Origin of the sequence: Pseudomonas putida (assembly GCF_028682635.1) — a bacterium.
In the GTDB taxonomy this organism is placed as follows: domain Bacteria; phylum Pseudomonadota; class Gammaproteobacteria; order Pseudomonadales; family Pseudomonadaceae; genus Aquipseudomonas; species Aquipseudomonas putida_AE.
The window spans coordinates 1-56,848 of record NZ_JANHLK010000001.1 but is presented as its reverse complement, the minus strand read 5'-3'; the positions used below and the strand labels follow the sequence as shown (position 1 = coordinate 56,848).

Genomic DNA, 56,848 nt, shown 5'->3' with positions numbered 1-56,848 from the left:
GGGTTGCTACCGCCCGCAATCGGTCGAAGACCCTGTTGGCGTCCTGCAGCACACCTGCAATCTGTTGGACGCTGCGCAACCCTTGCGCAAGAAACTGCACGTGGCGCTCAAGAGCGGTCAGGTCAAACCGGTCGCCGGGGAAAATGTCATCGAGGCCGCACTGGAAGCCGGCGTGTTGCAACCGGTGGAAGCCCAGACACTGCGTGAGGCCGAAGCATCGCGACGCAAAGTGATCGATGTCGATGCTTTCGATAAAGAGGAAATAGCCCTGACCGAGGGTAGCGTGCGCTGATCCATCCAGCTCTCGATCATGGGAAAATGCGCGCGGGAGCTTTATACTCCCGCGCCCGTTTTGCTCTTGAGGACTTATCTCGTGTCCAACATCGTTGCCGATCATCTCGTTTTGCTCGACCACTTGCGCAGCATCCTGGTCGCCGTAGGTGAGGCCGAACAGGTTCCCGAAGAAAGCCATGCCTTGTTCCTGGAGCGCTTCGACGAACTGCTGGCGTCACTGCCGATCGATCCGATCGAAAGCCAATACCTGGGCCAGGACATCCTGACTCAAGTCATTTCCCGTTATCCGCAAATCGCCCACCTGATCCCACGGGATCTGCTGTGGTATTTCGCCGGTGACTGCCTGCACTACTTGTCCGATGAAGAAATCGACCTGTACCAGGCACTGGAAGAGCGTCGTTTCGAAGCCGAACAGAATGACGAACCTTTCGACTGGAACCAGGAGAAACAGCTGCTGGCGTTGTCGAATCAGGACAGCAAGCACTGATACAAAAGATCGCAGCCTGCGGCAGCTCCTACAGGGGAATTGCGCACCACCTGTAGGAGCTGCCGCAGGCTGCGATCTTTGCTTTTGCCTCAGAACAACCCTTCACTCTCGGGCAACTCATACTCCGAAACCGGCGTACTCAGCGTGCTCGACTTGCCTGGCTTGCCCAACGTCGGCTCCTTCTCCAGACACTCCACCAGGTAATCAATCAATACCCGTAGCTTGGGCGGCAGGTATCGGGTTGGCGAATACAGCAACCAGGCGCCTCCGTGGTAGGACGCCAGGAACGTCCAGTCCGGCAGCACCTGCACCATCAACCCCTTCTCCAAGGCACGACGTGCGGTGAAATACGGCAGGCTGCCAATGCCGATGTGCTGCAACACCGCGCCAAAACGTACACCGGTGTGATTGGCGGCATACCGTCCGCGCACTCCGACGGTTACGGTTTTGCTGCCTTTCTTGAACTTCCACCGCGCATCGCTCGGGGTTTCGCCCAGGTAAAGGCAACTGTGGTTGAGCAGGTCATGGGGGTGAGTCGGCGTCCCGTGCTCGGCCAGATACTCGGGTGTGGCGCAGAGCAGATGGTCGATGCTCAGCAGCTGTCGCCCCACCAATCCCGCTGGTGGCCGGTCGGTGATGCGAATCGCCAGGTCGACGTGATCGTCGATCAGATCCACCTGACGATCCTCAAGCAACAACTCCACATCCACCTTGGGATAACGGCGCAAAAACTCCGGCATATGCGGGTGAATCACGATTCGGCCTACCGCTTTAGGGACGCTGATGCGCACCACTCCCTCGGGCTCATCAGTGAACTGACCACTGATTTCCATCACGGACCGGGCCGCGTTGACCATCTCCTGGCACCGCTTGAAGACCTCCTCGCCACCATCGCTCAATCGCAGCTTTCGTGTAGTCCGTTGCAGCAAACGGGTGGCCAGGGCCTTCTCCAGTCGCGAGATGCTGCGACTCACCGCCGAGGGCGAAGAGCCCAATTGCCGAGCGGCTTCGGAGAAGCTGCCGGTTTCGACGACCTTGACGAAAATCGCCATTTCACCCAGCAATGGCAGTGGAAGATTTATGCTCACAACGCAACAGTCCTTTGATGTTTGAACGGATTATCACGCTAATCCACGCTTCATATAATAAAAAATAGAAATTTGATTACGAGCTTGGAATATGACGCTTCGCCTCTTTTTCCACAGTGATGACCTCAAGGCCAATGTGGAAGTCCTGGACTGCGCACCTCACGAGAACGAATTCGCCGTGGTGCTGCGCGCAACCTTGTTTCACCCTCAGGGCGGCGGACAACCTTGCGATACGGGGTGGATCGGCGACAGCCGGGTACTGCGCGTAGTCCAGGATCCTGACCGGATCGTCCATTTCGTCGATCAGCCGGTCAACCCCGGCATGACCCAGATCCGCATCGACGAGCAACGTCGCCAGTTCAATACCCGCATGCATTCGGCCGGCCACCTGATTGGCCACTTCGTCCAGGCCATGGGCTGGATGCCGATCAAGGCGCATCACTGGCCCGGCGAAGGACGTGTGCAATTCAAACCGGCAGACTCGGCCCATGACGTTGACCCGCAGACCGTTCAGGACGGCCTCGAACAGTGGATCGCCCATGATCTGCCGCGCCTGACATCGCTGCGCGAAGGCGCCCGGGAAATCAGTTTCGGTGAACTGCCGGCCTATGGCTGTGGCGGCACCCATGTACGTAGCCTGAAAGACCTGGGCACGGTCACGATCTCGTCCCTTTCGCAAAAGAAAGGCACGTTGTCCGTCCACTACCACGTGGACTGAACCTGCGACGCGCCTATAAAGGCCCGCTCAGTCTGACTGGCGGGCCTTTTTTCTACGATGGACATAAATCGCGCACAAACAAAAACGCCGCTCAATGAGCGGCGTTTTTGTTAAATATGGAGCGGGAAACGAGACTCGAACTCGCGACCCCGACCTTGGCAAGGTCGTGCTCTACCAACTGAGCTATTCCCGCAAAAAGCATCCCCTGGGGGACTCTAACATCTGTTACAAACAAAAACGCCACTCGGTGAGCGGCGTTTTCGTCAAATATGGAGCGGGAAACGAGACTCGAACTCGCGACCCCGACCTTGGCAAGGTCGTGCTCTACCAACTGAGCTATTCCCGCAAATGGCGTCCCCTAGGGGACTCGAACCCCTGTTACCGCCGTGAAAGGGCGGTGTCCTAGGCCACTAGACGAAGGGGACACGCTGCCCGGAACACATGGTGTGTGTTTCGGTGCCCAGATCCGCATCCGAAGACTTGGTTCTGGTTTCACTCAGCCCTGCCCGAAAGCAAGACCGTTTAAAAATGGAGCGGGAAACGAGACTCGAACTCGCGACCCCGACCTTGGCAAGGTCGTGCTCTACCAACTGAGCTATTCCCGCAATGGCGTCCCCTAGGGGACTCGAACCCCTGTTACCGCCGTGAAAGGGCGGTGTCCTAGGCCACTAGACGAAGGGGACACACTACAACATTCACTGCCTGCTTCGTTTCGCTGTGTGCTTTACGCTGCAAGTGGCGCGCATTCTATGGATGGATTGAGAGGTCGTCAACCCCCTGTTATAAATTTATTTAAATCAATGACTTCGGACTGCTTTTAAGGCCCCTTGCGGTTTTCCGTCGCCCGGGGTCTGGCGCCTATATTCTGACACTCGCCAAGACGTTATAGTCGACGCCATGAGTGATGGCAATATGCTCCTGAGGTGCCAGCATTTATATAAGCGGGCTGCGGCCGATAAAACCTTGGCCACGCCGAGTCAAGCAGTCGAGCGGCTCCAGGCAGCTGGAGACCAAGCCACTACACTCGCATGCAAACCCTATAGAAGAGGTCTTACCGGTGACACCACTCATGATCACCCTGCTCGTCGTAGCCGGGATTGCACTCTTGATCGCCATTGGCTACATCAACCATGTGGTGGAAAACAATAAGCTGGAAAGGGCCCGTACCAAGGTGGAACTCAATGACCGTTTGCGTCGCTGTGGTGAGATCACCGAGACGTTTCCCGGCCAGTTGATGACGCCAGCGCTCAAGCTGCTGCTGACCCGCCTGGAGCTGAATGTTTGCCAACGCCTGTTGAACCTGGAAAAGACCAGCGCCAACCTCAAGGCACGGATAACCGAATTGGAGGCCCTGGTTGCCCAGGGCCAATCGATTCCGGTCAACAACCCGCCGGCACCGATCCAGACTGAAGCCAAGGCCAAGGACGTGCGTTTCCTGCTTGAAGCCCTGCATGGCCAGATCACCCGCGCGGCACAGGATGGTTTCCTTCCCCCCAACGAAGCCAAGGGCTGGATCCGTGAAGTGCGCCATATCCTTGTGCTGCTGCACATCGAGTTTTTCAACAACCTCGGCCAGCACTCCCTGCAGCAGAACCAGCCCGGCCAGGCGCGGTTGGCGTTCGAGCGTGGCGTGCAGTACCTGCGCAAGCAGCAGGACCCCCAGGTCTACGCCGAACAATTGCAATACCTGGAAAAACTCCTGGCCCGCGCCAACGACCAGGTCATGGACCGCATCGCTCCGGTGGAGGGCGATGTCAACCAATTGACCGAAGGCCTCAAGGACGTCGAGGCGGATGCGGACTGGAAGAAGAAAGTGATCTACGACTGATCACCGAGCGAACGTAGAAACAAGATCAAAAGATCGCAGCCTGCGGCAGCTCCAACAGTGGAATGCGATCCCTGTAGGAGCTGCCGCAGGCTGCGATCTTTTAGTGGCAGTCAGGCCTGCATCAGAGCCTGAAATGCCCCACCATCCCCTTCAACTCAACCCCCAACTGCGCCAGCTCGATACTCGACGCCGCATTGCCCTGCATCGCCAGCGAAGACTGGTCCGCACTCGCACGAATACTCGTGACGCTGCGATTGATCTCCTCGGCCACCGAGCTCTGCTCTTCGGCAGCCGCCGCGATCTGCTGGTTCATCTGCTGAATCAAGGACACGGCCGCCGCAATGCTCCCCAGCGCACTCTCGGTCTGCAGTGCATCGCTGACGGCCAGTTTCACCAACTCGCCGCTGCTCTGTATCTGCTGCACCGACGCCTGCGCCGCCGAGCGCAAGGCGCTGACCAGTCGCTCGATCTCCTCGGTCGATTGCTGGGTCCGCTTGGCCAGGGCCCGCACTTCATCGGCCACCACCGCAAACCCCCTGCCCTGTTCGCCGGCCCGGGCGGCTTCGATGGCCGCGTTGAGGGCCAACAAATTGGTCTGCTCCGCCACGCTCTTGATCACGCCGAGCACCGTGCCGATGTTCTGGATTTCCGCGCTCAGGCTTTCGATACTTGAACTGGCCGAAGTGGCGGATTCCGCCAGCTGTTCGATCCGCACCATGCTCTGACGCACCACCCGTTGCCCACTTTCAACCTTGCCGTCCGCCGTTTGCGCCGCCTGGGCGGCCTCCTCCGCATTACGCGCGACGTCATGCACGGTGGCGGTCATCTGGTTCATGGCCGTCGCCACCTGCTCGGTTTCTTCCTTCTGGCTGCTGACTTCGAGGTTGGTCTGTTCGGTCACGGCGGACAAGGATTGCGCTGACGTGGCCAACTGCTCGATGCCCGCCTGCAAACCGCTGACGATCTGGCTCAGCCCTTCGCCCATCTGCTGCATGGCTTGCATCAACTGGCCAATCTCGTCTCGGCGGGTCACTTCAACCTTGGCACTCAGGTCCCCGGCAGCGATCTGCTGCGCCACACCAATCACGGTGCGCAGCGGCGCGACGATCAAGCGGGTGATCACCCACGCCGCAATCAGGCCGACCAGCAAGGCCAGCACGGAAGAACCGAGGATCAGCAGAGAGTTGTTCTTCAGCTGCGTCTGCATCGACTGGTCTTCGGCGACATAGGCCTGATCCACCCGCTCCACCACTTGGGCAGCGCGTTGATGCAATTGCTGGTAGACGGTTTTTTCCTGTTCCAGCAGGCCGGTGTACTCGGCGAGCTTGTCGCTGAAACTGGCGATATGGCCGGTCACTTCATTGAGGACGGTCTGGTAGCCCTCATCCTTTACCGTGTTCTTGAGTTGTTCGGCCTGGGTCAGCGCCTGGCTGGCCTGCTCGATCTTGCCCTGTGCGGTGCTGTCGTCGCCCTTGCGGCTCTGGTCCAGGCGCACGCGCGCTTCGTTCATGGCTTGCAGCATCAACCGCGAAACCTGGCTGACCTGGCTGGCTTGCTCGATGAATTGCGCGCCGTCCTTGCCTTCGGATTCCTTCAGCGTATAAGCGCCGTCGTCGGCGAGCCCGGCTTGCAGGACGTCGAGGTTGTTGGCCACGCTGGACACCGACCAACTGGCCATTTCCAGCGCCAGGTCCTTGGCCTGGCTGAGCGAGACAAATTCGTCAAACGCCTTGCGGTAGGCCCCCAGGGACTGCTCGACGTCATTCATCACCGGTACGTTGGCCGCCGACGCCGCCTTGAGCTGCTTTGCCAGGTCGATCAGGCCGTCAACGCCTGCGTGCAGGGCGTCGACGGTTTTCGGGCTGCCGAGCAAGGCATATTCCTGCTCCAGCAGCCGCACCTTGAGCAAGCCGCTGTTGAGCGAAGACATCTGCTTGAGCCCGTCGAAGCGTTGGCTGATGGTGTGCAGCGACCAGACACCGATGGCCGCCACCAGGGCCGTCAGCAACAGCACCAGCACAAACCCGACACCCAGTTTTTTTGCCATACCGAGGTTGGCAAAACGTCCTTGCACGGCCGAAATCATTGCACTCAGTCCCCCGCCATTATCAATAGCGGCAGAGTCGCAACGGGCCTTTGGCAACACAAGTCTCTGGCGTCGCAATAATGGCAAAAAGCTACGCCCCCGTCGTTTTCAGAACGCTGGAGGTCGATCCGCAATCAAAACGCCGTAACCCCGCCATCCACGGCCAATGAGTGCCCCGTGGTGAACGCCGCGCCATCGCTGCACAGGTACAGCACCGCGCTGGCGATTTCCTCGACCTTGCCGATGCGACCCACCGGGTGCATGGCATTGGCGAACTCGCCTTTCTTCGGGTCTGCTTCGTAGGCGCGGCGGAACATGTCGGTGTCGATCACCGCCGGGCACACGGCATTGACGCGGATTTTTTTCTTGGCGTATTCAATCGCGGCCGATTTGGTCAGGCCGATGACCGCGTGCTTGGACGCCGCGTAGATGCTCATCTTCGGTGCAGCCCCGAGACCGGCCACAGAAGCCGTGTTGACGATTGCACCGCCGCCCTGGGCCAGCAACAAAGGCAGTTGATACTTCATGCACAACCACACGCCTTTGACGTTGACGCCCATGATCGCGTCGAACTCGTCGACCGTACCCTCGGCCAGTTTGCCCTTCTCGATCTCGATGCCGGCGTTGTTGAAGGCATAGTCGAGACGGCCGTAGGTATTAACCACTTCATCCATCAGATTTTTTACATCGCTTTCCAGCGTCACGTTGCAACGCACGAACGTCGCTTCGCCGCCTGCCGTGCGGATCAGCGCTACCGTGCCCTCACCGCCCGCGGTGTCCATGTCGGCCACCACCACCTTCAGGCCTTCGGCGGCAAACGCCTGGGCCGTGGCCCGGCCGATGCCGGCTGCCGCGCCTGTCACTACGGCCACCTGGCCGGAAAACGTCATGCTCATTGTTCTGTCCTCGAAGAGAAGTTTGCGGGGGGTCGCGTTTTTCCAGCATAGCCACAGCCCTCGCCGCCAGGCAGCACTATCAAAAGGCCGGTTGAGTCCCCATGCATCGCAGTGATGGAACTACCGTACCAACTATCACCGCACTGGATCAGACCTTATTCGCCGCATCAGCCGAACTTGCGACATCGACCCTGAGGGTCTATCAACAAGGTTTCATTCATCCTGAGTGCCTGCCATGACGTCCCAGACCAATCGCCAATTTCTCCTTGCCAAACGCCCGGTGGGGGCCGCGACCCGGGAAACCTTCACCTATCAGGAAGTACCGGTCGGCGAACCGGCTGCAGGCCAGATCCTGGTCAAGAACGAATACCTGTCCCTGGACCCGGCCATGCGCGGCTGGATGAACGAAGGCAAGTCCTACATCCCGCCGGTCGGTCTTGGCGAAGTGATGCGCGCGTTGGGAGTGGGCAGGGTCGTGGCCTCGAACAACCCCGGGTTCGCAGTCGGTGACTACGTCAACGGCGCCCTCGGCGTGCAGGATTATTTCCTCGGCGAGCCGCGCGGGTTCTACAAGGTTGATCCGCAACTGGCGCCGCTGCCGCGCTACCTGTCCGCGCTGGGCATGACCGGCATGACCGCGTATTTCGCGTTGCTCGACGTGGGTGCGCCCAAGGCCGGCGATACGGTCGTACTGTCGGGCGCTGCGGGAGCGGTGGGCAGCATTGCCGGGCAGATTGCCAAAATCAAGGGCTGTCGGGTCGTCGGCATCGCCGGCGGCGCGGACAAGTGCCGGTTCCTCATCGACGAACTGGGGTTTGACGGCGTCATCGACTACAAGAATGAGGATGTCGTTGCCGGACTCAAGCGCGAATGCCCGAAAGGCGTCGATGTGTATTTCGATAACGTGGGCGGCGATATCCTCGACGCGGTGTTGAGCCGCCTGAACATGAAAGCCCGGGTGGTGATCTGTGGCGCCATCAGCCAGTACAACAACAAGGAAGCGGTCAAGGGCCCGGCCAACTACCTGTCGTTGCTGGTCAACCGTGCGCGCATGGAAGGTTTTGTGGTGATGGACTACGCCGCGCAGTTCGCCGCCGCCGGACAGGAAATGGCCGGCTGGATGGCCAAGGGGCAGCTCAAGAGCAAGGAAGATATTGTGGAGGGACTGGAGACGTTCCCGGAGACGCTGATGAAATTGTTCAGCGGGGAGAATTTTGGGAAGTTGGTCCTGAAAATCTGAAGCTGTTCTGTAGGAGCCGGCTTGCTGGCGATGCGGGCGCCGCGGTCATTCAGATAAACCGCGGCGCCTGCATCGCCAGCAAGCCGGCTCCTACAGGTTTGGCATTTAGGCGAGTTCGGCCACTACCGAAGCCAACGCCTTGGCCGGATCCGCCGCCTGGCTGATCGGACGGCCGATCACCAGGTAATCGGAACCGGCATCCAGCGCCTGGCGTGGGGTCAGGATACGGCGTTGATCGTCCTGGGCGCTGCCCGCCGGACGAATCCCCGGGGTCACCAGTTGCAGCGACGGGTGCGCCGCTTTCAGCGCCTGGGCTTCCAGGGCCGAGCACACCAGCCCATCCATCCCGGCTTTTTCCGCCAGTGCGGCCAGGCGCAACACCTGCTCTTGCGGCTCGATGTCCAGACCGATCCCTGCCAGGTCCTCACGCTCCATGCTGGTCAGCACGGTCACGCCAATCAGCAATGGCTGCGGGCCGCTGCGCTTGTCCAGCACTTCACGGCAAGCCGCCATCATGCGCAGGCCACCGGAGCAATGCACGTTGACCATCCACACGCCCATCTCCGCCGCCGCTTTCACGGCCATCGCGGTGGTGTTGGGGATGTCATGGAACTTGAGGTCGAGGAACACTTCGAAACCCTTGTCACGCAGGGTGCCGACGATTTCCGAAGCACAGCTGGTAAACAGTTCCTTACCGACTTTGACCCGGCACAGTTTCGGGTCCAACTGATCGGCCAGCTTCAGTGCGGCGTCACGGGTAGGGAAATCCAGGGCGACGATGATGGGAGTCTGGCAGGCGGACATGAGTGGGCTCTCAGGCAAGTCGAAATCGGCGCGCATTGTAGCGGAAGCAACGGCCCTGCGGGACCCGATGATCGGTAAATCGTCGAGAACGCTCAGGCAAGACTAGTCTCTGCGGCAATTGTGTCGAGTTCGATACAGTCCACTGCTCAGCGACGGTCATCGACCCGCGCCTGGCTCTTGCTCCAGTCGGTCAACAGGCTATAAGCCACGGCCAGCAAGGTCGGGCCGATAAACAGGCCAATGAAGCCGAACGCGATCAAGCCGCCAAACACCCCAAGCAACACGATCACCAGCGGTAGATTCCCGCCCCGGCTGATCAGGTAAGGCTTGAGCACGTTGTCCACGCCACTGATGATGAACATGCCCCAGATGCCGAGGAACACCGCCATTCCGTAGTCGCCCTTCCAAACCAGCCAGGCAGTGGCCGGAATCCATACCAGCGGCGGCCCCATGGGAATCAGGCTGAGCATGAAGGTCACGATACCGAGCACCAACGCCCCGGGAACGCCGGCAATCAGGAAGCCGATCAGCGCCAGCACGGCCTGGGCCGCGGCGGTGCCGATCACACCGTTCACCACCCGTTGCACCGTGCCCGCCACCAGCTCGATGTAATACCCGGCACGGTGGCCGATCAGGCGCTCCAGCAAACCATGGACAAAGGCCGCCAACCGCGGGCCGTCGCGGTAGAAAAAGAACACGAAGACAATGCTCAGGGTCAGTTCGAGAATGCCGCTGCCAATCTGCGCGCTACGCGCCAGCAACCAGTTGCCGACCTGCCCCAGATAAGGCTTGAGCGACACCATCATCGCCGCGCCCTGCTGATCGATGCTGTTCCAGATCACCACCAGCCGCTCGCCCACCAGGGGAATGCTGCCCAGCCAGGTCGGCGCTTCAGGCAGGCCGTCGACCTGCACATCCTTGATGAACGCCGTGGCGTCGCGCACATGGTCCGCCAGGTTGAACCCGAGCCACACCAGGGGTGCCGCCACCAGCACCATCCAGCCCACGGTCAGCAAGGCTGCCGCCAGGGATTCGCGGCCATTGAGCCAGCGGGTCAGCAGGCGCATCAGTGGCCAACTGGCAAAGGCCAGTACTGCGCCCCAGAACAGGGCCGACCAGAACGGCGCCATCACCCAGAAGCTCGCGCCAAACAGCACCAGGAGCAGGATCTGCACCAACAGCCGATCGTTATTGATCATCACAGTCTCGAAAAAATCATGTCAGCAAAAAGAGTAGGCGAACACGCCCCGCGTGTTCGCCGTATAACGCCTAGCGCAGCAGTTTGATATGCAGGCCGGAACCGTCGACAGCACCGGTTTCCATCCGTGCCGCACGTACGCCCTGCTCGATCAGCGACTGACGCCAGGCTTCGGCATTGGGGCCGGAGACACTGACCCGCAAGGTGGTGTCCAGGTTCAGTCCCCGGGAGATCAAACGCAGCCAGGTGTCATCGGGTGTTTCAGTGAGCTTGGGGAAGTCGAGTTCGCCGGTGCTCTTGAGCTCGCGCAGCAAGGTCGCGGAGGTCGGCAGCAAATCCCCCAGCGGGGCGACGGCGTCGAATTGTTCGACGTGCAGATAGGCTTTGCGATTACCCCGGGTGATGCTGTAAAGCGCCACCAGCGTGTTTTCCCGAGGAGCGGCCAGGCGTAACAGCAGGTACGCCTGCTCATTATCGGCGCCATAGAGCTTGGCGTTGCTGAACACTTCGTTGGCCCACAGGCTGCTTTCGCCGCAATCGCGAGCCTGGCACCAGAACAGCAACTGCGCGTCCTGCTGCTGCAGCGCTTCGCGCGCTGCGGTGAAGGCCTCGGTGGACGAATGCTCCGCCGGCAACTCGTAGGTCACCGACGTGACATTCCCACGGGCACTGACCTGGCCGTCAAAGCGCAACTGGCCGCTGATCTTGCGAATCGAGCCGAGGGGGTAGATCCGCTCCAGCTCTGCCGCAGGGCGATAGTCGACGATCTGCGCATCGGTCATGCGCGGCACGATCGGCAGGTCCTGACTGCCGGGCAGATCGGCGGCTAACGATAGAGGACTGAAACAACAGAGCATCAGCAAACTGAATGAGCGCATGGATAGACTCATCGGATCAGCACGACCTTGTGGCCAATCGGGGGCGCAGCGGTGTAGAGGTCTATCATGGTTGTCTCCCTTTTCAACCCGCCCAGCCTCGACAGTTGCCCGGCGCAAGTCAAGGAATGACGAAGAACCGATTGAAACAGTCTGCGACAAGATCCGCGCCGGCTTCATCATTCAGGTGCAAATGATGGCCGCCTGGCAGCTGTTCACGGCTAAAGGGTAGACGCTCCAGCAACTCGTGGTGCTTGGCGAGCATGCCGTCCGCGGCGACCACCAGTTTCGCCGGGCAGGCGATCCGCTGGACGAAGGCCATGGCCTGCTCGGTGGTCAGGCGCAGTGGCGACGGCAGCGTGAGGCGATTGTCGGTGCGCCAGGTGTAGCCGCCCGGCACCGGCATCAGGCCACGCTGGGCCAGCAGCTCGGCGGCTTCGCGACTGACCGCCACCAGGCCTTTCATGCGTGCTTCGATGGCGCGGTCGAGGGTGCTGTAGACCGGCTTGCGCTTTTCCCGCAGGTCCAGCTGCGCCTGCAGGGCCATGCCCATGCGTTCGGCAGCGTTTTCGCCTTTGTCCGTGGGAGGAATGACGCCGTCAATCAACGCCAGGTGGGTGACACGCTCCGGAAACGAGCCGGCAATGATCAACGATGCGATGGCGCCCATCGAATGCCCAAGCAACGCAAACCGCTTCAGCCCAAGCTGTTCTGCCACTTGCAGCACATCGTGGGCATAGTCCCACATGGCGTAACCGGCGCCCGGCGGGCGGTGCCCCGAGTGCCCGTGACCGGCCATGTCCAGGGCGATGATGCGCAGGCCTTTGAGCTTCGGTGCCAGGCGGGCGAAGCTGTTGGCGTTGTCCAGCCAGCCATGCAGGGCAATCACCGGCAAACCGTCTTCGGGACCAAACAAGTGCGCCGCCAGCTCGATATGCGGCAGGCTCAGGCGGACTTCTTCGACGACATGGCTCATGCGCAATCCTGCTGTTGGCGACCGTCCCAGCGGCTGAACAGGTTTTTCAGCAGCGTGGCCGTGTCCTGCGGGCGTTCCAGGGGAAACATGTGACCGCCAGGCATGCACAGTGATTCGCCCTGGGGCATGCGCCCGACCGAACTGGCATGATGGCGCATCACCACACGACTGTTACGCCCGCGCACCACCGCCAGTGGCACTTTCAGCTGCCGGGTGCTGCCAGGACTGGTGTGCGGCACGCCACGGTAGATGCTGATTTCCGTGGCCGGGTCGAAACGCAGGCGCAGCTTGTCGCCAACCTTGTGCAAACCGTGTTGCAGATAAGCGTCGAAGCATTCCGGGTCGAAGCTGCGAAACAGGGTCTTGCCGGCGAAATAACGGCGGGCGCTGTCGAGGTCGGCGAACTCTTCACGACGTCCCAGGGTGCGACCGGCAGGGGTCAGGCGGTCGATGAAACCGAAACGCTTGGCCGCGCGGATGACCCATTGATCGGTGCGGGTCAGCACCGGCGAATCGAGCATCACCACACCGCGATACAACTCCGGGCAACGCAACGCCGCGTGCAGATGCAGTACGCCGCCGAAGGAATGACCGACGCCCCACACCGGCTCCGGCTGTTGCTGCAGGTGGTGGATCAGTTCATCCACCAGGTTGTACCAGTTGTCGTCCGCCGGGAAACGCGGGTCGTGGGCGTGCTGCTCCAGATGCGTCACCTGATATTCGGGCGCCAGCGCCGCGAACAATTTGCCATAGGTACCCGAAGGAAACCCGTTGGCGTGGGCGAAAAATATCTGTTGCGACATACGGGTCGATCCATCAACGAAAACAGAGGTCGATTGTCCGCAAGACCACGTCCCGCAGCAATGACCGTAACTGACAGGAATGATGACAGTCCGGTCAAAGCCATGGCTGGCGATCAACGCGCTGGCGGATTCTCGCCCAAAGGCACCACCGCCATGGTCAGCCGCGACACGCAACTGGCTTTGCCTTCATCACTGGTCAGACGGATATCCCAGACATGGGTCGTTCGCCCGATGTGAATCGCCTTGGCCACCGCCGTCACCCGCCCGCTGCGCAGACCGCGCAAATGGTTGGCGTTGATTTCCAGGCCCACACAATAGAATTTGCTGGTATCGATGCACAGGTAGCTGGCCATGGAACCGACGGATTCAGCCAGCACGACGGAAGCGCCGCCATGCAGCAAGCCATAAGGCTGGTGGGTGCGATGATCGACGACCATGCTCGCCGTCAGGGACTCTTCATCGAAGGCTTCGAAACGAATGTCCAGCACTTCGCCGATGGTGTTTTTCTGGATGGCATTCAACTGTTCGATGTTCGGAGCGGTACGCCACAGACTCATAGCAGATTTTCCTTGTTGATTTTGTTCGTGACTCAATCCTGCCACAGCACCGCTTCGCTGTGCTCGCTCCATTCTTCGAAGCGGGCGCCGTAAGCGGCTTCGATCACGTTGCGCTTGATCTTCAGGGTCGGCGTGAGAAAGCCGTTTTCCACCGCCCAGCTGTCCTTGACCACTACCAGTCGGCGCAAGCGTTCGTGCTTGTCGAGGGCGTTGTTGACCTCTTCCAGTAGTCTTTCCAGGCTTGAATGCAATCCGGCCCGCGCCTCCTGTTGCCCGACGGCCGAGAGCACGCACAGGCCCAGCGGCGCACTCAAGCCATCACCGACCACGCACACCTGCTCGATGCGCGAATGCACCGCCAGGCGGTTTTCGATGGGGGCCGGGGCCACGTACTTGCCTTTGCTGGTCTTGAAGATCTCCTTCAGGCGCCCGGTCAGGCGCAGGTTGCCTTCGGCGTCTTCCTCGCCCTTGTCGCCGGTGCGCAGGAAGCCGTCCTCGGTGAGGGTGTCGGCGGTTTTCTGCGGCTCCTTGAAATAGCCGAGCATGGTCGCACCGCTGCGCACCATGACCTCACCTGATTCGTCGATGCGCACCTCGACGCCCGGGCAAGCCTTGCCGATCCAGCCCGGTTTGTTCTGTCCCGGCAGGCAAATATGCGAGTAACCGCAGCTTTCCGTCATGCCGTAGACCTCCAGCACGTCCAGTCCGAGTTTGCGGTACCACAGCAGCAAGCTCAGCGGCACCGGGGCGGCACCGGACAGGGCTACGCGCAAGGCATCGAGCCCCAACCCGGCGAGGACTTTGTGCCCGACCCGCTTGCCGATAATCGGCAGGCCGAGCAGGAAGTCCAAGCGCTTTGCCGGAATCTTGCTGTACACGCCCATCTGGAATTTGGTCCAGATGCGCGGCACGCCAAACAGCGCCGTTGGCCGGGCACGCCGAAGATCAGTCAGGAAGGTATCGAGACTTTCGGCAAAAAAAACGCTTTGCCCCGTATAGATCGAAGCCAATTCAACGAACATCCGTTCGGCAACGTGGCACAACGGCAAATACGACAACAATCGATCCGACTCATTCAGGCCGAACAGTTGCGTGCCGCGCGTGGTGGCGAACCCCAGATTGCCGAAGCTGTGCATCACGCCCTTGGGCATGCCGGTGGTACCGGACGTGTAGATGATGGTCGCCAGTTGATCAGCGGCGGGCTTGGGATCGTCCTGGATCGGCGAGCTGCGTTGCAGGTCGGCCCAACTGAAATCGAAGGTGCCAGGCGGGTGCAGCGGCAGGCTGATGGTCGGCAGATCGGGATTGACGCCCCGCGACATGCCAGGCCAGTCGTCGAGCTTGCCGATGAAGGCCAGCGTCGCTTCAGAGTGTTCGAGCACCTGGGCCAACGATGCGGCGGTGAGGTTGGGGTACAACGGCACCGAAACATGCCCGGCCATCCAGATCGCCAGGTCGGCAATGATCCAGTGTGCGCAATTTTTTGAGATCAGGGCGATGTGACTGCCTTGGGGCAGTTCCCGCGACCGCAGCCAATGGGCCGCGCAACGAGCCTGGTGCCCGACGTCCTCCCAGGTCAGGGTCTCGACCTGCCCACCGCCCACTGGCTGGACAAGAAAGCGCTGGCGGGGATGACGGGCCTCGCGCTCGTAGAAGATGTCCAGGGGCAAACGAGAAGCAGCAGGCATGGGACTCGCTCCTTTATTTTGGTCTGGAGCAAGCGTAGTCAACCAAGCAAGTGCTTGGTTAACTTTTTTAGAGAATCAAGAGCAAAAGATCGCAGCCTGCGCCAGCTCCTGCAAAAGGCTGCGATCCATTGCTTTTACGGGTGCTTGATACCGTTGAGCTTCATGGAGCCGACCAACAGTTCATCGCCCTTGAGTTCCGCCAGACCGGCAGTGCCGACTCTCTCCGGCGGATGCCCGGCACCATGTTGCAGGTAACTCAGCAGATTCCCCACCAAGGGGTTGTGACTGACCAGCAGCACGTCGCTGACCGCGACCATCTGTTCGGCCACTTTGTCCGGTTCTGTGTCAGGTGTCAGCCATTCAACAGTGCGGATTTCCGGTTCGAAACCCAACGCGTCTCGCACCAGTTGCGCGGTTTGCTGCGCTCGCAGGTACGGACTGGCGTAGATGGCGGTCAGCGGCTGGCCGATCAAATTTGCAGCGGTGCGCAGCACTTCCTCACGTCCGTGCTCCGTCAATTCCCGCTCCGAATCGTGGGGCTTGGAACCGTGTGGCACGGCTTCCCCATGACGCAATACCCAGAGTTTCATAGTTTGGGTTCCTCATCCCGGGCCGGATGTGGCGCAGGCGCCACGGCGTGGGGCGCTTCACCTTCCGGCGTACGCGGCGTCGGCCAATCGGCGAACGGCCAGGGTTTCTGGTCGCTATGAAAACTGCCGAAACGACCGATCTGTGCCAGGAACTGGCTCAGACTGTCGCCGAAGTTCATCAGGCTGGCGCTCGGGGCGCCATAAATCAAACGATAGATCAACTGCACCAGCACCACAGCGCCAAGCATGAACTGCGCCACCTGCCACACCAGCAGGAACACCACCATCCACAGCACTCGAAGCAGAATGGACTCGTATCTGGCTTCTACTTTTTGATCACTCATGTCTCGCTCCGTTCCTGTGAAGTAGTTTTTCAGTTGAAGCCGCTGGTAGAGATAAAGTCGACATCGGTCTTTGGCTCGCCGCGCATCAGCAGCCCGATCACCTGCTCCAGCGTGCGCCCTTCGAACAGAATGGCGTGCAGCCCGGCGACCAACGGCATGTACACGCCAACCTCCTGGGACTTGGCCTTGAGCACCTTGAGCGTATTCACGCCTTCGGCGACTTCGCCCAGGCGATTGACCGCCTCGTCGAGGCTCAAGCCCTGGCCGAGGGCGAACCCGACCTGATAGTTGCGGCTTTTTGGCGACGAGCAGGTCACGATCAGGTCGCCCACGCCCGCGAGGCCAAGGAACGTCATCGGGTTGGCGCCCTGATTCACCGCGAAGCGCGTCATTTCCGCCAGCGCCCGGGTAATCAGCATGCTCTTGGTGTTTTCGCCCATGCCCATCGCCACCGCCATGCCGGCGATGATCGCGTAGACGTTTTTCAACGCCCCGCCCAGTTCCACGCCAAAACGGTCGGCGCTGGCATACACACGAAAGGTGCGGCCGTGCAACACCTCCTGGACCTCCTGGCAGAGCTCTTCGTCTTCACTGGCAACCACCGTGGCGGTCAACGCGTGCTCGGCGATTTCACGGGCCAGGTTCGGACCGGACAACACACCAATGCGTGCCAGTGGCGCGATTTCTTCGAGAATCTGGCTCATCAGCTTGAACGTGTGGGCTTCGATGCCCTTGGTCAGGCTCACCAGCATCTTGCCGCTCAAGCGATCGGCGTGCGGGGCCAGCACCGAGCGCAATGCGCTGGAAGGGAGTGCAACGAAACTCAGTTCGCAGGCCTCCAGGGTGGCCAGCAGATCGTTGACCGGTGTCACGCCGGGCAGAATCTTGATGCCTTTTAGGTAACGCGGGTTCTCGCGATTGACCCGGATGGCCTCGGCCTGTTCGGGGTCCCGCATCCATTGCAGGACTTGATGACCATTTTCTGCCAGCAGGTTAGCCACGGCGGTACCAAAACTTCCGCCTCCCAAGACCGCGATCGGGCGCTGTTCAGTCATATGCAATCCATTAATCCAATACCAGTGGCGATGCCGGCATTATACGGCGCGCCCCCGTGTCGACCAGTCCCTGCTTCAATTACCGACGTGCAGGGGAAGAAGTCCGGCAAAACCGAAGAAAATGCCTACATCGCGACTGGAAAACTCATCGGGCTCGGTTAACATGCGCGCCATCATTCGTTAACAAGAATGCGGCAATTATCAACAATAACTATAAAGAGCGTCGGATGATGTATTTCAGCGCAGAGCTGGCGTTTTAACATGCCCCATCGTCCGTCACGGAAGACGCCAACCCTTGGCCATCTGCTGTCCATGGTCTGCCTGATATTCGGTGGCTGGCTCAACAGCCTGTCCGCCCACGCCGCGGACATTCTCCTGATCGGTGTCGACGACAGCCCCGGCATGCACTCTTTTGCCCAGGCCCTAAGGCAATTGCGTCCGGCCGACAGCGTGCGCTTCCAGCCGCTGGCCAGCCTGCCGCCACCGGGCAAGCTGCCAGCGGACACCCGCTTGATCCTGCTCGACCTGCCCAGCCTCGACTGGCGCCTGCAGGACAGCCGAGGCCCGGCGACACTGGTGCTGTGCATCAGCCGCGTGCAGGCACGGCAACATCTGGGGCACGCCCTGCCCGCGCACCTCAGCCTGCTTTGGAGTGATCCGCCACTGGACCGGCAATTGCGCCTCACCCGCGTGCTGCTGCCCCAGGCCAAACGGATTGGCGTGCTGTACGACGGCCATAGCGAGTTCCTGTTGCGGGAACTGCGCCAGGCCGCCCATCCCCTCGGGCTTGAGGTAGTCACCGAACGCTGGGACAACACCGAGGACAGTCGTCCTTTGCAGGCGTTGCTGGACAACAGCGATGCATTACTGGGTCTGGACGACCCTGGCCTGTACAACTCGAAAACCGCGAAGAACCTGTTGCTCAGCAGCTATGCTCGACAACGGGCCTTGATCGGCCCGAATGCAGGGTTCGTCAAGGCCGGGAGCCTGGCCAGTACCTACAGCGATCATGGCGACTGGCTGGCGACTCTCGATGAACTGCTCGACCAGCCGCCCGCCACGTGGCCCCGTTCGCAGTATCCACAGCGCTTCAAAGTCGCGAGCAATGCGCAGGTGTCTCGTTCCCTGGATCTTGAACAGGTCAACGATGCGTCTGTCGCAATGCTGCTGGCAGAAGGAGAACGCCATCCATGACCTTCCGTCGCCGCTGGGACATCAGTACCCGCACCCAGATCATCAGCCTCGGCCCTGCCCTGCTGCTGACGTTGCTGTTGATCAGCTTCTTCACTTTCGTGCGGATCCAGGACCTGCGCCAGGAGCTCAACCATACCGGCCAGTTGATTGCCAACCAATTGGCACCGGCCACCGAATACGGGGTGATTTCGGGCAATAACGAGGTCCTCGAAAGCCTGCTCAAGGCCACACTGGCCACGCCCAACGTGCGGTTCCTGGAGGTGCAGGACAGCGCCAACCGGATTCTGGTGTACGTCGAACAACCCTCGGCAAGCTACCAGCAGCCGCATCAGGTCGAAGTGTTCCAGGCCCCCGTGCGGCTGCAACGGATCGCCCTGCACAATGATTTTTTCCAGGACCGCAAAGCGGCCCCAACGACTCCCGCCGAGGATTACCTGGGCCGGGTGATCGTCGGCCTGTCCAATGATGCATTCAGCCAGCGCCAGCAGGAGATCCTGCTCAAGGCTGGCATCCTGGCGCTGTTCGCCTTGCTGTTTACCTTCCTGGTCGCCCGACGCCTGGCCTCGAGCCTGTCGCAACCGCTGCGCGATATCGGCAATGCGGTCAAGGCGATCCAGGCCGGCGACTATAAAACGCCGCTGCCTATCGTCGACGACACTGAACTCGGCGCCCTGTCGCAACACATCAACAACCTTGCCAGGGGCCTTGAGCAAGCCAGTCACGAACAACATCAGGCCATGGCGCAGCTGATCCAGACCCGCGAGGAAGCGGAAAAAGCCAACAACGCCAAGTCGGACTTCCTCGCCATGATGAGCCACGAACTGCGCACGCCGATGAATGGTGTGCTGGGCATGCTGCAGTTGCTGGAAACCACCGAGATGACCGAAGAGCAGTTCGAATACGCCGCGCTGGCTTCGGAATCCACCGAGCACCTGCTTAAAGTCATCAATGACATCCTGGATTTTTCCCGTATCGAACGTTCGGAACTGGAACTGGAACATATTCCCTTCAACCTCGCGGACCTGATCGCCAGTTGCGCCCAGTCATTCCAGCACAGCGCCGTGCAACGCGGGCTCGACCTGCAGTTGCAGATTCCGGTGGACATGCGCGCGCTGCAGGTTCAGGGCGATCCGACGCGCATCCGGCAAATACTGGTCAATCTGGTCGGCAATGCACTGAAGTTTACCGAGCAAGGCCGGGTCTCCATCGAGCCGCAGTGGCAGTCCCTGGATCACGAACTGCTGTGGTTCACCTGCACGGTACGCGACAGCGGCATTGGCATTCCCCCCGAGAGCCTGGAATTGATGTTCGACGCGTTTCAGCAAGCCGACAGTTCCATTTCAAGACGCTACGGTGGCACTGGCCTTGGCCTGCCGATTGCGCGAACACTCGCCGAACGCATGGGCGGCACCTTGCGCGCCCAGAGCGAACAAGGCCGTGGTTCGATGTTCACCCTGGAAATTCCGCTGGCGTTGTCTCAACAGGCCTTGCCGGCGCGGGTACCGCGCGTATCGACCCACAAGGGCGACGGCGAAGGGCGCAATGTGCTGCTGGTCGAGGACAATCCGGTCAACCAGACGGTGATCGAAGCCATGTTGCGTAGCCTGGGCTTTACTGTCAGCGTCGCCGCCGATGGCGCACAGGCGGTGCGTAGTGCCGAGAGCCTGATTTTCGAAGCCATATTGATGGACTGCCGATTGCCGATCATCGACGGCTATGAGGCCACCCGCCAGATCCGTGAACTGCCCGGCTGCACCGACTTGCCGATCATTGCCCTGACCGCCAATGCCTTGCAGGGGGATCGCGAAGCCTGCTTGTCGGCAGGAATGAACGATTACCTGGCCAAGCCCTTCAAACGAACTGATCTTCAGCAAATTCTGCAGCGATGGGTGCAGTAGTACAGGCCTTTCGAGCATCTGCGACTGGCGTGAAAGGCGAAAGTGCGGCAGTCTTAGGCACCCGTACAAGTCCGAAATTGGGCTTGATTAAAAATTTCAGTGCACAAGTGTACATTCATGTCCTTGGTACTGTGACTTTCACTACAACGCAATAGTCTATGAGTAGGCTGCCGGTTCGAGGCATGAATGCTTCGATCGGCCGGGAAGATTTGCCCCACCTGCCGCATGGGACTATTGAGGAGCTCGCATGACCAAACAAAACGCCTTTACCCGGGAAGACCTGCTGCGCTGCAGTCGCGGTGAGCTGTTCGGCCCAGGTAACGCGCAACTGCCCGCCCCGAACATGCTGATGGTCGATCGCATCACCCTGATCAGCGAAGAAGGTGGCAAGTACGGCAAAGGTGAATTGGTCGCCGAGCTGGATATCACTCCGGACCTGTGGTTCTTCGCCTGCCACTTCGAAGGCGATCCGGTGATGCCGGGCTGCCTGGGCCTCGACGCCATGTGGCAACTGGTCGGCTTCTTCCTGGGCTGGCAAGGCCTGCCGGGCCGCGGTCGCGCCCTGGGATCGGGCGAAGTGAAATTCTTCGGCCAGGTCCTGCCGACCGCCAAGAAAGTCACCTATAACATTCATATCAAGCGTGTCCTCAAAGGCAAGCTGAACCTGGCCATCGCCGACGGTTCGGTGACTGTCGACGGTCGCGAAATCTATACCGCCGAAGGCCTCCGGGTCGGCGTGTTCACCTCCACTGACAACTTCTAAGGGTTATCCGCATGCGCCGCGTCGTTATCACTGGTCTGGGCATTGTTTCGTGCCTGGGCAATGACAAAGAGACCGTCTCCGCTAACCTGCGTGCAAGCCGCCCTGGCATCCGGTTCAACCCGGAATATGCCGAAATGGGTCTGCGTAGCCAGGTTTCCGGCTCCATTGACCTCAACCTTGAAGAACTGATCGATCGCAAGATCTATCGCTTCGTCGGCCACGCGGCAGCTTATGCCTACCTGGCCATGAAAGACGCCATCACCGACTCCGGCCTGACCGAAGAGCAGGTGTCCAACCCGCGTACCGGCCTGATCGCCGGTTCCGGTGGCGCATCGACCCTGAACCAGATGGAAGCGCTGGACATCCTGCGCGAGAAAGGCGTCAAGCGCGTCGGCCCATACCGCGTAACGCGGACCATGAGCAGCACCGTTTCCGCCTGCCTGGCCACGCCGTTCAAGATCAAGGGCCTGAACTACTCCATCGCGTCTGCCTGCGCCACCAGTGCTCACTGCATCGGTACCGCCATGGAACAGATCCAGATGGGCAAGCAGGACATCGTTTTCGCCGGCGGCGGTGAAGAAGAACACTGGAGCCAGTCGTTCCTGTTCGACGCCATGGGCGCCCTGTCCAGCAAGCGCAACGACACCCCGGAACAAGCCTCCCGCGCCTACGACGCCGACCGTGACGGTTTTGTCATCGCTGGCGGTGGCGGCATGGTCGTGGTTGAAGAGCTGGAACACGCCCTGGCCCGCGGCGCAAAAATCTACGCGGAAATCGTTGGCTACGGCGCGACCTCCGACGGCTACGACATGGTTGCCCCAAGCGGCGAAGGCGCGATCCGCTGCATGCAGCAGGCGCTGTCCACCGTCGACACCCCGATCGACTACCTGAACACCCACGGCACTTCGACTCCGGTCGGCGACGTCGCGGAAATGAAAGGTGTGCGTGAAGTGTTCGGCGACAAGGCTCCGGCCATCAGCTCCACCAAGAGCCTGTCGGGTCACTCCCTGGGCGCCGCCGGCGTTCACGAAGCGATCTACTGCATGCTGATGATGGAAGGCAACTTCATTGCCGGCTCCGCCAACATCGACGAGCTGGACCCTGAAGTGGCTGACCTGCCGGTGCTGACCAAGACCCGCGAAAACGCCACCATCAACACCGTGATGAGCAACAGCTTCGGTTTCGGCGGCACCAACGCCACGCTGGTACTGAAGCGCTGGGAAGGCAAGTAATTCCCCGCTGCTGAGCCGCACATGAAAACGCCCCGACTGGTTCGGGGCGTTTTTTTTGCCTTAGGTAAATGGAGCAACTCTGCGCTCCCACCGGGTCAGCGTTTTGCCCACAAGGCTTGGGCATGGAGATGAAGCTTTTGTCATGAAACTTAAGGCCCTGCGACTGAATGTCGCGGTTTCCGTGGGCTGCAGGACTGTTGCTGTTTTTGCAAGAAACCCTTTCCAAACTCAGTCGTTTACTTAGCAAGCTACCAAACTCTATCACAGAGTCCTGCACATGCCTTGCTGCAGATAACAGAGATTGGAGCTAGCAGATGACTGTAAAAGTAACTGAACGCGACGATTCACGTATGTCCCACGAAGGCGTAGCCGCCGGTGTGCGGATCTGGGATGTGTACCAACAAGACCTGCTGGTCGGGATGTTCCACTCCGAAACTGACGCCCACAGTTACAAGGCCGAACTGGAAACCCTGGAGCAGCAACGAGAACTACGCTCCGCCTGAGCAATTGTAGGAGCGAGCTTGCTCGCGATGGACTAAAGAGCGCCGCGTTTAGCCAGTAAACACGCGTTATCGTTAACGACCATCGCGAGCAAGCTCGCTCCTACATCGCTTACCACATCAGATCGTCAGGGATCTGATAGGCCGCGTACGGATCGTCCTCGGCGGCGACTTCTTCGGTCTGCACATTCAGCTGCACGATACGTTGCGGATCGCGCTCCTGGATCTTCAGGGCCGCTTCCCGGGGGATCACTTCATAACCGCCGGCGTGATGCACGATGGCCAGCGAACCGTTGCTCAGCTTGTTGCGCATCAGGCTGTTGACCGAGAGACGCTTGACCTTCTTGTCGTCGACGAAGTTGTAGTAGTCCTCGGTCGTCAGTTTCGGCAGGCGCGTGGCTTCGATCAATTGCTTGACCTGTGCTACGCGGGCTTTCGCCTCGGCCTTTTCCTGCTGCTGACGGTTGAGCTCCTGATCGCGCTTGACCTTCTCGGCCATCGCTTCCTGAGCCGCACGCTGCTGGGAGTCGTCCAGTTCGATCTGGCCTTTGTGGGCCAGGCGCTGCTGCTTCTGTTTGTCTTTGCTGACCTGCTTGGCCTGCTTCTGGTTGACCAGCCCTGCTTTGAGCAACTGGTCGCGAAGGGAAATGCTCATGGTGCTTATTACTCACTTAGGCAACTGCTCAACCGCAGCTGGGCACATTCTTTTCCTGGCGTTTGGCTTCACCCCACAGGGCGTCCAACTCTTCGAGGGTGCAATCTTCCATGGGACGGTGGGTGTCGCGCAATGCCTGTTCGATAAAACGGAAGCGTCGTTCGAACTTGCCATTGGCGCCACGCAGCGCGGTTTCCGGGTCGACCTTGAGATGCCTGGCCAGATTGACCACGGAAAACAGCAGGTCGCCAATCTCGTCGGCCACGGCCTCTGGATCGTTTTCCGACATGGCCTCGAGGACTTCATCGAGTTCTTCACGGACTTTATCAAGCACCGGCAATGCATCGGGCCAGTCGAAACCGACCTGCCCTGCTCGCTTCTGCAATTTTGCCGAGCGGGACAACGCCGGCAACGCTGCCGGGACATCATCGAGCAAGGACAGCTGTTGCGGTGCGCTGGAGCTCTCTGCGCGCTCCTCGGCCTTGATCTCTTCCCAGCGCTGCTTGACCTGTTCCTCACTCAGGCGCGGGACATCCATAGGCGCGTACAGATCACCCGTGGGGAATACGTGTGGGTGACGGCGAATCAACTTGCGCGTGATGCCATCGACCACGCCAGCGAACTCGAAGCGTCCTTCCTCCCGGGCCAGCTGGCTGTAATAAACCACCTGGAACAGCAGGTCGCCCAACTCACCCTGCAGGTGATCGAAGTCACCGCGCTCGATGGCGTCGGCGACTTCATAGGCTTCCTCGAGGGTGTGCGGGACGATGGTGGCGTAGGTTTGCCTGATGTCCCACGGGCAACCGTACTGCGGGTCACGCAGGCGGTTCATCAGGTGCAATAAATCTTCAAGGCTGTACATCAATCCCTCTCATGATAAAGCTCCCCTGTGGGAGCGGGCTTGCTCGCGAAGAGGCCGGCACATTCAAAATTGATGCGTATGGCAAATCGCTTTCGCGAGCAAGCCCGCTCCCACATTGGATTGGCGCTGATCTCAAGGGGTTCGGTTACGCCGGGTTTCGATGATGTTCGGCAGCTGGGAAATCCGCCCAAGCAACCGCCCAAGCGCGTCCAGCCCCGGAATCTCGATGGTCAGGGACATCAGCGCGGTGTTGTCCTCCTTGTTCGAGCGGGTATTGACCGCCAGCACGTTGATCCGCTCGTTGAGCAGCACCTGCGAGACGTCACGCAGCAATCCGGAACGGTCGTAGGCACGGATGACGATGTCCACCGGATAGGTGAGCACCGGCACCGGCCCCCAGCTCACCTGAATGATCCGCTCCGGCTCGCGCCCGCCTAACTGCAGCACCGAGGCACAATCCTGACGGTGGATGCTCACGCCGCGGCCCTGGGTGATGTAGCCGACGATTGCATCCCCCGGCAGCGGCTGGCAGCAACCGGCCATCTGGGTCATCAGGTTGCCCACGCCCTGGATCTGAATGTCGCCACGCTTGCCTGGCTTGTAGCCGGTAGCCTTGCGTGGAATCAGTTCCAGCTGTTCGTTGCCGCGTTCCGGCTCGACCAGTTGCTGCGCCAGGTTGACCAGTTGCGCCAGGCGCAAATCGCCGGCACCGAGGGCAGCGAACATGTCCTCGGCGGTCTTCATGTTGGCCTTGTCGGCCAGCTTGTCGAAGTCCACCTGCGGCAGGCCGAGGCGATTGAGTTCGCGCTCGAGCAGGGTTTTACCGGCGGCGACGTTCTGGTCGCGCGCCTGCAGCTTGAACCAGTGAACGATCTTCGCCCGCGCCCGCGAGGTGGTGATGTAACCCAGGTTCGGGTTCAGCCAGTCGCGGCTCGGCGTGCCGTGCTTGCTGGTGATGATCTCGACCTGTTCACCGGTTTGCAGGCTGTAGTTGAGCGGCACGATGCGCCCGTTGATCTTGGCGCCGCGGCAGTTGTGACCGATCTCGGTGTGGACGCGGTAGGCGAAGTCCAGTGGCGTCGCGCCCTTGGGCAAATCGATGGCGTGACCGTCCGGGGTAAAGATGTAGACCCGGTCGGGTTCGATATCGACCCGCAGCTGTTCGGCCAACCCGCCAATGTCGCCCAGCTCTTCGTGCCACTCGAGCACCTGACGCAGCCAGGAGATTTTCTCTTCGTAGTGATTGGAGCCGGACTTGACGTCGGTGCCCTTGTAGCGCCAGTGCGCGCAAACGCCAAGCTCGGCCTCTTCATGCATGGCGTGGGTGCGGATCTGCACCTCCAGCACCTTGCCCTCGGGCCCGATCACCGCGGTATGCAATGAGCGATAGCCGTTCTCTTTCGGGTTGGCGATGTAGTCGTCGAACTCTTTCGGGATGTGCCGCCACAGGGTGTGGACAATGCCGAGCGCGGTGTAGCAGTCGCGCATTTCCGGCACGAGTACCCGCACGGCGCGCACGTCGTAGATCTGGCTGAACTCCAGGCCCTTGCGCTGCATTTTGCGCCAGATCGAATAGATGTGCTTGGCCCGACCGCTGATGTCGGCATCGACGCCGGTGGCCTGCAATTCGTTCTTCAGCTGACTCATCACGTCGCTGATGAAGCGCTCGCGATCCAGACGCCGCTCGTGCAGCAACTTGGCGATCTGCTTGTATTGGTCAGGCTCGAGGTAACGGAAGGACAAGTCCTCCAGCTCCCACTTGATGTGGCCGATACCCAGGCGGTGGGCCAGTGGCGCGTAGATGTCGAACACCTCGCGAGCCACGCGGTTGCGCTTCTCGTCGTCGGCGGTCTTCACCGCACGGATCGCGCAGGTGCGCTCGGCCAGTTTGATCAGGGCCACGCGCACGTCGTCGACCATGGCCACGAGCATCTTGCGCAGGTTTTCCACCTGGCCCTGGGTGCCCATCACCATGGATTTGCGCGGGCTCAAGCTGTCACTGATCGCCGCCATGCGCTGCACGCCGTCGATCAGTTTGGCGACCACCGGGCCGAAGCGCTGGCTGACCGTGGGCAACGGGATCTGGCCTTCGCGTACGCCCCGGTACAAGACCGCGGCCACCAGCGAATCCTGATCGAGCTTGAGGTCGGCGAGGATCTCGGCGATCTCCAGGCCCGTGCGGAAACTCGAGTTGCCTTCGGTCCACAGATTCTTAGCCGCATTGGCTTGTTGTTCGGCCTCGCGAGCGAACTCGCAGGCTTCTTTCAAGGCTTCGCGATCCAGTGCCAGATCGACACTGACCGCGTGATCGAGCCAAGCCTCGAGATTGATACTGCCGTCGGTGTTGATCGGCTGGTGTGCTCTCACCTGTACCATCTTGCTTACCTTCCCTACGACGCAGATTCAATGCGTCAAATCGCTGACCTTCGTTGCCCATGAGCCCACATCGGGCTGGTACGCGGCTGCACGGGCGGGCCAGTCGGACCAGACGAGCGTCCTAGCTCGCTTCAAATAACGCCATGGCCTCGACATGTGCCGTCTGAGGAAACATATCGAGAATCCCGGCACGTTTTAACCGGTAGCCCTGCTTGATCAATTCGACCGTGTCGCGCGCCAGGGTCGCAGGGTTGCACGACACATACACCAACCGCTCGGCCCCCAGGGACTTGAGCTTGCGCACGACCTCGAAAGCGCCGTCACGCGGTGGGTCCAAGAGTACCGCACAAAAGCCTTCGCCGGCCCATTCGGCATCGGTCAAAGGCCGGGATAAATCGGCCTGAAAAAATTTCGCGTTATGCAGATTGTTGCTGATCGCATTCGCGGCGGCGCGATCGACCATCACCTGCACCCCCTCCACCGCCACGACTTCGCGAACGGCTTTGGCCAACGGCAAGGCAAAGTTACCCAACCCACAGAATAGATCGAGAACGCGTTCATCGGCTTGCGGTTTCAGCCATTCCAGCGCCTGGGCGACCATCGCTTCGTTGACCCCGGCATTGACCTGGATGAAATCCCCCGGTCGGTACGCCAGATTCAGATCCCACTGTTCAAGACGATAGCCCAGGGACTGATCGGCCTCGACCGGATGCGGCTCTCCGTCACCGTGCAACCACAGCTGGGCGTGATGGAACGCGCAGAAATCCTTGAGGATGGTCATGTCGCTTTCGGACAACGGCGCCATGTGGCGCAGCAATACCGCCAACGATGAACCGCTGAACAATTCCACGTGACCCAGTGCTTGAGGTTTACTCAAGCGCCGCAGCATTTCCGGCAAGCGGGCCATGATCGGTTGCAAGGGCTGTACCAGCACCGGGCAATCATCGATGCCGACAATGTCCTGGCTGCCAGCGGCACGGAAACCGACTTCGAGTTTTTTCGCCTTCATGTCCCAACGCACCGCCACCCGGGCGCGACGGCGGTAGGCGAATTCCGGACCGCTCAATGGCGCGGCCCACTCTTCGGGCTCGACGCCTGCGACCTTGGACAATTGCTCGGCGAGCATGCGCTGTTTCAGGGCGAGTTGTTCGTTATGGGGCAGATGCTGCACGCTGCAGCCGCCGCAACGGCCGGCATGGGCACAGGGTGCGGGGCGACGCAGTTCGCTGGCCTTGAACACCCGCTCGGTACGCGCTTCGACCACTTTGCCGTGGGCGCCGAGCACCCGCGCCTCGATCTCTTCACCGGCCAGTGCGCCGATGACGAACCAGGTACGCCCTTCGAAAAACGCGATACCACGACCGTCATTGGCCAGGCGCTCGATGCTCAGGCGCTGCTTTTTGCCGGTCGGGACTTGCGGGGCCTTGCTGCCGCCGGTGGGCTGGAAGCGCAGGCCTCTCTCGTGCTTGGCCATCAGTTGGGCGCGTCGAAAATGCCGGTCGACAGATAACGGTCGCCACGGTCGCAGATGATCGCGACGATCACCGCGTTTTCAACTTCTTTGGACAGGCGCAGCATCGCTGCCACCGCCCCGCCCGAGGACACGCCACAGAAGATGCCTTCTTCGCGGGCCAGGCGCCGGGTGACGTCTTCGGCTTCGCTTTGCGCCATGTCGACGATACGGTCGACGCGCTCGGCTTGATAAATTTTCGGCAGGTATTCCTGCGGCCAACGGCGGATGCCGGGAATGGCTGAGCCTTCCATCGGTTGCAGGCCGATGATCTGCACGCTGTCGCTCTGCTCTTTCAAGTAGCGCGAGACGCCCATGATCGTGCCGGTGGTGCCCATGGAGCTGACGAAATGGGTGATGGTGCCCTGGGTCTGGCGCCAGATTTCCGGACCGGTGGTGGTGTAGTGCGCCTCGGGGTTGTCACCGTTGGCGAACTGATCCAGCACCTTGCCACGGCCTTCGGCCTCCATGCGCTGGGCGAGGTCGCGGGCACCTTCCATGCCCTCCTCCTGGCTGACCAGGATAAGCTCGGCGCCATAGGCAGTCATCGCCGCCTTGCGTTCGGCGCTGGAGTTGTCCGGCATGATCAGGATCATCTTGTAACCCTTGATCGCGGCGGCCATGGCCAGCGCAATCCCGGTATTACCGGAAGTCGCTTCGATCAGCGTATCGCCGGCATGGATCTGCCCGCGCAACTCGGCGCGGGTGATCATCGACAGCGCCGGACGGTCCTTGACCGAACCCGCCGGGTTATTCCCTTCGAGCTTGAGCAAAAGGGTATTGCTGGTGGCGCCGGGCAGGCGCTGCAAACGGACCAGCGGAGTGTTGCCGACGCAATCGGCGATGGTTGGGTACTGCAAGGTCATGGCGTATTCGCAATCCAGACTGCGGGGGCGCCTATCATACCGGCAAACCATCCAAGGCCATATCACGCAAAGTGCGGTGCTTATGGCTTGTGGGAATAAGGGTGGCTTACAACGCAAAACTTGAAGCCGCTTCTCCGTCCTCTCCTTGCGGTGTATTCGGAGCCGACAAAGCAGAAATCGCGGCCAAGCTCACTCAAGAACTGCTTGAGGCGCCCCAGCAAGCCCCGATGCAGATCGGTTTCGGCGTGAGCGCCGGGCAAGTCGAGAAATTCGACCATGTAGGCGTCGCGGAATATCTCTAACGCGCAGGGGTGGGTTTGTTTCAGAACCGCGGAAACTTTGGCCGGCTGGGTCACGCTGCGTTCAAACAGCGCTGTCTTGAACTGACGCTCCAGCTCGCGCTTCGACCATTTCTCCTGGATCGCCATACGCAAGTAAAACTCCCGCTCTTCCGGGAGTTTGCTCTGGCTGAAGATGACCAGATTTTGGGTCCAGGGTAATTGTCTCACCAGTGGTGAGACTTTCTCGTCGGCCCGATAAGTCTCGTAGAACTGACGCATTCGAAACAGATTGGGACGGGTAAAACCACGCAAACCCGGCTGAGTCTGAGCCAGATGCACAGCCAGTTGACCGACCACGGAATCACCCCATTCGGCATTCTCCAGCTTGCGGCTGATATAGGCACCCACCTGCCAGTACAACTCGATCAGCTGGGTATTCACCGCCTGCATAGCCTGGCGCCTGGCACTTTGAATCAGCGCAAGCACTTCATTGAAACGATCGTCGGTTTTGCTTGCGGGAGCGAAGGGTACGGTCATGCCTGGATCCTTGTACACGAGTAAAAGCGTGAGCTTAAACCGCCAGGGATGCTTGAAATGACCGGTGATACCCTTTGGGAAATGTCGTACAGAAACTCGGGAACGCTCCCGCAAAATTAGAGCATTGTAGGAAGGGAGTCCCTGCTCGCGTAGGAGTCATCACTGACAGCTCCATCATCCGCCACCAAGAGCATGTTCAACCGCAAGCCGCTCCCGGTGTTCTGCGCCCAGAGCTTTCCGCCCTGACGCCGCACTGCATTCCGGGCAATACTCAAGCCCAGGCCAAATCCACCGTCCCCCGGCCGCGAGCCGTCGAGGCGGGTGAAGGGCAAGAAGATTCGCTCAAGATCGTTCTCCGCCACGCCGCCGCCCTGATCCTCCAGCCATAGGTGCCAGAAATCACCATCGCGTTGCCCGCCCAGATGGACAATGCCACCCTTGGGCGAATGTCGAATCGCATTACGCAGCATGTTCTCCAGGGCCTGGGCCAGGGTATTGAGGTGGCCGCGCACCCAGCAGGAGGCGTCCACCGAACATTGCAATTGCCCATCCGGCCAGCAACTTTCGTAGCAGGCGTTTTCCGTGAGCATTTCCCACAAGGCCTGGACCTGAATCGCTTCGTCGGGCAATCGCGTGCGTTCCGTGTCGAGCCAGGCCAATTGCAGCGTGTCTTCCACCAGCCGTTGCATGCCGTCGACCTCGCGGCCGATGCGCTCGCGCAACTGCTCCAGGCCCTGCTCGCTTTCACTGGCCACCCGCAGGCGGCTCAACGGCGTGCGCAATTCATGGGACAGGTCGCGTAATAGTTGTTGCTGCAGCGCCACGGTGCTTTGCAGACGTTCGGACATGTGATCGAACGCCCTGCCCAGTTCTCCCAGTTCGTCGGCGCGATTGGTGGTGCGGCGCGACAGTCGCACGTTGAGCTGATCGGCACGCCAGGCGTTGGCTTGTTCGCGCAGGTGATTGAGCGGCACCACCAGCAAGCGGTACAGGCCGACGCACAACAGCAAGGTGAACAACCCGGGAATCACGCCGTTGGTGATCACCCGCCAGAACACCCGATAGCGTCCCGGCACAAAGCGTTGGGGCAGTTCGATCACCAGGCTGCCGACGGAAGGATCGCCGGGAAACGGCACCCGCATCCACGGCCGGCCTTTCTTGTGGATAGGCCAATCCAGGCCGCGCAGAAACGTCAGGTGTTCAATTTCATCGTCCGTCAGCGCAAAGCTGCTCAAGGACTGCAGGTCACCGCCAATGACACCGACCCAACTCTTTTCCTGGCGATGCATGGTCTGCAGCCAGTCATCGACCCCCTCGGTCCGGCGCTGTTGCCACGCCTGTTCCGCCTCGGCGGCATAACGCGTCAAGGTGCCTCGGGCCTCGTCCGAGAGGAACTGGTTGCGCTGCTCCATGTAGCGGCCCCAGGACCAGCTCAACCAGATCATCAGCAGGCAGAACGCCACCAACAGGCAGGCCAGTTTCCAGAACAGCGAATGCCGGCCCGGCAAGTTACATTTCATCGCCGGCACTCAGGATGTAGCCCTTGCCCCAGACCGTGCGCACCTCGCGCTCGGTATAGCCGATGGCCTTGAGTTTGCGGCGAATCTGGCTGATGTGCATGTCCAGGCTGCGATCGTGGGCGGCATAACCTCGTTGCAGGACCTGCTGATAAAGGAAGGCCTTGCTCAACACTTCATCGACGCTGCGGCTCAGGGTTTCCAGCAGGCGATATTCACTGCGGGTCAGGCCGGCAGGCTGCTGCCGATAAAATACGTCGCAGCGCTCGTCGTCGAAACGCAGGCTGTCCACCTCGGCCACCAGCGCCATCGGCGTCGGCCGGCGATCGAGCGCTACCCGGCGCAGGATGGCTTCGATACGTACGCGCAACTCGGCCATGCTGAAGGGTTTGGGCAGGTAATCATCGGCCCCCAGTTGAAAGCCGCTGATGCGATCGGCCTCGGCGCCGAGTGCCGACATCAGCAACACCGGGGTGGAATGGCTGCGGCGCAGTTGCGTCAGCGCCGCCAGCCCGTCCAGCCCCGGCAACAGGATGTCCATCAACACCACATCGAAGGCTTGCTCGCGGGCCATGTCCAGGCCTTCCTGGCCATTCTGGCACCAGGTTACCTGAAAGCCGCTACGGCCCAGATGTTCATGGACATAGGCACCGAGTACGAGATCGTCTTCGATGGCGAGGATACGGGGATGGCCAGCGCTGATGGTCGTCATTATTATCTGCAAATAATTCTCAGTTGTTAATTATTCAAGATTGCCTCGCCCGGGGCAACCCGAGGGCTTGCGCAAGACGCAAAAGCCCACGAACAACCGACGAGTGACGACATCAATTACCGAGGATCGCCCGCGTGCAAATCGCTACACTGCGCAAGTGGCGCGTGCCGGACGCATGCGCTGCCCTATAAATAGCCGGTTGCAGGAGAGAGGCGTGCTGACGAAACTGGGAATCAAAGGCCGCGTGCTGTTGCTGACGCTGCTGCCGACCAGCCTGATGGCATTGGTCCTGGGCGGCTATTTCACCTGGATGCAGCAATCGGACCTGCAGACCCAACTCCTGCAGCGCGGCGAAATGATCGCCGAGCAACTGGCGCCGCTGGTGGCGCCCGCCATGGGCCACAACAACAACGAACTGCTGGAACGTATCGCCACCCAGTCCCTGGAACAGCCGGACGTGCGCGCCGTGACCTTCCTGGCCCCGGACCGCACGCCGCTGGCCCACGCCGGGCCGATCATGCTGACCCAGGCGCCCATGGGCGAAGGTTCGCAAATGCTGCGCCGCAGTGGCAGCGAAGCCACGCGTTACCTGCTGCCGGTGTTCGGCAAACACCGCAACCTGGCCGGCGACGTGATTCCCGATGAAGCCGACCGCCTGCTGGGCTGGGTCGAACTCGAGCTGTCCCACAATGGCATGCTGTTGCGTGGCTACCGCAGTCTGTTCGCCAGCCTGCTGATGATCGGCGCCGGCCTCGGGGGCGCGGCGCTACTGGCCTTGCGCATGGGCCGCACGATCAATCGGCCGCTGACCCAGATCAAACAGGCCGTGGCCCAACTCAAGGACGGTCACCTGGAAACCCGCCTGCCGCCCCTGGGCAGCCAGGAGCTGGATGAATTGGCCTCCGGCATCAATCGCATGGCCGGCACCCTGCAGAATGCCCAGGAAGAACTGCAACACAGCATCGACCAGGCCACCGAGGACGTGCGCCAGAACCTCGAGACCATCGAGATCCAGAACATCGAACTCGACCTGGCGCGCATGGAAGCCCTGGAGGCGAGCCGGATCAAGTCCGAGTTCCTGGCCAACATGAGCCATGAAATTCGCACGCCGCTCAACGGCATCCTTGGCTTCACCCACCTGTTGCAAAAAAGCGAGCTGACCCCGCGCCAGCTCGATTACCTGGGCACCATCGAAAAGTCTGCCGACAGCCTGCTGGGCATCATCAACGAGATCCTCGACTTTTCGAAGATCGAGGCCGGCAAGCTGGTGCTCGACCATATTCCGTTCAATCTGCGTGACCTGCTGCAGGACACATTGACCATTCTCGCCCCCGCAGCCCACGCTAAACAGCTGGAGCTGATCAGCCTGGTGTATCGCGACACGCCCCTGTCGCTGGTGGGCGATCCGTTGCGGCTCAAGCAGATCCTGACCAACCTGGTCAGCAACGCGATCAAGTTCACCCGCGAGGGCACCATCGTCGCCCGGGCCATGCTCGAGGAAGAACACGAAGACAGCGTGCAACTGCGCATCAGCATCCAGGACACCGGCATCGGCCTGTCGAGCCAGGATGTGCGCGCGTTGTTCCAGGCCTTCAGCCAGGCCGATAACTCGCTGTCGCGGCAACCCGGCGGCACCGGCCTGGGGCTGGTGATCTCCAAGCGCCTGATCGAACAAATGGGGGGCGAGATTGGTGTCGATAGCACCCCGGGCGAGGGATCGGAGTTCTGGATCAGCCTGAACCTGCCCAAGGCCCGCGACGATGCCGAAGACCTGCCGAGCGCGCCGCTGCTCGGTCGGCGGATTGCCGTGCTGGAAAACCATGAGCTGGCGCGCCAGGCGTTGCAGCATCAACTGGAAGACTGCGGCCTGGACGTCACCCCGTTCACTACCCTGGAGAGCCTGGCGAACGGCGTCACCGGCGCGCATCAGACCGATCAGGCGATCGAACTCGCGGTGCTCGGGATCACCAGCAACGACATGCCACCGGAACGCCTCAACCAGCACATCTGGGACCTCGAGCACCTGGGCTGCAAAGTGCTGGTGTTGTGTCCCACCACCGAACAGACGCTGTTCCACCTGTCGGTGCCGAACCCCCACAGCCAGCTCCAGGCCAAACCGGCTTGCACCCGCAAGCTGCGGCGTGCGCTGTCCGACCTGGTCAACCCGCGGCAGTTGCGCAGCGAAGCCAGCGAGCCGGTGTCCAGCCGCGCGCCGAAGGTGCTGTGCGTCGACGACAACCCGGCCAATCTGCTGCTGGTGCAAACCCTGCTCGAAGACATGGGCGCCAAGGTGCTCGCCGTGGAAAGTGGTTATGCGGCGATCAAGGCGGTGCAGAACGAGACGTTCGACCTGGTGCTGATGGACGTGCAAATGCCCGGCATGGATGGGCGCCAAAGTACCGAAGCGATCCGCCAATGGGAAAGCGAACGGCATTGCACGCCGCTGCCGATCGTGGCCCTCACCGCACATGCCATGGCCAACGAAAAACGCGCCTTGCTGCAAAGCGGCATGGACGATTACCTGACCAAGCCGATCAGCGAGCGGCAACTGGCGCAGGTGGTCCTCAAATGGAGCGGGCTGGCACTGCGCAACCACACACCGGACCGCGCAGGCGACAGCCACGGCAGCACCTACGAGTTGCAGGTGCTCGATCACGAAGAAGGGTTGCGCCTGGCTGCCGGCAAGGCCGATCTGGCCGCCGACATGCTGGCAATGCTGCTGGCGTCGCTGGAAGCCGACCGTGAAGCCATCCGCCAGGCCCAGCAAAGCAACGACCACAACACCCTGATCGAGCGGGTTCATCGCCTGCACGGCGCGACCCGTTATTGCGGCGTACCGCAACTGCGCGCCGCCTGCCAACGCAGTGAAACCCTGCTCAAGCAGAAAGACCCGAAGGCCTTTGGCGCACTTGAAGACCTCGACCGGGCGATCAATCGCCTGGCGGCCCAGGCGCGCATCAACGCCTGATGCACATTCCAGGAGGACCACATGCGCACGATACTTTTCAGCAGCCAGACCTACGACCGCGACAGCTTTCTCGCCGCCCACCTGCCGCCCGGTATCGAGCTGCACTTTCAGCCGGCACGCCTGAGCCTCGACACCGTGGCGCTGGCGGAGCATCACGAGGTGGTCTGCGCCTTCATCAATGATGACCTCGGCGCCCCGGTGCTCGAACGCCTGGCTGCAGGCGGTACTCGCCTGATCGCCCTGCGCTCGGCCGGCTACAACCATGTCGACCTCGCGGCGGCGAAGCGCCTGGGGCTGGCGATCGTGCGGGTCCCGGCCTATTCGCCCCACGCCGTGGCCGAGCATGCCGTCGCCCTGATCCTGGCACTCAACCGCCGCCTGCACCGCGCCTACAACCGCACCCGCGAAGGCGATTTCAGCCTGCACGGGCTGACGGGGTTCGACCTGGTGGGCAAGACCGTCGGCGTGGTCGGCACCGGGCAGATCGGCGCGACTTTCGCGAAAATCATGCACGGGTTCGGCTGCCAGTTGCTGGCCTACGACCCGTTCCCCAATCCCCAGGTCGAAGCCCTTGGCGCCCGCTACCTGGACTTGCCGCAGTTGCTGGCCGAGTCGCAGATCATCAGCCTGCACTGTCCGCTCAATGCCCAGAGCAAGCATTTGATCAACCGCCAGACCCTGGCGCACATGCAGCCAGGCGCCATGCTGATCAACACCGGCCGCGGCGGCCTGGTGGACACCCCGGCGCTGATCGATGCCTTGAAGAGCGGCCAACTGGGTTATTTGGGACTGGATGTGTATGAAGAAGAGGCCCAGTTGTTCTTCGAGGACCGTTCCGACCTGCCGTTGCAGGACGATGTACTGGCGCGGTTGCTGACCTTCCCCAACGTAATCGTCACGGCCCACCAGGCCTTCCTGACCCGCGAAGCCCTGGGCGCGATTGCCGCGACCACCCTGCAGAACATCGCGGCGTGGGCGTCCGGCGCGCCAGAGAATCAGGTCGAGGGTGATTGAACCTGATCGAAGGTCATATGCCCGCGCCATGCTGCGCTTATGCCCGTGCTAGCATATTGCGCATATTTGGAGGACCCATGGTCGAACACGATTTCCGCTACACCCTGATGAACCCGCAACACACCCTCACCGAATGCCGCGCCCTGGTGCCGGGGCGTTATCAGGTCACCGGCAACGGCGGCTCGATTCGTAATAATGACGTGCTGGTCGTGACCCTCAAGGGCGCCAAGGACTTGTCCATGCGCCTGACCGTCGAAACGGTTCGCCACCTCATCAACCCTCCTGGCCAATGGGTCGCGGTGGCCAGTGGCCCGGTGTTCGGCGAACTGGCGATCCATACCTGGCAGGTGAATTGCGACAGCTGCGCCAAAGAACTGAGTTTCGAGTTCGCCGTGGACGCCAAGCTTGGCAACAAGGCTGAAAAGCCTGCCGCCACCGCGCGGATTGCCGAGTTGGGCTGGACCACCATTGGCGAAAAGCACCTGTGCCCCAAATGCCAGGAGCCTGCGTGATGAAACGCCTCGCCCTGACCGCGATGGTCGGTGCCAGCCTGGTGGGCTGCGCCGCCGAACCAGTGCAACTTGAACAAAACCGCAGCTACATCCTGGAGTGGATCGGCGAGCGTCCGTTGATGGATTACAGCCACCTGACCATCACCCTGGGTGAAGACGGTCGCGCCTACGGTAACGGCGGCTGCAACCACTGGTTCGCGCCGTACACCCTGGAAGGCCACAAGCTGAGCTTCGGCAAGATCGGCAGCACCCGCAAACTCTGTGCGCCGGCCCTGATGGAGCAGGAAAAACGCTTCCTCCAGGCACTGGAAGGCGTGCAGCGCTGGGATGTCTCGTCCATCGACCAGATGCGTTTCTGGCCTGCCGAAGGCAAGCCGCTGCGCTGGTGGCTGGAAGAGGGTTGATCCCCTCTAAACCTGTAGGAGCCGGCTTGCCGGCGAAGGCGTCTTTGACCATTTCGCTGGACTGTCGGACCTCTTCGCTGGCAAGCCAGCTCCTACACGGTTTGTCGTTGCCACCCGCCTAATTTTTCGCCTGTAATGCTTCGAGCTTGGCCACCACCCCCGCCGCCGTCTGCTCGCCCATCAACTGCTCCCGCACCTTGCCCTTGTTATCGATGATGTAGGTCACCGGCAACGCCTCGCTGCGCGGCAATTCGAACAACTCGGAAGGGTCCTGCGCCAGCACGGTGAACTTGATCCCGAGTTTCTCGCTGGCACTTTTCAGCTCTTCGCCCTGCACGTTGTCGAAGTTGACCCCGAACACGCCGATCTTCCTGTCCTTGAGCTGCTCGGCCAGGGTGTTCAGCTCCGGAATCTCGGTACGACACGGGCCGCACCATTCGGCCCAGTAATTGATCACCAGCCATTTGCCGTCCAGACGCTCGGCGGCGACCTTCTGTCCGTTCTGATCGATCCCGTAGTCGTTACCGCAGCCCCCCAGCATCAACGCCCCGATAATCGTCAATGCCGCTGCCAGTCGCCTTGTCATGTCGTGTTCCTTGTCAAAAATTGAAAGCGCCTGCGACCCGTCGCCTGCCAAGGTTCAGGATTAGGCGCTGCCCAGTTAGAATAGCCGCCACCTTACGCAAGATGCGACCCGCTCATGACCGATCTGACGCTTTATCACAACCCGCGCTGCTCGAAATCCCGCGGTGCGCTCGAACTGCTGCAAGCCCGCGGCCTGACCCCGACGGTGGTCCGCTACCTGGAAACGCCGCTGGACGCCGCGCAAATCCAGAGCCTGCTGGGCAAACTCGGGATCAGTGCGCGGCAACTGCTGCGCACCGGCGAAGACGAATACAAGACCCTGAACCTGGCCGACAGCAGCCTGAGCGAGGCGCAGTTGATCGCCGCCATCGCCGCCCACCCGAAACTGATGGAGCGACCGATCCTCGAAGTCGGCGACAAGGCCATCATCGGCCGTCCGCCAGAGCAGGTCCTGGAGCTGTTGCCGTGAGTGCGCCGTACATTCTGGTGCTGTATTACAGCCGCAGCGGTTCGACCAATGAAATGGCCCGGCAGATTGCCCGTGGCGTCGAACAGGCCGGCCTTGAAGCCCGACTGCGCACGGTACCGGCGATTTCCACCGAATGCGAAGCCGTGTCCCCGGATATCCCGGACGAAGGCGCGCTCTACGCCAGCCTCGATGACCTGAAGAACTGCGCAGGCCTGGCGCTGGGCAGTCCGACCCGCTTCGGCAACATGGCGGCGCCGCTCAAGTACTTCCTCGACGGCACCAGCAACCTGTGGCTGACCGGCGCCCTGGTCGGCAAGCCTGCCGGTGTGTTCACCTCCACCGCAAGCCTGCATGGCGGGCAGGAAACCACCCTGCTGTCGATGATGCTGCCGTTGTTGCACCACGGCATGCTGATCACCGGCCTGCCCTACAGCGAGTCGGCACTCCTGGAAACCCAGGGCGGCGGCACGCCGTACGGCGCCAGCCATCATGCCGGTGCCGATGGCAAAAGCGGCCTGGATACCCACGAAGTGGCGTTGTGTCGCGCACTCGGTATGCGCTTGGCCAAGACTGCTCAGAAACTGGAGGGTTGAGGGTGGCCAAGAAGCCGAAGGTCCTGCCCGCTATCGAATGGCTTGAACCACGGGTTCGGGTCATGCGCGTCATCAGCCTGCTGTGTTTCCTTGGCCTGGTGGGATTGCTCTGCGTTTACTACCTGATGGTCGCTGACCTGCACGGTGCGCGGCCGTGGGTGATTCTGCTGATCGAGCTGGTGCCGTTGTTGCTGCTCGCGCCGGGGATGATTGTCGGCAATGCCCGTGGGCATTCATGGATGTGCTTTGTGGTGAACCTGTATTTCATCAAGGGCGCATTGGCCGCCTATGACCCGAACCGGCAGTTCTTCGGTGTGCTGGAGATGGCCGCAAGCCTGGCGGTGTTCTGTTCGGCACTGTTGTATGTGCGGTGGCGGTATCAGTTGAACCGCAAGTTGGCTGGCGAGGGCGAGATCTCCGTCGCCTGACAGAATGCAATCGCCAGCAGGCTGGCTCCCACAGAGGACTTGTGTCCTGCACAGATCCAATGTGGGAGCCAGCCTGCTGGCTCCCACAGGGGACTTGTGTCCTGCGCAGATCCAATGTGGGAGCCAGCCTGCTGGCGATTGGAGCCACGCGGTCTCAATGATTGACGGTGTAAGCCAGCATCATCGAGATCTGGCTCATCGGCCGCCCGCCACTTTCCTCATGCCACTGGTTGAACACTTCCTGCACCAACGCCAGGTCGCGCAAGCTGGTCGGCACCTTGTCGACAATCTTCTGCGCATTCAACGCCGCCACCACGTCATAGCTCGGCACAAAGGTGTCCTTGCCGACCATGCGCAAGAATCGCGGCGCCGACAGACCGCCCAACTGATGGCCGCGTTTTTTCAGGAAGGTCCAGAGCCCGACGATATCGGTCACTGGCCAATCGGCAATCAGCGCGCCGAAGCTGCCCTTTTCATGGGCCACGTCCAGAATGAACTGCGCATTGCGCGGCACGCTCTTGAGCTTGCCCAGATGGCGGATGATCCGCGTGTCCTGCATCAGCCGCTCAAGGTGTTCGGCGCTCATCAGCACGACTTTTTCCGGGTCGAATTTGAAAAACACTTCTTCGAAGGCTGGCCACTTGGCGTCCACCAGGCTGTGCTTGAGCCCGGCGCGGAAGACGCGCAATGCCATGGTCGAGAGGTAGCGGTCATCGCTGATCTTGCGCAATTGCGCCGGGGTCTTGGGCAGGGGCAGATGGGCTTCCAGTTCAGCGGCCGAACCGAAGCGGTTCAGACAGTATTCGTTCAGCCACTTGTAATCGCGCATGCCCTCTCCTGAGGATTAAAACGAAGCAATAAACCTGTGGGAGCGGGCTTGCTCGCGAATGCGCTGCGTCATTCAACATTGTTGTCGACTGGCACAGCGCCTTCGCGAGCAAGCCCGCTCCCACAATTTTGTTTAGAGGTTGACCACATTGACGAAACGCGAAGCGGCGCTTTCGTCGATCTTGAGGCTGGTGAAGTCGAACAGGTTGCGGTCCGCCAGTTGCGACGGGATCACGTTCTGCAGGCTGCGGAAAATGCTTTCGGTACGGCCGGGGGTCTTGCGCTCCCAATCCTGCAGCATTTCCTTGACCACCTGGCGCTGCAGGTTTTCCTGGGAGCCACAGAGGTTGCACGGGATGATCGGGAACTGCTTGAGGTCCGAGTAGGCCTGAATGTCCTTCTCGTTGCAGTAGGCCAACGGGCGGATCACCACGTTGCGCCCGTCATCGGCGCGCAATTTCGGCGGCATGGCCTTGAGCGAACCGTTGAAGAACATGTTCAGGAAGAACGTCTCGACGATGTCGTCGCGGTGATGGCCGAGAGCCATCTTGGTCGCGCCGATTTCGTCGGCAAAGGTGTAGAGCGTACCGCGACGCAGGCGCGAGCACAGGGAGCAGGTGGTCTTGCCTTCCGGGATCAGCTCCTTGACCACCGAGTAGGTGTCTTTCTCGACGATGTGGTACTCGATCCCCAGTTCCTTGAGGTAGGCCGGCAGCACATGCTCGGGGAAACCCGGCTGTTTCTGGTCCATGTTCACGGCCACGATCTCGAACTTGATCGGCGCGACCTTCTGCAAGTGCATCAGCACATCAAGCATGGTGTAGCTGTCCTTGCCGCCGGACAGGCAGACCATGACCTTGTCACCGTCTTCAATCATGTTGAAATCGGCGACCGCCTCACCGGCCTGTCGGCGAAGGCGCTTTTGCAGTTTGTTCTGGTTGACCGTAAGAGTGCCCATGACGCGAAATCCGTGAGGTGTGACGAAAGGCGCGCATTTTACGCAAAAACCCATCAGGAACGAAGTACCCCGACGGGATCGCGTGCCCTACAGATGCAACAGCGATTACCCGGGTGCTTTACAGCGCAATTTGCTCTAAGCCCTACCCCCTGTGGGGTTAAGACCTTCCTATACTGCGTCATAAGGTCGCAATCACATACAGACCTATTACTTACTTGGCCACATTGGCCCGTAGGGCGCTCCACTGGGGGGCGACGGTAAAAACAAGAGGAGTGACTGGCATGATCCATCACGTAGTGGGGCTCTTCACCCACCCTGACCAAGAATGGAAAGAGATTCGTGGCGATCAGGAAGAAAGTATCAGCCACATGTACCTGACCCACACGCTGATCCTGGCGGCGATACCGGCGGTATCGGCCTTTATCGGGACTACGCAGGTGGGCTGGGTCATCGGCAATCGCCCCCCGGTGATGCTGACCGTGGAAAGCGCACTATGGATGACAGTCATGTCGTACCTGGCGATGCTTGGCGGCGTAGCGGTAATGGGTGCGTTCATCCACTGGATGGCCCGCACCTATGACGCCAATCCGAGCCTGGCACGCTGCATCGCGTTCGCAACCTATACCGCTACACCGCTGTTCGTCGGCGGCCTGGCGGCCCTGTACCCCCACCTGTGGCTGGGGATGGTCGTTGGCACTGCGGCCATCTGCTACACGGTCTACCTGCTGTATGTGGGGCTGCCAACCTTCATGAACATTCCATCTGACGAGGGCTTTCTGTTTTCAAGTTCGGTGCTCGCCGTAGGCCTGGTGGTGCTGGTCGCCATCATGGCGTTCACCGTGATTGTCTGGGGACTCGGCGTGGGGCCGGTCTATACCAATTAACACTCACCACAAAAAAATCAGATCTGCCGACACAGGCCGCCGCAAGGCGGCCTTTTAATGCCCGCGCCACAAGAGCGCCGAAGACCATTCGGCGCTTCGCAGATTCGCAAGGCCCCGGGCTTGCGGCATACTGGACTGCTCTGGAGATCCATCAAGCATGCCCGAGCAACTCAATACCCGCGTCGAAGACTGTTTTCAACAAGCCGAATCCTTTTTCAAACGACCTTTCAAACGTCCTGTGGTGAGCTTCAAGCTGCGCGGGCAAAAAGCCGGTGTCGCGCACCTGCACGAGAACCTGCTGCGTTTCAATCCGCAGCTGTACCGGGAAAACACCGAAGATTTTCTCAAGCAGACCGTCGCCCACGAGGTCGCGCACCTGATCGCCCATCAACTGTTCGGTGACCGCATCCAGCCCCATGGCGAAGAGTGGCAACTGATCATGCGCGGCGTGTACGAATTGCCCCCCAACCGTTGCCACACCTACGACGTCAAACGCCGCAGCGTGACCCGCTACATCTACAAGTGCCCGTGCGCCGACAGCGATTTCCCGTTCTCGGCGCAGCGTCATGGTTTGGTGCGGCAGGGGCGGCGGTATTTGTGTCGGCGGTGTCGCAACACCTTGGTGTTCAGTGGGGAAATGCGCATCGAGTAGTGAGATTTGTGGTGTCTGGGTCGACCTCTTCGCCAGCAGGCTGGCTCCCACAGGGGAAGATCCATTGTGGGAGCCAGCCTGCTGGCGATGGCGGCCTGACAGGCGCTAGAGAATTACCTTGGCACGCCGAAGTTCCTCAATCCGCTCTACACCAAACCCCAACTCCCCCAACACCTGATCGGTATGCTGCCCCAGCGCCGCGCCAATATGCCTGGGCTCCGGCAACCCGCTTGAAAACTTCAATGGACAAGCCATCTGCGCCTGACTCGAACCATCCCCCCGCGGCACTTCAGCCACCAGTTCCCGCGCTTGCAACTGCGGATGCCGCACCGCCTCACCCAGGCTCAAGACCGGCTCGACACACGCATCGAGCTCGGCGAACAGCGCGCACAACTCGGCAAAGTCATGCTTTTCGAACTCAGTCTTCAACGCCTCCTTGAGCTGGCGTTGCTGTGCAGGCTGCGCAGATAACCCCAGGCTCGCCCACTCCTCCAGCCCCAGCGCCACACACAACTGTTTCATGAACCCCGGTTCCAGGCTGCCCACCGACAACCAGCGCCCATCCCGGGAGCGGTAATAGTCATAGAAGCTGCCGCCATTGAGCACCTGGTCTTCCTGACCCGGTTCGATCCCACAAGCCAGGTACCCGGCACCCGCCATGGCGTTCAGGCTGAACGCGCAATCGGTCATGCTCACGTCCAGATGCTGGCCCTGCCCGGTGTGCTGGCGTGCTATCACGGCCGCCAGCAGGCCGATGACCCCGTGCAGCGAGCCACCGGCGATGTCTGCCACCTGCATGCCCAGCGGCAGCGGGCCACTGTCGGCGCGTCCGCTATAGCTCGCAAGCCCGGCCAGGGCAAGGTAGTTGATGTCATGGCCGGCGCGGTCCTTGTAGGGGCCGGTCTGGCCGTAACCGGTGATCGAAACATAGATCAGCCGGGGATTGATCGCTTTCAGGGCCTCATAGCCCAACCCCAATCGCTCCATGACGCCGGGGCGGAACTGCTCCAGCACGATGTCGTAGTCCTGCAGCAATTGCGTGATCACTTCCAGCGCTTCGGGCTGCTTGAGATCCAGGGCCAGGCTGCGTTTGTTGCGATTGAGGTAGGCATGGCTGGCCGAAACGCCCTGATCGTGGGGCGGCAGCACGCGCAGCAGGTCCATGCGGGTGGGTGATTCGATGCGCAGCACCTCGGCGCCCATGTCCGCCAGCAATAGCGAAGCGAACGGACCCGGCAGCAGTGTCGAGAAATCCAGTACCTTGAGTGATGCCAGTGGACCGAGCATGAGAATTCTCCCTGGATGATGCCCCAGCCTAGGCAGCCAAGCGCTTTGCAGCAATCACCTTATGCGCCACATGCAATGACCGTTGTGCTCAAATCCCGGGCATGAAAAAACCCGCCGAAGCGGGTTTTTCATTCAACAAGACTTACCTGGCGTTGGTCGGGGCTACCTCTTCGACGTGGCCCAGAACATCGTCTTTAGGCTCGTCGGCAATGCCGCGACCGCCAGACGCCAGCTCGGATTGCAGCACGTCGGTGTCCAGCTCCTTGACCCACTTCGCCACGACGATGGTGGCAACGGCGTTACCGACCAGGTTGGTCAGTGCACGGGCTTCGGACATGAAGCGGTCGATACCCAGGATCAGCGCCAGGCCGGCAACCGGCAGGTGGCCAACGGCGGACAGGGTCGCCGCCAGTACGATGAAGCCCGAACCGGTAACGCCCGCAGCCCCCTTGGAAGACAGCAGCAACACCACCAGCAAGGTGATCTGGTGGGTGATGTCCATGTGGGTGTCGGTGGCCTGGGCAATGAACACAGCCGCCATGGTCAGGTAGATCGCCGTACCGTCGAGGTTGAACGAGTAGCCGGTCGGGATCACCAGGCCAACCACGGACTTCTGCGCCCCCAGACGCTCCATCTTGATCAGCATGCGCGGCAGCACCGACTCCGAAGAGGAAGTACCCAGCACGATCAACAGTTCTTCACGGATGTAGCGGATCATCTTCAGCACGCTGAAGCCGTGCAGGCGGGCAATCGAACCCAGCACGATCAGGATGAACAGCAGGCAAGTGATGTAGAAGCAGGCCATCAGCTGGCCCAGTTGCACCAGCGAGCCGACACCGTAGGCACCAATGGTGAAGGCCATGGCACCGAAGGCACCGATCGGCGCGAGCTTCATGATCATGTTGATGATGTTGAACATCACGTGGGCGAAACGATCGATGAAGTCCAGCAGCGGCTTGCCGTAGGCACCCAGGCGATGCAGGGCGAAACCGAAGATCACCGAGAACATCAGCACTTGCAGGATGTCGCCCGTGGCGAACGCGCCGACGATGGTGGACGGAATCACATTGAGCAGGAAGCCGATGACGCTTTGGTCAGCGCCAGCAGCGACATACTGGGCAACCTTGGAGGCATCCAGGGTGGTCACGTCGATGTGCATGCCGTTACCCGGCTGGACGATGTTGACCACCACCAGGCCCACCAGCAGCGCGATGGTCGAAACGATCTCGAAGTACAGCAATGCGTAACCGCCGGTCTTGCCGACCGACTTCATGTCCTGCATGCCAGCGATACCGCTGACGACGGTACAGAAGATGATCGGCGCGATGATCATCTTGATCAGCTTGATGAACCCGTCACCCAGCGGTTTTACGGCCACACCGAGCTGTGGATAGAAGTGACCGAGCAAAATACCGATGACAATTGCAACGATCACCTGGAAATACAGGGATTTGTACAGTGGCTGACGAGTCGTCATTGCAAAGTTCCTCAAGAGTGCGCGGCGACAACATCCGACTGTTGCCCACCCCAACTCAATTGCGAACCCTCCTGCACTGGAGGGATTTGTTTTTTCGAGCTGCGCGACGGCAGGCATCTACGGGTTCTATCGCAAGGCTCGTGCCACCTTGTAGGAAAAGCCTGAAAGCCTTATGGCATCAAGGGTTGCAGGTTGGTGCGGGTCAACACACGACGACTGCGCAGTGGCGGATTTCCGCCCAGCCGTCGAATCACATCCTGTAATCTGGCGGATATCCGCCTTGTTCATGCCCATGCAGCGCGGCTACCATCCGTCGTTCTATGGACGGACTTGCCTCTATGCGCGAACGCACCATTGCCAGTCATTTCGCCCGTGCCGCCCTCGGTGGCGCGCAACGGCGTGGCTACGATTATTCGATACTGCTGCAGCAAGTGGGGATCAGCCCCGAGCTGCTCGACGAGCCTCGAGCGCGCATCCCTCCAGAACAGTTCACCCGGCTGATACAGGCACTATGGCTCGCGCTGGACGACGAATACCTGGGTTTCGGCCGGGGCATCAGCAAGCCCGGCAGCTTCGCGATGATGTGTCATGCCGTGATCCATTGCCGCAATCTGGATAAGGCACTGCATCGCGGATTATTGTTTTATAGCCTATTCCCGGACGCCCCGCGCCTGACGCTGACCCGCGAAGACGGAATGATTCGACTGAGTCTGGACGATTCGCAACTCTGGGACCCGGAACATTTCCTCAGCGAATGTCTATTGGTGATCTGGCATCGCTTCGCCAGCTGGTTGATCGGCCAGCGTATTCGACTGGAGCACGCCACGTTCAGCTACCCGCGACCGGAACATGGCGCCGAATACGAGCTGCTGTTCTCGTGCCCGCTCGAGTTTTCGGCACATCAAAGCAGCCTGCTGTTCCACGGCCGCTACCTGAACATGCCACTGCTACAGGACGAACGCACGCTCAAGCAGTTCCTTGAACGCTCGCCTGCCGATCTGTTATCGCGCCCGGACGACGGCCATAGCCTGAGCAGCCAGTTGCGACGCCTGCTCAGTCGCGACCGCTCCCCCTGGCCGGACCTGGAGGCCGTGGCTGAGCACCTGCATATCAGCCCGCAAACGCTGCGTCGGCATCTGCGTGAAGAAAACACCAGTTTTCAGGAACTCAAGGACCAGCTACGCCGCGACATTGCCATTTATCACCTGGGCCGCAACGACTTGCCCTTGCAACAGATCGCCGAGCAATTGGGGTTTTCCGAGCCCTCGGCGTTTCACCGGGCATTCAAGAAGTGGACCGGGCTGACGCCGGGGGCTTACCGGGCCAGGGATTTGTAGGAGCCGGCTTGCTGGCGATAGCGTCTGTACGATCGCCATCGCCAGCAAGCCGGCTCCTACAAGATCACGCCAGCGGAAAATGAATGCGGAAGGCGGCACCGCCCAAGGGCGAGTCCCCCAGGGTGAGTTTTGCGCTATAGCTTTCGATGATGTCCTTGACCACCGCCAGGCCAATACCCTGTCCTGGATGCTGACGGTCCAGGCGTTCACCGCGCTGCAGGATCCGCGTGCGCTGATCGAGCGGGACGCCTGGGCCATCGTCTTCCACGCATATCTCGATACCATCGAGGGTATGCATGCTGATGCGCACTTCGCTCAGGCACAGTCGATAGGCGTTCTCCAGCAGATTGCCAAGCATTTCCAGCAAGGCGCCCTGCTCGATAGGGACCAGACACTGCGGCGGCAAATCGAAGGTAACCTGCACCTGTTTGTCGCGATAGACCTTGTCCAGCGTATCGCAAAGGCTCTGCAACACCGGTTGCAGGCGTACCTGATGGCGCACCAGTCCGCTCTTGCGCAGGCTGGCGCGTTGCAATTGGTAACCGATCTGTTGGCTCATGCGCTCGATCTGGGTCTGCAGCACCCAGGCCTGATCCCTCTCCTCAGGGCGTTGCGCCATGCCTTCGCTGACCCCCTGCAATACCGCCAATGGGGTTTTCAGGCTATGGGCCAGATCGTCGAGGGAATCGCGATAACGGCTACGCTGTTCACGCTCGCTGTGCAGCAATCGGTTTAAAGAGCCGGTCAGGCGCAGCAGCTCACGTGGGTGTTGCTCGCTCAGGCTTTCACGGGTGCCGCTTTCGATCTCGTCCAGCTCCTGGCTCAGCCGGCGCAATGCCTGCAACCCCCAGGACAAGCCGCCCCATAGCAATGCCAGAAGCACCAGTAATGCCGCGCCGAAACCCAGGTAAAGGTTTTCCCGCAGGCCGCCGAGCGTAGCATCGTATTCACGCGCCGGTTGCAACGCGACGAAGCTGAACGCCGCGTTTTTGCCGCCGAGCAGTTTGACCTCGACGTCATAGACGAAGAATTCCTGGCCAGTGTCCTGGCGAATCCTGGCAAATTCATTACCGCGCCCGTCGTAACGCGGCTTGTAATTGATGTTCTTTACCAGGGTGTCTTTCGAGCGCCAGACTAACTGACCTTCGCGGTTATAGATGTAACCGAGCAAGTTGCCATCGGCCAGGTTGAAGCGCTCGTCGGGCAACTGTTCTGGCATCAGCAAGCGGTCGTCCTCGACCCGTGCAGCAGAGATCAACGTGGTGACGTCCGACGCCAGTCGCTGCTCGATGGCGTCCTGCAGCGCCAGGCTGAACGCTCCCTGCATCGCCGGCAGCAACGCCAGCATGAACAATACTGCGAGGATCGTGGCGGCGAGCATCAGGCGAACGCGAAGAGAACCGATCAAGTGCAACGCTCAGTGAACAGATAGCCCAGGCCACGCACCGTTTCGATTGGCTTGAAACCGGACGGACCTTCAAGTTTTCGACGCAGACGGCCGACCAGCACTTCGATCACGTTCGGATCGCGCTCGTCATCGTCCGGGTAAAGCTGCTCCATCAAACGGTCCTTGGGGACCACCTGCTGATGATGGCGCATCAGATACTCGAGAATCCGGTACTCATACGCGGTCAATGCCAGTGGTTGCTCCTCAAGGGACGCCTGCTTGCGATTAAGGTCCAGCAGCAGCGGCCCGGCAACGATCGTTGACTGGGTAAATCCGCTGGAGCGGCGCAACAAGGCATTCAGCCGAGCTTCCAGTTCTTCAAACTGGAAGGGCTTGACCACATAGTCATCGGCACCGGCAGCAAGGCCTTCAACCTTGTCCTGCCAGTTACCGCGTGCAGTGAGGATCAGGATCGGGAAGGTCTTGCCTTGCGAGCGCAACTGACGGATCAGATCCAGCCCGCCCATGCCCGGCAAGCCGAGATCGATCACCGCCAGGTCGTGGTTGAACTGCTCGGTCTGATACAGCGCATCGACGGCGTTGGCCACGGACTCGACCACATGGCCGCTGTCCGTCAGGCGGGTTTGCAAGTGATGACGCAACAGCGCTTCATCCTCGACAACCAGCAATTTCATGTCGCTCTCCCAGGCAAATCAAATACCCCGGAGGCACGATCGACGCACCTCCATGACTAACAGGCTGCGCCGGAACAATCTCCTGGATTGATCCGGCGCAGCCTGCTGCACACGCTTTTCAGAAAGCATAGTTGGCTGAAAGGTAGGTCTGTGCGCTGCTATTCAAACTCAGCGATCCCTGCTTGCTACCACCTTGTGCGCTCATTTCGGTGCTGGCGTTGCTGCGCAGGTAACGGTACCCCAGTTCAACTGAAGTGTTTTGCGAAACCTGTTGCAGAATGCCTGCCTGTGCGCCAATGGTGTAACCGAAGTTGGTGTCGCGACTGAAGCCTGATGACTCCTGGGTCAATTTGGTCAACCCGGCGGAGGCACCGCCGAATAGCCTGGTGTCAGCACCCAAGGGATGGAACAGATCGTAGCTGCCCAACAGGTTCTCCTGACGCAGTTTAATGCCATTGTGCGAGCCCGACACGTTATCGTACGTGGCGTAGTAACGGCCTTGGCTGTTTTGCTGCCCCACACGCAAGCCCCAGGTGTGGTCCTTGGCAATCACGCCGTCGGCGTTCGGACGGTTGAGATTATCGTTCAAGGCGCTGGACTTTTTGATCTTGTCGCTGGTCTGCCCATAAGTAAGGCTGGCGAAATTGTCGTTGGCACCGAATGCGGCAGTGCTCGCGCCGAAAACGGTGAATGCCAGCAGCAGTTTTTTGATTCCAGTCATGGGTGAAGCTCCTCATAAGTTCGTGCTTGAGTTCGTGTTGTTTTGGCTACGGAGCAAGACTACTCACGCCGCCCTGAACTCACCCTGAACGCGCGCTTAACCTGAGCTGAACCATATCCACCCAGCTGTTTTGATGATTTTCCAGCAGCAAATCCCCCAGGACTACCCAGCATCAAGGCAACCCGGCAAAATGCCCGACATGAATCCCGTCCCCGCCCTGCCCGTCTTCTGCACGCCCCTCGACGCCCATTGGCCGCTGCCGCTGGTGCTGCCCGATGCGGTGCTGTTGAGTACCCACTTCGATACGTCGCAACTGCTCAGCGATGATTTCCAGCGCAGCGCCATCGAGGCGCCCGCGAGCATTCAGCGCTCGGTCGCCAAACGCCAGGCAGAATTTCTCGCCGGGCGGATCTGCGCCCGCGCAGCCCTGCAACAACTGGAAGGCCTGAACTTCAGTCCGGCCATCGGTGATGACCGGGCGCCTGTCTGGCCTGCGCACATTACCGGTTCGATCACCCACAGCACTGGTCGGGCCGCGGCGATCGTGGCGAAGAAAAGCCATTGGCGCGGGTTGGGGATGGACATGGAAAACCTGCTCAATGCCGAACGTGCCGAACGCCTGGCCGGGGAAATCCTCACCCCGGCGGAACTGCAGCGCATGGCCGCCGGTCATCGCGATCAGCTCGCGTTGCTGGTCACCCTGACGTTTTCAGTGAAGGAGAGCCTGTTCAAGGCGCTCTACCCGATCGTGCGGCAACGTTTCTACTTTGAACACGCCGAGGTGCTGGAGTGGACCGAGTCAGGTGAGGTGCGGTTGCGGTTGCTGACGGACCTGTCCGGTGAATGGCGTAACGGCACCGAGCTGGAGGCGCAGTTCGGGGTCAAGGATGGGCAGTTGTTGAGTCTGGTCAGTATCAAGGCCTGAAAGATATTTGCTGTTTGTCAGGCCCTCTTCGCTGGCAAGCCAGCTCCTACAGGGGATTTGGGGCGCGGGGTCTCAGCGTTTCTCCTGATTGCGCGGCCAGCTCAGGCTGAAACATGCGCCGCCCAGGCTTTTGCTCTTGCCGATCAACGCCCGACCGTCGTGCCAATGGATGATCCGCCGCACGATCGACAATCCCAAGCCATGGCCGCCCGAGGCCCGGGTGCGGCTGTCGTCGAGGCGCAGGAATGGCGTGAAAATTTTCTCCCAGGCCATTTCCGGCACACCCGGCCCGTCATCTTCGACATCCACCCGACAACGTTGCTGCCCCACCTGATAGCTGATGGTGACTCGCGATTGAGCGTGGCGCATGGCATTGGTCACCAGATTCTGCAGCGCCCGGTGCAGGTAGCGCGGCTCGGCCTCGACCCAGGCGTCGTCGCAGTCGGCGGCCGACAGGCACAACCCTCGCTGCACCGTGACCTCGGCGCGCAAGGGCGCCAGCTCATCGATCACCTGATTGACCAAGGCATCCAGATCGATACGCTGAAAATTCAGGGCTGGCGAGCCTTGTTCCAGCCGCGCGTACGTCAGCATCTCGTCGACCAGGCGGTCGAGGTCCTCGATATCGTGGTCCATGCCTTCGCAGTATTTTTCCAGGTCTTGCGGGGTCTTGGCCGAGCCGATCATTTCCAGGCCAAACCGCAGGCGGGCCACCGGCGTGCGCAATTCGTGGGACACGGCACGCACCAGCTCTCGCTGAATGGCCAGCAGCTGTTGCAGGTGCTCGGCCATGCCGTTGAACGCCGACGCCAGTCGCCCTACCGAGTCTGCACCCCGCGCCGGCACACGGGTTTCCAGGCTGCCCTTGGCGATCCGCGTGGCCGCCGCTTCCAGCCCGCGCAAGCGGCGCTCCAGTTGCCGCACCAGCAGGTAGACGATCAAACCGATCAGGCTCAGCCCCAGTGCGGCAATCAGCACCAGCCACTCCGGCGGATAAGGATTCATCTGGTACAACGGGCCGATTTCCAGCACCCAGGGCGTGCCGACCATGCCGGCGAACACCCGGATCGAATCGCCCTCCTTGCCCAGCGCCATCACGGTGTCACCCTCGGACACCCGACGGCTCTGGTCTTCGTCCATGTCGGCGTCTTCGACCGTGACCAGGCGCAAATCGAAGCCAAACCCCTTGTCCTGTTTCAATTGCGCCAGACGCACCGGTTGCTCGCCTACCGGGTAGCGCACCAGTTCGTCTGCCAGCAGATAGATAGTCGCCCGGGCGAGTTGTTCGCTGATCTGCTGGACTTCACCGGTGAGAACAAGCTGCTCCTGGTCGCTGACCAGTCGATAAACCCTGGCCGCATGCGGGCCGGTCTGCTCCACCAGGGCCTGGCCGCGCAATACCCGGGTGCGCTGGGTGAGGTCGAGGTCGGTCTGGGCAAAGGTTTTCAGCGCGAGCGGAATCCCCAGCAGCCGCTCCCACACCAACAGGGCCCGGCGGCGTTCGGTCTGGTTCATCGGCTGCAGGTTGTCGGCCATCAGCGAAAACGTGCCGTGGGCCAGGCGTTCGCGATACTGCTCGCCGCGCACCTCATTGAGCAGGTGCAAAGCCAGCACACCGAGTACCGCCACCAGTATCAGCGCGGCACACATGCCGCCGTAGATCCGCAGGAAGATCGAGTTCACAGGGTCGGGTCTACGCAGGCCTCGGGGACAAACAGGTAGCCTTTGCTGCGCACGGTCTTGATCAGCCGCGGATGGTCCGGGTCATCACCGATCTTCGGGCGGATGCGCGAGATGCGCACGTCAATGGAGCGGTCCTGGCCGTCATAGCCGATGCCGCGCAACGCGGTGAAGATTTCTTCCCGGGACAGGATGCGCCCCGCGTTGGCCACTAGCAGCCAAAGCAAATCGAACTCGGCGCTGGTCAGTTCGATGCCGTTGTCGTGCAACCAGGCTTCGCGCAATGCGTTATCCACCACCAGCGGGCCGAACTGCAGGCGCCGTTGTTTTTCCGGGACGACCTCCGGCGCTTCACTGCGGCGCAGCAAGGCCTGGATGCGCGCCAGCAGCAAACGCGGGCGCACCGGCTTGCACACGTAGTCGTCGGCCCCCAGGTCCAGGCCGAGGATCTGGTCGGTGTCGTCGGTGCGCGCGGTGAGCATCAGGATCGGGCCGTCATACCGGTCGCGAACCTTGCGGCATATGCTCAGGCCGTCTTCGCCCGGCAGCATCAGATCGAGAATCACCAGGTCCGGTTGTTCCTTGATGATGCGGGCCGCCGCCAAGGCACCATTGCCTTCGATCGACACATTCAGGCCATTGGCTTGCAGGTAATCGCGCGTCAGTTCGGCCAGACGCTGATCGTCCTCCACAATCAATACCTGCCAGGCTTCTTGCTCCACCGGTGACCTCTACTTGCCAGAACGCTCATAAGGAAGGATCCGCCCGTCTTTTTGTAATGATAGGGGTGGATAAATTGCATACATGCTGACCGATTGTATAAACGTCGCCCACGCAGAACACAAGCCGGTAAATGCGTTCGGACAGCCAGGTTTTTTGTGATAGGGTTCGCGCCCTTAAAAACCTGATCAGTCATTTTCGTTCGTTAAAAATCACTGAAAAAAGCTTCAATCCAGCTAGGTCGCGGCCTACACGCCGGTTCCCTCTTTCACACACAATTTACGCACAGTTTATCCACAGGCAGCACGTTGCATTCGCCCCCCAAAACGCATTATCTTGTAGCCAGCGCGTTATAAAATCCCTACATGTAGGGTTTTAAGCTAAAAACCAAACACAAACCGGACAGCAATTTCAAGCGCTTTTCATGCGTCTTTCCGGTTGAACCAAACGTATTTTTCGAAGACCAAACCGCGCGTGCGGATGGCTACTGTATTTCGACCCAAAATGGTGAAAACGGTACGGGTGTTGCAGTCATTACTGACACTTGGAAAGGAATGCGGTATCGAGCAAAGGCTCGCACCTGAACTTCGGCACGGACGGCCTCATTAGCCTTTTTCCTACTGTCCCGAAGTTGTTATGCCCGACACCCACGTCGGTTGTAGTGCTTCAGGACAGAACGGTGGGCACCGTAAAGGTGCCCAAACAAACATAGAGAATGTGGAGACACCCCCATGCAAACCGACACAACTCGCGAGAACCCGCAGGGTACCTTGCCGCAGGCCGCTGATTCGAATTCGGATCTGTCCGCCACCGCGCCTGGTCAATTGCGCGTGATCAAGCGTAACGGCACTGTCGTTCCTTACACCGATGACAAGATCACCGTCGCCATCACCAAAGCGTTTCTCGCAGTTGAGGGCGGCACCGCTGCCGCTTCGTCGCGCATCCACGACACCGTGGCGCGCCTGACCGAACAGGTCACTGCCACCTTCAAGCGTCGCATGCCATCGGGCGGCACCATCCACATCGAAGAAATCCAGGACCAGGTCGAACTGGCCCTGATGCGTGCCGGCGAGCAGAAAGTGGCCCGCGACTACGTGATCTACCGTGACGGTCGCTCGAAAGAACGCGCCGCCCACGCTCCGGTCGAAGCCGCTGTCGACGCTCACCCGTCGATCCGCATCACCCGCGCCGACGGCAGCCTGGCACCGCTGGACATGGGCCGCCTGAACACCATCGTCACCGAAGCGTGCGAAGGCCTGGAAGAAGTCGACGGCGACCTGATCCAGCGCGAAACCCTGAAGAACCTGTACGACGGCGTGGCCCTGACCGACGTCAACACCGCCTTGGTGATGACCGCCCGTACCCTGGTCGAGCGTGAGCCGAACTACTCGTTCGTGACCGCCCGCCTGCTGATGGACACCCTGCGTGCCGAAGGCCTGGGCTTCCTCGGCGTCGCCGAGAGCGCGACCCACCACGAGATGGTCGACCTGTACGCCAAGGCCCTGCCTGCCTACATCGCCAAGGGTATCGAATTCGAATTGCTGAACCCGGTCCTGGCCGACTTCGACCTGGAAAAACTCGGCAAGGCGATCAACCACGAGCGCGACCAGCAGTTCACCTACCTGGGCCTGCAAACCCTGTACGACCGTTACTTCATCCACAAGGATGGCGTGCGTTTCGAACTGCCGCAGATCTTCTTCATGCGCGTGGCCATGGGCCTGGCGATCGAAGAGAAACAGAAAGAAGACCGTGCGATCGAGTTCTACAACCTGTTGTCGTCCTTTGACTACATGTCTTCGACCCCGACCCTGTTCAACGCCGGTACCCTGCGTCCACAGCTGTCGAGCTGCTACCTGACCACCGTGCCGGATGACCTGTCGGGCATCTACCACGCGATCCACGACAACGCCATGCTGTCGAAATTCGCGGGTGGCCTGGGTAACGACTGGACGCCGGTGCGTGCACTGGGTTCGTACATCAAGGGCACCAACGGCAAGTCCCAGGGCGTCGTACCGTTCCTGAAAGTGGTGAACGACACCGCCGTTGCCGTCAACCAGGGTGGCAAGCGCAAAGGCGCTGTGTGTGCCTACCTGGAAACCTGGCACATGGACATCGAGGAGTTCATCGAACTCCGCAAGAACACCGGTGATGACCGCCGTCGTACCCACGACATGAACACCGCCAACTGGATCCCTGACCTGTTCATGAAGCGCGTCTTCGATGACGGCAAGTGGACCCTGTTCTCGCCGTCCGAAGTACCGGACCTGCACGACCTGACCGGCAAGGCTTTCGAAGAGCGCTACGAGTACTACGAAGCGCTGACCGAGTACCCGGGCAAGGTCAAGCTGTTCAAGACCATCCAGGCCAAGGACCTGTGGCGCAAGATGCTGTCCATGCTGTTCGAAACCGGCCACCCATGGCTGACCTTCAAGGACCCATGCAACCTGCGCAGCCCGCAGCAGCACGTCGGCGTGGTCCACAGCTCGAACCTGTGCACCGAGATCACCTTGAACACCAACAAGGACGAGATCGCCGTTTGCAACCTGGGCTCGATCAACCTGCCGAACCACATCGTCAACGGCAAGCTGGACACCGCCAAGCTGGAACGCACCGTGAACACCGCCGTTCGCATGCTCGATAACGTTATCGACATCAACTACTACTCGGTGCCACAAGCGAAGAACTCCAACTTCAAGCACCGTCCGGTCGGCCTGGGCATCATGGGCTTCCAGGACGCCTTGTACCTGCAGCACATTCCTTACGGTTCCGACGCAGCCGTCGAGTTCGCCGACAAGTCGATGGAAGCGGTCAGCTACTACGCGATCCAGGCTTCCTGCGACCTGGCTGACGAGCGTGGCGCCTACGAGACGTTCCAGGGTTCGCTGTGGTCCAAGGGCATCCTGCCACTGGATTCGCAACAAATCCTGATCGAAGCCCGTGGCCAGAAGTACATCGATGTCGACCTGAAGGAATCCCTGGACTGGGCACCGGTTCGCGCCCGTGTACAGAAAGGTATCCGTAACTCGAACATCATGGCCATCGCACCGACCGCGACCATCGCCAACATCACTGGCGTTTCGCAGTCGATCGAACCGACCTACCAGAACCTCTACGTGAAATCGAACCTGTCGGGCGAATTCACCGTGATCAACCCGTACCTGGTTCGCGACCTGAAGGCTCGCGGTCTGTGGGACTCGGTCATGATCAACGACCTGAAGTACTACGACGGTTCGGTGCAGCAGATCGAGCGCATCCCGCAAGAACTCAAGGAGCTCTACGCGACTGCCTTCGAAGTGGACACCAAGTGGATCGTTGACGCGGCCAGCCGTCGTCAGAAGTGGATCGACCAGGCTCAGTCGCTGAACCTGTACATCGCCGGTGCTTCGGGCAAGAAGCTGGACGTGACCTACCGCATGGCCTGGTACCGTGGTCTGAAAACCACTTACTACCTCCGTGCCCTGGCCGCGACCAGCACCGAGAAGTCGACCATCAACACCGGTAAGCTGAACGCTGTTTCCAGCGGCGGCAACCACGGTGATGATTCGGTCCTGGCAGCTCCAGCAGGTCCAGCTCCAGTGCCGAAGGCTTGCGCCATCGACGAGCCGGATTGCGAAGCTTGCCAATAAGCTGAACCGGTAACACCAAACCCCCGACAGGCCCCTGGCTTGTCGGGGGTTTTCTTTTGCCCATGAAAAAGATCGCAGCCTCGATCCCTGTAGGAGCTGTCTCGCGAAGCGAGGCTGCGATCTTTTGATCATCGAGTAGGAGGCGGATTTACATCCGCCGTCCTCTCACACCACCGTACGTACGGTTCCGTATACGGCGGTTCAGGTTACACGGCTAAGCCGGTTTATCGTATCCAGTATCGAGACCAAACCGAGGCGATCCCACAGC

General features: G+C 60.7%; 52 protein-coding genes, 5 tRNA genes and 2 pseudogenes (1 of these 59 cut by a window edge). 22 read left to right on the top strand and 37 right to left on the bottom strand.

From position 1 onward, the window contains the following. Together NPS56_RS00290 and NPS56_RS00285 are read left to right on the top strand one after the other, a co-directional pair. Positions 1-292: the final stretch of an acyl-CoA dehydrogenase gene (locus NPS56_RS00290; protein WP_274072940.1), read on the top strand. Its footprint begins 2,156 nt before the window's first position; 292 of the gene's 2,448 nt are visible here — the last part of the coding sequence; the start codon falls outside the window, past its left edge; the stop codon is at positions 290-292. Between the two features lie 81 nt (positions 293-373). Then, positions 374-781, top strand: a complete 408-nt coding sequence (locus NPS56_RS00285; RefSeq protein WP_007991629.1) for a PA2817 family protein — start codon at positions 374-376, stop codon at positions 779-781. 89 nt (positions 782-870) lie between these two features. Here the strand turns inward: NPS56_RS00285 and NPS56_RS00280 are convergent, their stop codons facing one another. Next, the gene (locus NPS56_RS00280; RefSeq protein WP_274072939.1) at positions 871-1,869 is read right to left on the bottom strand and encodes a LysR family transcriptional regulator; all 999 of its coding nucleotides are present in this window, start codon (positions 1,867-1,869) and stop codon (positions 871-873) included. Between the two features lie 91 nt (positions 1,870-1,960). Here NPS56_RS00280 and NPS56_RS00275 point away from each other — a divergent pair, with 91 nt between their 5' ends. After that, the gene (locus tag NPS56_RS00275) at positions 1,961-2,587 is read left to right on the top strand and encodes an alanyl-tRNA editing protein (RefSeq protein ID WP_274072938.1); all 627 of its coding nucleotides are present in this window, start codon (positions 1,961-1,963) and stop codon (positions 2,585-2,587) included. Between the two features lie 117 nt (positions 2,588-2,704). Here the strand turns inward: NPS56_RS00275 and NPS56_RS00270 are convergent. The 5 genes from NPS56_RS00270 to NPS56_RS00250 all read right to left on the bottom strand — a co-directional run bounded on the left by NPS56_RS00270 (position 2,705) and on the right by NPS56_RS00250 (position 3,270). Next, a tRNA-Gly gene (locus NPS56_RS00270) sits at positions 2,705-2,780 on the bottom strand. A gap of 77 nt (positions 2,781-2,857) precedes the next feature. Then, positions 2,858-2,933, bottom strand: a tRNA-Gly gene (locus NPS56_RS00265). A gap of 3 nt (positions 2,934-2,936) precedes the next feature. Further along, positions 2,937-3,012 (bottom strand) — tRNA-Glu (locus tag NPS56_RS00260). A gap of 104 nt (positions 3,013-3,116) precedes the next feature. After that, a tRNA-Gly gene (locus tag NPS56_RS00255) sits at positions 3,117-3,192 on the bottom strand. 2 nt (positions 3,193-3,194) lie between these two features. Then, positions 3,195-3,270 (bottom strand) — tRNA-Glu (locus NPS56_RS00250). A gap of 386 nt (positions 3,271-3,656) precedes the next feature. Between NPS56_RS00250 and NPS56_RS00245 the strand changes: the two genes are divergently transcribed. Beyond that, complete coding sequence (locus tag NPS56_RS00245) at positions 3,657-4,415, top strand: hypothetical protein (RefSeq protein ID WP_274072937.1); 759 nt, start codon at positions 3,657-3,659, stop codon at positions 4,413-4,415. Between the two features lie 121 nt (positions 4,416-4,536). Here the strand turns inward: NPS56_RS00245 and NPS56_RS31250 are convergent, their stop codons facing one another. The 3 genes and pseudogenes from NPS56_RS31250 to NPS56_RS00235 all read right to left on the bottom strand — a co-directional run bounded on the left by NPS56_RS31250 (position 4,537) and on the right by NPS56_RS00235 (position 7,397). Then, entirely contained in the window at positions 4,537-5,400 is an 864-nt protein-coding gene (locus NPS56_RS31250; RefSeq protein ID WP_425313616.1) for a methyl-accepting chemotaxis protein, read from the bottom strand. Then, positions 5,395-5,622, bottom strand: a pseudogene (locus tag NPS56_RS31245) (HAMP domain-containing protein); the annotation flags it as partial. The gene NPS56_RS31250 and the pseudogene NPS56_RS31245, both read right to left, overlap by 6 nt. A 1,013-nt stretch (positions 5,623-6,635) precedes the next feature. Then, positions 6,636-7,397: an SDR family oxidoreductase gene (locus NPS56_RS00235; protein WP_008062892.1), complete on the bottom strand. Its 762-nt coding sequence runs from the start codon at positions 7,395-7,397 to the stop codon at positions 6,636-6,638. A 235-nt stretch (positions 7,398-7,632) separates the two neighbouring features. On the opposite strand from NPS56_RS00235, the gene NPS56_RS00230 reads away from it, so the two are divergent. Beyond that, a complete protein-coding gene (locus NPS56_RS00230; RefSeq protein ID WP_274072935.1) occupies positions 7,633-8,637 on the top strand; it encodes an NADP-dependent oxidoreductase in 1,005 nt (334 codons plus the stop codon). A gap of 105 nt (positions 8,638-8,742) precedes the next feature. Here the strand turns inward: NPS56_RS00230 and pyrF are convergent, their stop codons facing one another. The 10 genes from pyrF to NPS56_RS00180 all read right to left on the bottom strand — a co-directional run bounded on the left by pyrF (position 8,743) and on the right by NPS56_RS00180 (position 17,527). Further along, the gene (pyrF, locus tag NPS56_RS00225) at positions 8,743-9,441 is read right to left on the bottom strand and encodes an orotidine-5'-phosphate decarboxylase (RefSeq protein ID WP_274072934.1); all 699 of its coding nucleotides are present in this window, start codon (positions 9,439-9,441) and stop codon (positions 8,743-8,745) included. Between the two features lie 146 nt (positions 9,442-9,587). After that, positions 9,588-10,640 carry an AI-2E family transporter gene (locus tag NPS56_RS00220; protein ID WP_274072933.1) on the bottom strand — a complete coding sequence of 351 codons (1,053 nt, stop codon included), beginning with the start codon at positions 10,638-10,640 and terminating at the stop codon, positions 9,588-9,590. Positions 10,641-10,710: 70 nt separating this feature from the next. Continuing rightward, a complete protein-coding gene (locus NPS56_RS00215; RefSeq protein WP_274072932.1) occupies positions 10,711-11,517 on the bottom strand; it encodes a DUF4892 domain-containing protein in 807 nt (268 codons plus the stop codon). Between the two features lie 118 nt (positions 11,518-11,635). Then, complete coding sequence (locus NPS56_RS00210) at positions 11,636-12,490, bottom strand: alpha/beta hydrolase (protein ID WP_274072931.1); 855 nt, start codon at positions 12,488-12,490, stop codon at positions 11,636-11,638. Next, positions 12,487-13,293, bottom strand: coding sequence for an alpha/beta fold hydrolase (locus NPS56_RS00205; protein WP_274072930.1), 807 nt, complete (start codon positions 13,291-13,293; stop codon positions 12,487-12,489). The genes NPS56_RS00210 and NPS56_RS00205 overlap by 4 nt, the downstream gene beginning before the upstream one ends. A 113-nt stretch (positions 13,294-13,406) precedes the next feature. Then, positions 13,407-13,850, bottom strand: coding sequence for a hotdog fold thioesterase (locus tag NPS56_RS00200; RefSeq protein ID WP_274072929.1), 444 nt, complete (start codon positions 13,848-13,850; stop codon positions 13,407-13,409). 32 nt (positions 13,851-13,882) lie between these two features. Continuing rightward, positions 13,883-15,538 carry an AMP-binding protein gene (locus NPS56_RS00195; protein ID WP_274072928.1) on the bottom strand — a complete coding sequence of 552 codons (1,656 nt, stop codon included), beginning with the start codon at positions 15,536-15,538 and terminating at the stop codon, positions 13,883-13,885. Positions 15,539-15,672: 134 nt separating this feature from the next. Further along, positions 15,673-16,128 (bottom strand): phosphohistidine phosphatase SixA, encoded by a 456-nt coding sequence (gene sixA / locus NPS56_RS00190; RefSeq protein ID WP_274072927.1) that lies wholly within the window; start codon positions 16,126-16,128, stop codon positions 15,673-15,675. After that, the gene (locus NPS56_RS00185) at positions 16,125-16,472 is read right to left on the bottom strand and encodes a DUF4389 domain-containing protein (RefSeq protein ID WP_274072926.1); all 348 of its coding nucleotides are present in this window, start codon (positions 16,470-16,472) and stop codon (positions 16,125-16,127) included. Before NPS56_RS00185 ends, sixA begins: the two co-directional genes overlap by 4 nt. 29 nt (positions 16,473-16,501) lie before the next feature. Continuing rightward, positions 16,502-17,527 carry an NAD(P)H-dependent glycerol-3-phosphate dehydrogenase gene (locus NPS56_RS00180; RefSeq protein WP_274072925.1) on the bottom strand — a complete coding sequence of 342 codons (1,026 nt, stop codon included), beginning with the start codon at positions 17,525-17,527 and terminating at the stop codon, positions 16,502-16,504. Between the two features lie 261 nt (positions 17,528-17,788). Here NPS56_RS00180 and NPS56_RS00175 point away from each other — a divergent pair, with 261 nt between their 5' ends. The 5 genes from NPS56_RS00175 (at position 17,789) to NPS56_RS00155 (ending at position 23,117) form a co-directional block, all read left to right on the top strand. Beyond that, positions 17,789-18,721 (top strand): ABC transporter substrate-binding protein, encoded by a 933-nt coding sequence (locus tag NPS56_RS00175; protein ID WP_274072924.1) that lies wholly within the window; start codon positions 17,789-17,791, stop codon positions 18,719-18,721. Then, positions 18,718-20,619, top strand: coding sequence for an ATP-binding protein (locus tag NPS56_RS00170; protein ID WP_274072923.1), 1,902 nt, complete (start codon positions 18,718-18,720; stop codon positions 20,617-20,619). Before NPS56_RS00175 ends, NPS56_RS00170 begins: the two co-directional genes overlap by 4 nt. A gap of 247 nt (positions 20,620-20,866) precedes the next feature. Further along, positions 20,867-21,382 (top strand): 3-hydroxyacyl-[acyl-carrier-protein] dehydratase FabA, encoded by a 516-nt coding sequence (gene fabA, locus NPS56_RS00165; protein WP_003179264.1) that lies wholly within the window; start codon positions 20,867-20,869, stop codon positions 21,380-21,382. Between the two features lie 11 nt (positions 21,383-21,393). After that, positions 21,394-22,614, top strand: a complete 1,221-nt coding sequence (fabB, locus tag NPS56_RS00160) for a beta-ketoacyl-ACP synthase I (RefSeq protein ID WP_015096439.1) — start codon at positions 21,394-21,396, stop codon at positions 22,612-22,614. 314 nt (positions 22,615-22,928) lie between these two features. Continuing rightward, positions 22,929-23,117, top strand: coding sequence for a hypothetical protein (locus tag NPS56_RS00155; RefSeq protein ID WP_274072922.1), 189 nt, complete (start codon positions 22,929-22,931; stop codon positions 23,115-23,117). A 109-nt stretch (positions 23,118-23,226) separates the two neighbouring features. Here the strand turns inward: NPS56_RS00155 and NPS56_RS00150 are convergent, their stop codons facing one another. The 8 genes and pseudogenes from NPS56_RS00150 to NPS56_RS00115 form a co-directional block, all read right to left on the bottom strand. After that, entirely contained in the window at positions 23,227-23,769 is a 543-nt protein-coding gene (locus tag NPS56_RS00150) for a DUF2058 domain-containing protein (RefSeq protein WP_274072921.1), read from the bottom strand. 28 nt (positions 23,770-23,797) lie between these two features. Further along, positions 23,798-24,631: a nucleoside triphosphate pyrophosphohydrolase gene (gene mazG / locus NPS56_RS00145; RefSeq protein ID WP_274072920.1), complete on the bottom strand. Its 834-nt coding sequence runs from the start codon at positions 24,629-24,631 to the stop codon at positions 23,798-23,800. A 132-nt stretch (positions 24,632-24,763) separates the two neighbouring features. Further along, positions 24,764-27,007, bottom strand: a complete 2,244-nt coding sequence (gene relA, locus NPS56_RS00140) for a GTP diphosphokinase (RefSeq protein WP_274072919.1) — start codon at positions 27,005-27,007, stop codon at positions 24,764-24,766. 121 nt (positions 27,008-27,128) lie between these two features. Next, on the bottom strand, positions 27,129-28,481 hold the full coding sequence (rlmD, locus tag NPS56_RS00135; RefSeq protein ID WP_274072918.1) for a 23S rRNA (uracil(1939)-C(5))-methyltransferase RlmD: 1,353 nt from the start codon (positions 28,479-28,481) through the stop codon (positions 27,129-27,131). Next, positions 28,481-29,383, bottom strand: a complete 903-nt coding sequence (gene cysM, locus NPS56_RS00130; protein ID WP_274072917.1) for a cysteine synthase CysM — start codon at positions 29,381-29,383, stop codon at positions 28,481-28,483. Before cysM ends, rlmD begins: the two co-directional genes overlap by 1 nt. Before the next feature lie 137 nt (positions 29,384-29,520). Then, positions 29,521-30,201, bottom strand: a pseudogene (locus tag NPS56_RS00125) (PDDEXK nuclease domain-containing protein); the annotation flags it as partial. A gap of 116 nt (positions 30,202-30,317) precedes the next feature. Further along, positions 30,318-31,721: a sensor histidine kinase gene (locus NPS56_RS00120; RefSeq protein ID WP_274072916.1), complete on the bottom strand. Its 1,404-nt coding sequence runs from the start codon at positions 31,719-31,721 to the stop codon at positions 30,318-30,320. Continuing rightward, positions 31,711-32,430, bottom strand: a complete 720-nt coding sequence (locus NPS56_RS00115) for a response regulator transcription factor (protein ID WP_274072915.1) — start codon at positions 32,428-32,430, stop codon at positions 31,711-31,713. Before NPS56_RS00115 ends, NPS56_RS00120 begins: the two co-directional genes overlap by 11 nt. A 214-nt stretch (positions 32,431-32,644) precedes the next feature. Between NPS56_RS00115 and NPS56_RS00110 the strand changes: the two genes are divergently transcribed. The 4 genes from NPS56_RS00110 (at position 32,645) to NPS56_RS00095 (ending at position 37,328) form a co-directional block, all read left to right on the top strand. Then, a complete protein-coding gene (locus tag NPS56_RS00110) occupies positions 32,645-35,398 on the top strand; it encodes a response regulator (RefSeq protein ID WP_274072914.1) in 2,754 nt (917 codons plus the stop codon). Between the two features lie 21 nt (positions 35,399-35,419). Further along, a complete protein-coding gene (locus tag NPS56_RS00105; protein WP_274072913.1) occupies positions 35,420-36,412 on the top strand; it encodes a 2-hydroxyacid dehydrogenase in 993 nt (330 codons plus the stop codon). 77 nt (positions 36,413-36,489) lie between these two features. Further along, the gene (locus NPS56_RS00100) at positions 36,490-36,924 is read left to right on the top strand and encodes a hypothetical protein (RefSeq protein WP_274072912.1); all 435 of its coding nucleotides are present in this window, start codon (positions 36,490-36,492) and stop codon (positions 36,922-36,924) included. Beyond that, the gene (locus tag NPS56_RS00095; protein WP_274072911.1) at positions 36,924-37,328 is read left to right on the top strand and encodes an META domain-containing protein; all 405 of its coding nucleotides are present in this window, start codon (positions 36,924-36,926) and stop codon (positions 37,326-37,328) included. The genes NPS56_RS00100 and NPS56_RS00095 overlap by 1 nt, the downstream gene beginning before the upstream one ends. A gap of 118 nt (positions 37,329-37,446) precedes the next feature. Here NPS56_RS00095 and NPS56_RS00090 read toward each other — a convergent pair whose 3' ends face one another. Next, positions 37,447-37,914, bottom strand: a complete 468-nt coding sequence (locus NPS56_RS00090; protein WP_274072910.1) for a TlpA family protein disulfide reductase — start codon at positions 37,912-37,914, stop codon at positions 37,447-37,449. A gap of 114 nt (positions 37,915-38,028) precedes the next feature. Between NPS56_RS00090 and arsC the strand changes: the two genes are divergently transcribed. Genes arsC through NPS56_RS00075 form a run of 3 tightly spaced genes read left to right on the top strand, consistent with a single transcriptional unit; the run spans position 38,029 to position 39,403 of the window. Then, entirely contained in the window at positions 38,029-38,382 is a 354-nt protein-coding gene (gene arsC, locus NPS56_RS00085; RefSeq protein ID WP_274072909.1) for an arsenate reductase (glutaredoxin), read from the top strand. Beyond that, complete coding sequence (gene wrbA / locus NPS56_RS00080; RefSeq protein WP_273919074.1) at positions 38,379-38,975, top strand: NAD(P)H:quinone oxidoreductase; 597 nt, start codon at positions 38,379-38,381, stop codon at positions 38,973-38,975. Before arsC ends, wrbA begins: the two co-directional genes overlap by 4 nt. Positions 38,976-38,977: 2 nt before the next feature. After that, complete coding sequence (locus tag NPS56_RS00075; RefSeq protein WP_274072908.1) at positions 38,978-39,403, top strand: DUF2069 domain-containing protein; 426 nt, start codon at positions 38,978-38,980, stop codon at positions 39,401-39,403. A gap of 154 nt (positions 39,404-39,557) precedes the next feature. Here NPS56_RS00075 and NPS56_RS00070 read toward each other — a convergent pair whose 3' ends face one another. Both NPS56_RS00070 and ttcA read right to left on the bottom strand, forming a co-directional pair. Beyond that, entirely contained in the window at positions 39,558-40,232 is a 675-nt protein-coding gene (locus tag NPS56_RS00070) for a DNA-3-methyladenine glycosylase I (RefSeq protein ID WP_274072907.1), read from the bottom strand. Positions 40,233-40,364: 132 nt separating this feature from the next. Next, positions 40,365-41,189 (bottom strand): tRNA 2-thiocytidine(32) synthetase TtcA, encoded by an 825-nt coding sequence (gene ttcA / locus NPS56_RS00065; RefSeq protein ID WP_090324525.1) that lies wholly within the window; start codon positions 41,187-41,189, stop codon positions 40,365-40,367. 281 nt (positions 41,190-41,470) lie between these two features. Between ttcA and NPS56_RS00060 the strand changes: the two genes are divergently transcribed. Together NPS56_RS00060 and NPS56_RS00055 are read left to right on the top strand one after the other, a co-directional pair. Next, positions 41,471-42,073 (top strand): Yip1 family protein, encoded by a 603-nt coding sequence (locus NPS56_RS00060; protein ID WP_046817737.1) that lies wholly within the window; start codon positions 41,471-41,473, stop codon positions 42,071-42,073. A 157-nt stretch (positions 42,074-42,230) separates the two neighbouring features. Then, positions 42,231-42,725 (top strand): SprT family zinc-dependent metalloprotease, encoded by a 495-nt coding sequence (locus NPS56_RS00055; RefSeq protein WP_274072906.1) that lies wholly within the window; start codon positions 42,231-42,233, stop codon positions 42,723-42,725. A gap of 105 nt (positions 42,726-42,830) precedes the next feature. On the opposite strand, the gene NPS56_RS00050 is transcribed toward NPS56_RS00055, so the two are convergent. Together NPS56_RS00050 and NPS56_RS00045 are read right to left on the bottom strand one after the other, a co-directional pair. Next, the gene (locus tag NPS56_RS00050) at positions 42,831-44,012 is read right to left on the bottom strand and encodes a CaiB/BaiF CoA transferase family protein (protein WP_274072905.1); all 1,182 of its coding nucleotides are present in this window, start codon (positions 44,010-44,012) and stop codon (positions 42,831-42,833) included. A 142-nt stretch (positions 44,013-44,154) separates the two neighbouring features. Then, entirely contained in the window at positions 44,155-45,489 is a 1,335-nt protein-coding gene (locus tag NPS56_RS00045) for a dicarboxylate/amino acid:cation symporter (RefSeq protein WP_274072904.1), read from the bottom strand. 338 nt (positions 45,490-45,827) lie between these two features. On the opposite strand from NPS56_RS00045, the gene NPS56_RS00040 reads away from it, so the two are divergent. Next, positions 45,828-46,826: an AraC family transcriptional regulator gene (locus NPS56_RS00040; protein WP_274072903.1), complete on the top strand. Its 999-nt coding sequence runs from the start codon at positions 45,828-45,830 to the stop codon at positions 46,824-46,826. A gap of 64 nt (positions 46,827-46,890) precedes the next feature. Here the strand turns inward: NPS56_RS00040 and NPS56_RS00035 are convergent, their stop codons facing one another. The 3 genes from NPS56_RS00035 to NPS56_RS00025 all read right to left on the bottom strand — a co-directional run bounded on the left by NPS56_RS00035 (position 46,891) and on the right by NPS56_RS00025 (position 49,629). Beyond that, on the bottom strand, positions 46,891-48,234 hold the full coding sequence (locus NPS56_RS00035) for an ATP-binding protein (protein ID WP_274072902.1): 1,344 nt from the start codon (positions 48,232-48,234) through the stop codon (positions 46,891-46,893). Beyond that, entirely contained in the window at positions 48,231-48,908 is a 678-nt protein-coding gene (locus NPS56_RS00030) for a response regulator transcription factor (protein ID WP_274072901.1), read from the bottom strand. The genes NPS56_RS00035 and NPS56_RS00030 overlap by 4 nt, the downstream gene beginning before the upstream one ends. 118 nt (positions 48,909-49,026) lie before the next feature. Next, entirely contained in the window at positions 49,027-49,629 is a 603-nt protein-coding gene (locus NPS56_RS00025) for a hypothetical protein (RefSeq protein ID WP_274072900.1), read from the bottom strand. Between the two features lie 199 nt (positions 49,630-49,828). Between NPS56_RS00025 and NPS56_RS00020 the strand changes: the two genes are divergently transcribed. Next, positions 49,829-50,554 (top strand): 4'-phosphopantetheinyl transferase family protein, encoded by a 726-nt coding sequence (locus NPS56_RS00020; protein ID WP_274072899.1) that lies wholly within the window; start codon positions 49,829-49,831, stop codon positions 50,552-50,554. Positions 50,555-50,626: 72 nt separating this feature from the next. Here the strand turns inward: NPS56_RS00020 and NPS56_RS00015 are convergent, their stop codons facing one another. Together NPS56_RS00015 and NPS56_RS00010 are read right to left on the bottom strand one after the other, a co-directional pair. Further along, positions 50,627-52,237 carry an ATP-binding protein gene (locus NPS56_RS00015; protein ID WP_274072898.1) on the bottom strand — a complete coding sequence of 537 codons (1,611 nt, stop codon included), beginning with the start codon at positions 52,235-52,237 and terminating at the stop codon, positions 50,627-50,629. After that, positions 52,234-52,956: a response regulator gene (locus NPS56_RS00010; protein WP_274072897.1), complete on the bottom strand. Its 723-nt coding sequence runs from the start codon at positions 52,954-52,956 to the stop codon at positions 52,234-52,236. Before NPS56_RS00010 ends, NPS56_RS00015 begins: the two co-directional genes overlap by 4 nt. 729 nt (positions 52,957-53,685) lie before the next feature. On the opposite strand from NPS56_RS00010, the gene NPS56_RS00005 reads away from it, so the two are divergent. Continuing rightward, entirely contained in the window at positions 53,686-56,580 is a 2,895-nt protein-coding gene (locus tag NPS56_RS00005; RefSeq protein ID WP_274072896.1) for a ribonucleoside-diphosphate reductase subunit alpha, read from the top strand. Positions 56,581-56,848: the final 268 nt, after the last annotated feature.

Bases quoted from the DNA above. Each gene is read 5' to 3' on its own strand.
- NPS56_RS00245 (WP_274072937.1), top strand. From the start codon at position 3,657: ATGATCACCCTGCTCGTCGTAGCCGGGATTGCACTCTTGATCGCCATT.
- cysM (WP_274072917.1), bottom strand. From the start codon at position 29,383: ATGACCTTGCAGTACCCAACCATCGCCGATTGCGTCGGCAACACTCCG.
- NPS56_RS00200 (WP_274072929.1), bottom strand. From the start codon at position 13,850: ATGAGTCTGTGGCGTACCGCTCCGAACATCGAACAGTTGAATGCCATC.
- NPS56_RS00045 (WP_274072904.1), bottom strand. From the start codon at position 45,489: ATGACGACTCGTCAGCCACTGTACAAATCCCTGTATTTCCAGGTGATC.
- NPS56_RS00005 (WP_274072896.1), top strand. From the start codon at position 53,686: ATGCAAACCGACACAACTCGCGAGAACCCGCAGGGTACCTTGCCGCAG.
- NPS56_RS00155 (WP_274072922.1), top strand. From the start codon at position 22,929: ATGACTGTAAAAGTAACTGAACGCGACGATTCACGTATGTCCCACGAA.
- NPS56_RS00220 (WP_274072933.1), bottom strand. From the start codon at position 10,640: ATGATCAATAACGATCGGCTGTTGGTGCAGATCCTGCTCCTGGTGCTG.
- NPS56_RS00040 (WP_274072903.1), top strand. From the start codon at position 45,828: ATGCGCGAACGCACCATTGCCAGTCATTTCGCCCGTGCCGCCCTCGGT.
- NPS56_RS00115 (WP_274072915.1), bottom strand. From the start codon at position 32,430: ATGACGACCATCAGCGCTGGCCATCCCCGTATCCTCGCCATCGAAGAC.
- NPS56_RS00175 (WP_274072924.1), top strand. From the start codon at position 17,789: ATGCCCCATCGTCCGTCACGGAAGACGCCAACCCTTGGCCATCTGCTG.
- NPS56_RS00205 (WP_274072930.1), bottom strand. From the start codon at position 13,293: ATGTCGCAACAGATATTTTTCGCCCACGCCAACGGGTTTCCTTCGGGT.
- rlmD (WP_274072918.1), bottom strand. From the start codon at position 28,481: ATGGCCAAGCACGAGAGAGGCCTGCGCTTCCAGCCCACCGGCGGCAGC.
- sixA (WP_274072927.1), bottom strand. From the start codon at position 16,128: ATGAAACTCTGGGTATTGCGTCATGGGGAAGCCGTGCCACACGGTTCC.
- NPS56_RS00185 (WP_274072926.1), bottom strand. From the start codon at position 16,472: ATGAGTGATCAAAAAGTAGAAGCCAGATACGAGTCCATTCTGCTTCGA.
- NPS56_RS00060 (WP_046817737.1), top strand. From the start codon at position 41,471: ATGATCCATCACGTAGTGGGGCTCTTCACCCACCCTGACCAAGAATGG.
- NPS56_RS00195 (WP_274072928.1), bottom strand. From the start codon at position 15,538: ATGCCTGCTGCTTCTCGTTTGCCCCTGGACATCTTCTACGAGCGCGAG.
- NPS56_RS00090 (WP_274072910.1), bottom strand. From the start codon at position 37,914: ATGACAAGGCGACTGGCAGCGGCATTGACGATTATCGGGGCGTTGATG.
- NPS56_RS00210 (WP_274072931.1), bottom strand. From the start codon at position 12,490: ATGAGCCATGTCGTCGAAGAAGTCCGCCTGAGCCTGCCGCATATCGAG.
- NPS56_RS00230 (WP_274072935.1), top strand. From the start codon at position 7,633: ATGACGTCCCAGACCAATCGCCAATTTCTCCTTGCCAAACGCCCGGTG.
- NPS56_RS00025 (WP_274072900.1), bottom strand. From the start codon at position 49,629: ATGACTGGAATCAAAAAACTGCTGCTGGCATTCACCGTTTTCGGCGCG.
- NPS56_RS00100 (WP_274072912.1), top strand. From the start codon at position 36,490: ATGGTCGAACACGATTTCCGCTACACCCTGATGAACCCGCAACACACC.
- NPS56_RS00105 (WP_274072913.1), top strand. From the start codon at position 35,420: ATGCGCACGATACTTTTCAGCAGCCAGACCTACGACCGCGACAGCTTT.
- NPS56_RS00095 (WP_274072911.1), top strand. From the start codon at position 36,924: ATGAAACGCCTCGCCCTGACCGCGATGGTCGGTGCCAGCCTGGTGGGC.
- NPS56_RS00050 (WP_274072905.1), bottom strand. From the start codon at position 44,012: ATGCTCGGTCCACTGGCATCACTCAAGGTACTGGATTTCTCGACACTG.
- NPS56_RS00030 (WP_274072901.1), bottom strand. From the start codon at position 48,908: ATGAAATTGCTGGTTGTCGAGGATGAAGCGCTGTTGCGTCATCACTTG.
- NPS56_RS00120 (WP_274072916.1), bottom strand. From the start codon at position 31,721: ATGAAATGTAACTTGCCGGGCCGGCATTCGCTGTTCTGGAAACTGGCC.
- NPS56_RS00070 (WP_274072907.1), bottom strand. From the start codon at position 40,232: ATGCGCGATTACAAGTGGCTGAACGAATACTGTCTGAACCGCTTCGGT.
- NPS56_RS00055 (WP_274072906.1), top strand. From the start codon at position 42,231: ATGCCCGAGCAACTCAATACCCGCGTCGAAGACTGTTTTCAACAAGCC.
- ttcA (WP_090324525.1), bottom strand. From the start codon at position 41,189: ATGGGCACTCTTACGGTCAACCAGAACAAACTGCAAAAGCGCCTTCGC.
- fabB (WP_015096439.1), top strand. From the start codon at position 21,394: ATGCGCCGCGTCGTTATCACTGGTCTGGGCATTGTTTCGTGCCTGGGC.
- NPS56_RS00275 (WP_274072938.1), top strand. From the start codon at position 1,961: ATGACGCTTCGCCTCTTTTTCCACAGTGATGACCTCAAGGCCAATGTG.
- NPS56_RS00150 (WP_274072921.1), bottom strand. From the start codon at position 23,769: ATGAGCATTTCCCTTCGCGACCAGTTGCTCAAAGCAGGGCTGGTCAAC.
- mazG (WP_274072920.1), bottom strand. From the start codon at position 24,631: ATGTACAGCCTTGAAGATTTATTGCACCTGATGAACCGCCTGCGTGAC.
- fabA (WP_003179264.1), top strand. From the start codon at position 20,867: ATGACCAAACAAAACGCCTTTACCCGGGAAGACCTGCTGCGCTGCAGT.
- pyrF (WP_274072934.1), bottom strand. From the start codon at position 9,441: ATGTCCGCCTGCCAGACTCCCATCATCGTCGCCCTGGATTTCCCTACC.
- arsC (WP_274072909.1), top strand. From the start codon at position 38,029: ATGACCGATCTGACGCTTTATCACAACCCGCGCTGCTCGAAATCCCGC.
- NPS56_RS00170 (WP_274072923.1), top strand. From the start codon at position 18,718: ATGACCTTCCGTCGCCGCTGGGACATCAGTACCCGCACCCAGATCATC.
- NPS56_RS00235 (WP_008062892.1), bottom strand. From the start codon at position 7,397: ATGAGCATGACGTTTTCCGGCCAGGTGGCCGTAGTGACAGGCGCGGCA.
- NPS56_RS00215 (WP_274072932.1), bottom strand. From the start codon at position 11,517: ATGCGCTCATTCAGTTTGCTGATGCTCTGTTGTTTCAGTCCTCTATCG.
- NPS56_RS31250 (WP_425313616.1), bottom strand. From the start codon at position 5,400: ATGGGCGAAGGGCTGAGCCAGATCGTCAGCGGTTTGCAGGCGGGCATC.
- NPS56_RS00020 (WP_274072899.1), top strand. From the start codon at position 49,829: ATGAATCCCGTCCCCGCCCTGCCCGTCTTCTGCACGCCCCTCGACGCC.
- NPS56_RS00180 (WP_274072925.1), bottom strand. From the start codon at position 17,527: ATGACTGAACAGCGCCCGATCGCGGTCTTGGGAGGCGGAAGTTTTGGT.
- relA (WP_274072919.1), bottom strand. From the start codon at position 27,007: ATGGTACAGGTGAGAGCACACCAGCCGATCAACACCGACGGCAGTATC.